We start from the raw sequence: 54574 nt of genomic DNA, 5'->3' as shown, positions 1-54574 counted from the left end.
CGTACGCTCGACCTTGCGCGGAGCCGTGATCTCCTTCCAGGTCGACAGCGCCTTGCTGACCGCGGTAACCGGCTCGCGCTTGACGAATTCACCGTGGCCCGAGCGCGTCTTGATGGTGTCTTCCTCGATCGCCACGACGCCGCGTGTCAGCGTGTAACGCGGCAGGCCGGTGACTTCCTTGCCCTCGAAGACGTTGTAATCGATCGCAGATTGCTGGCGCTTCGACGAAATGGTTTTGGAGCGCTTCGGATCCCAGACAACCAGATCGGCATCGGCGCCGACGAGGATGGCGCCCTTCTTCGGGTAAATGTTGAGGATCTTGGCGATGTTGGTCGAGGTGACGGCGACGAATTCATTCATCGTCAGACGGCCGGTATTGACGCCATAGGTCCAAAGCATCGGCATGCGGTCTTCGAGGCCGCCGGTGCCGTTCGGGATCTTGGTGAAATCACCGACGCCGAAGCGCTTCTGCGCCGTGGTGAAGGCGCAGTGATCAGTCGCCACAACCTGCAGCGAGCCGGAGGCGAGGCCCGCCCAGAGGCTGTCCTGATGCTGCTTGTTGCGGAAGGGCGGGGACATGACGCGGCGGGCGGCATGATCCCAGTCCTTGTCGAAATATTCGGTCTCGTCGAGCGTCAGGTGCTGGATCAGCGGCTCGCCATAGGCGCGAATGCCCTTCTGGCGGGCGCGGCGGATCGCTTCATGCGCCTGTTCGCAGGAGGTGTGGACGATATAGACGGGGCAGCCGGCCATGTCGGCGATCATGATAGCACGGTTGGTGGCTTCGCCCTCGACTTCGGCAGGGCGCGAATAGGCATGCGCCTCCGGGCCATTATTGCCTTCCGAGAGCAGCTTGGCCGACAGCGAGGCGACGACATCGCCGTTTTCGGCATGGACGAGCGGCAGGGCGCCAAGCTCGGCGCAGCGCTGGAAGGAGGCGAACATCTCGTCGTCGTTCACCATCAGCGCGCCCTTGTAGGCCATGAAATGCTTGAAGGTGTTGATGCCCTTGTCCTGAACGATGGTCTTCATCTCGTTGAAGACCTGCTCGCCCCACCATGTGATCGCCATGTGGAAGGAATAGTCGCAATTGGCGCGGGTGGACTTGTTGTCCCACATGGTCAGCGCTTCGAGCAGCGACTGGCCGGGCGAGGGAAGGGCGAAATCGACGACCATGGTCGTGCCGCCGGAAAGCGCCGCGCGCGTGCCGCTCTCGAAATCGTCCGAGGAATAGGTGCCCATGAAGGGCATTTCGAGATGGGTATGCGGGTCGATGCCGCCGGGCATGATGAAACAGCCTGTGGCATCAAGCACTTCGTTGCCGGAAAGGTTCGGGCCGATCTCGACGATCTTGCCGCCGTCGATCTTCACATCCGCCTTGTAGGTGAGGTCGGCCGTGACGATGGTGCCGTTCTTGATGACTGTGGTCATGGCTGCTGCTCCTTTTCCTAGCTGTTACTGCTCGACTGCCATCGTGGGCGTGCCACTTCGCAGGAGCGCTGCGCCTTTGGTGATGAGGCGGTAAACTGCATCTTCACTCAGTTCATCGTGCGCGTCATGCTCTTCCTCGTAATACCAGTCGGGTTGGTCAACGACATCAGCGCCGCCGACTGACAATGACCAGAAACCGTAGCTTTCGCGAAAGTAGAAATCCTTGCCGTCGATCAGCCCAGTCGACTGTACGGGGTGGCTGCCCTGGGGACGTTTGATCAGTATCCCGGGCATGGAAGGGCCGAGTTCGATGCGAACGACACGGGGTCCAGGTCCATAGACATAATAGGTTTGAAGGGGTGCATTTGGGTCGTGGTCATCTGAGTTGGCCAGTTGAACCCCCGAAGGTTTATATCGCCAAAAGCTCGATATTTGCGGAAGGCTGATCCGCTTGCCTGCTGCATCGATGCCAATGTAGAAGACCTCCACACTGGGGACGTCGCCCCACGGTCCTTCAGTCATTGGCGTCGCATTGGCGGTGGCCCATGCGAGATCGTCGGTAGTTCGCTGAATTCCGAACTTAAAGGCATCGGCATAGTCGAGATAAGTCGTTGGCAAGTCTGACGCCATCACTCGACAATCTCCGCCGTCTCTACCACAGCATGGAACAGCACATCGGCGCCAGCCGTTGCCCATTCCTTGGAAATCTCCTCAGCCTCGTTATGCGAAAGACCACCCACACATGGGCACATGACCATGGTGGCGGGTGCGACCTTGGCGGCCCAGCAGGCGTCGTGGCCAGCGCCGGAGATGATGTTCATGTGGGAGTAGCCGAGGCGTTCGGCGGCGGAGCGGACCGAGGTGACGAGCTTTTCGTCGAAGGTGACCGGCTCGAAATGGCCGATCGCCTCGACGGAACAGCCGACGCCCAGCGCATTGCAGATCTTGGGCGCCTCGGCCTCGATCTTTGCCCGCATGCGGTCGAGCTTGGCCTTGTCGGGCGAGCGGATATCGACGGTGAAGACCACCTTGCCCGGCAGCACGTTGCGGGAATTCGGCGAGAAGAAGACCTGGCCGACGCCGCCGACGGCCCCCGGCTGTTCGCCCATGGCGACACCCTGCACCATTTCCAGGATGCGCGACATGGCAAGGCCGGCATTGACGCGCATGTTCATCGGCGTCGAACCGGTATGGGCTTCCTTGCCGGTCAGCGTGAATTCCAGCCACCACAGGCCCTGACAGTGGGTGACGACGCCGATCTGCTTGTCTTCGGCTTCGAGGATCGGGCCCTGCTCGATGTGATATTCGAAATAGGCGTGCATCTTGCGGGCGCCGACTTCCTCGTCACCGACCCAGCCGATGCGTTTCAGTTCGTCGCCGAAGAGATTTCCTTCGGGATCCTTGCGGTTATAGGCGAAATCCAGGCTGTGCGCGCCGGCAAAGACGCCGGAGGCCAGCATGGCAGGCGCAAAGCGCGCACCTTCCTCATTGGTCCAGTTGGTAACGACGATAGGGTGCTTCGTCTTGATGCCGAGATCGTTCATTGTCCTGATGATTTCAAGCGCGCCGAGCACACCGAGGACACCGTCATATTTGCCGCCGGTCGGCTGCGTATCGAGATGCGAGCCGACATAAACGGGGAGAGCGTTCGGATCGGTGCCAGGGCGGGTCGCAAACATCGTGCCCATCTTGTCGACGCCAAGCGTCATGCCGGCGTCTTCGCACCACTTGCGGAAGAGGCTACGGCCCTCGGCGTCCGAATCCGTCAGCGTCTGGCGGTTGTTGCCGCCGGCAATTCCCGGGCCAATTTTCGCCATGTCCATGAGACTGTCCCAGAGACGGTCCCCGTTGACGCGCATGTTTTCGCCTGGCGCTGCCACCATGATTGAAAGTCCTCACCTGTTTTGCGGCAGTCATGCAAAGTACATGCCCGCCATGTTCCCGTGGTCAAATCCAGCTGCTGCTTTTTGTTCTGTTCAGCGCCGGAAAATCGCCAGTTGCCTTTGTTTTTTATCTGGCAGATAATTTGACCGATTGGTAAACATTACAACTTCCATCGCCGCGCTCAAGACGAAAATCACGAAAAACAGCTAGAAAATACCGGCAAAAAATACGGGCAGTTGCCTTTTAAAGCGGCAGGAGGGCCGTTCTTCGAATCTTGAGCGAAGAAGTTGAATTTCAAGGGGAAAAGAGCGGATGGCCATACCGAGAGCGGCGAAGACACTTCGGCGGACACGGATCCAGGAAGAAAAGGAAGAGCAAATCCTGGAAGCGGCGCTCGATGTGTTTTCGGTCAGCGGCTTTCGTGGCTCGACGATAGACCAGATCGCCGAAGTGGCCGGCATGTCGAAGCCGAACCTGCTCTACTATTTCCGCACCAAGGAAGCGATGCACCGGGCGCTGATCGACCGGGTGCTCTTCAACTGGCTGGAGCCGCTCAGGGCCTTCGATGCGGAAGGCAATCCGGAATCGGAGATCCGCAGCTATATCCGTCGCAAGCTTGAAATGGCGCGCGATTTCCCCAGGGAAAGCCGACTCTTCGCCAACGAGATGCTGCAGGGTGCGCCGCATGTTCTCGATATGCTGAAAGGGCCGCTAAAAGAGCTGGTCGACGAAAAGGCGGCGGTCATCCGCACTTGGATCAAAAGCGGTAAGATCGCCCGTTGCGACCCTTATCACCTCATTTTCTCGATCTGGTCGACGACGCAGCACTATGCTGATTTCGATGTGCAGGTTCGCGCCGTGCTCGGCGAAGCGCATTCCGGCGACGGGCGCTTCGAGGATGCAGCGCGTTTCCTGGAGCAGCTCTTCATAAGCGGGTTGCGGCCGGACTGAGCCGCCGATCGGCGGTCTAACGGTTACGCGTTTGTTCGAATTTCTTCAGAGCTTGGCCGGAAGCGAAATGCGGACAAGAATGTCCGTCACTCCCTCGATCGTGTAGGGCTTCTGCAGGATCGGCGCATCCGAATGGCTGTGGGCCTGCGCTATACCCTCGCCGTAACCTGTCGCGAAGACGAAGGGCACGTTGTTGGCGGCCAGCCGGTCGGCAATCGCGAAACTGGTTTCGTCACCGAGATTGACATCGAGAAGTGCCAGATCGAAGGACTGGCCGGCGAGGAATTCCATCGCATCGGCAACGCTTGGCGCTGTTGCGACTTCCGCGCCCAGACGGCGCAGAATGTCTTCGCCATCCATGGCGATGATGAGGTTATTCTCGACCAGCAGCACATTGAGACCAGCGAGCGGTTCCTTGTCTGAAGCAACGACCTTGCCTGCCGCGGTTTCGACAGGCGCAGAAACGGGGTGTTCGTCTGCCGAGCTGACTGTTTCAACATACCTCGCGGGGATCGAGAAATCGGCTTCCAGCCCTTCCTTGATGTAGCGGATCTCAGCCTTGCCGCCGAGATCGTAGGGGATGGAGCGGCGAATGATCGTAGAGCCGAAGCCCTGACGCTTGGGCTCGGTGACCGGAGGGCCATTCCTTTCCCGCCAGCCTATATTGAGATTGCCTTCTTCATCCCTCAGCCAGCCGAGATCGACAAAGCCGGATCCCGACAGGCTTCCATATTTCGCGCTGTTGGTAACCAGCTCGTGGAAGACAAGCGCCGTCGTCGAAAAGGCCTGCGGCTCCAGCAGCACGTCTTCGCCGGTCATCCTGATACGCTCGGCGTTCTTGCCGAGATAGGCGGCGGCTTCGGCCAGCAGCAGCTGCCGCAGCGAAGCCGGCGCCCAGTGGTCGCGGGTGATCTGGTCGTGGGCTCTGGAGAGCGACTGGACGCGGCCTTCGAGCTGCCGGACGTAATCTGGCAGGCTGATGGCCGATGATTGCGATTGTCGGATCAGACCGCCGATGAGGCCCAGAATATTGCGGACACGATGGTTCAGCTCGGCGATCAGCAGTTCCTGCCGCTCGTTGGCGAGCTGGCGCGCCATGCTCGCTTCGTCCGTCAGGCGCAGAACCACCTCGATCAGGGTCACGCGGATCGTTTCTGCCACGCGACGCTCGGCTTCGGTGAAGGGCAGGGAGCGGCCGCGTACCAGCTCGGACCAGGCCTCGAAACTCTTGCGCGGGGTAAGCCGCGGACCGTTCGGGCCATATTCCACCGGCTTGTGCGGATCGCCGGCCCAGCGGACGGTGCGCACGATCTCCTGACGAAACAACACGACATAGTCGCGCGGCGAACGGGAGATCGGAATGGCGAGCATGCCCGCCACGGCATCATCGATTTCGACATCAGGATAGGTCTCCGCAAGCCGGTCCACTGCATAGACCCGGCCGGCGGCATTGCGATTGAGGTGGCGGATGAGAGCGGCAAAGCTCTTCTCGTCCGGACCGAGGCCGGCAATCGCCAGCCGTCCATTGATCCAGACGCCGATACCATCAGCGGGAATGGCGTCCGCCAGGGCATCGATCAGCCAGGTCGGATCGTCGAGCAGGCTTGCATTGTCGGCAACGGACGTCAGGAGCCGGTCGGCGATGCGACGTGCCTTGGTCTCGTAGTCAAGCGCCAGGCGTCGCTCGCGGCTTTCGAGGCGGGATGCGAACATCTGGCCGAAGAGTTCGGCAGTGGAGCGGCTTTCGGCCGAAGGCAGGCGTTCACTGTAATGATGGCAGGCAAACAGGCCCCAGAGCTTGCCATCGACGACGATGGAGATCGAGAGTGAGGCGCCGACGCCCATATTGGCGAGATATTCGATATGGATGGGCGACACCGAACGCAGCACGGACATGGAGAGATCGAGCGGCCGGCCATGTTCGTCGAGTTCAGGCAGGATCGGCACCGGTGTCGCGTTGATGTCGGCAATGATGCGGAACAGATTGCGCAGATAGAGCGCGCGCGCCTGCACAGGAATATCCGAGGCAGGATAGTGCAGGCCGAGGAACGAGCCGATGCCCGGCCGGGCAGCCTCCGCCACGACCTCACCGGAACCGCTGTCATCAAACCGGTAGACCATGACACGGTCGAAACCGGTGAGGGCGCGGGCCTGCCGTGCGCCTTCGCGAAAAAAGGCTTCCAGCGTTTCCGTTTGGTCAAGACGCGACATCATGCTGCGGATGGAGAGCGACGGGGCGCTGGATTGGCCTTCGTTGCAGCGTTCGCCTTCGATGATGACCTGGCCGTGACTCACATGCACTGCGACGTCGAAACGCTGAGGGTCTGATGTCAGGGCAATGCCGAAAATGCGTTCGACGGTGTCGGGGCCGCGCAGGGTTGCGAGCTTGTTGCGGAGGGCGTGGAGAGCTTCGGGCACAATGATCGACGACACGGGCCGGCCCGCGGCTTCGCTGTGAGTTATGCCCAGGAATTCGGCGAGATTTGCCGAGGCCCGAGTGACGATCCAGTCGGAGGATACCGCAAGCAGAAAACCGAAGGGCTGGACGGAACCGAGTTGATGGATCGGCTCGCGGTCGCAGTTGGTCAGATCGACAGGTCCGGTCGCATTGCTCATCAAACAGCTTCCAGTTCGAGTTGCGCAGCCTTCAGAAAGAGATCGAAAACGCCGCGCGCAGCCGCAACCGCGGCTGCCATATCGTCAATGCCGCTGGTATCAAGACGTTCCATAAACGCGCGCATCGAGCCCTTCGGACCGTGCGGGCTGAGGTAGCTGCTCGGCAGGTCATCAGGCACGGCCTTTGCCAGCATGGCGCCGCCAAGCTTCGATCCTTCCAGCACATAGACCGCGCCCCAGAGCGCGGCCTCGCCGCGTAGATCGGGCTTGGCAAGAATCGGAGGCGGAGGCTCCTGGAGTTCGGCCATGTCGGCAAGAAGAAGGTGCGCGCGCCGTCGCTCCGGCCAATCCGGCAGCAGCTGCACGATACCGGCCTGCTCCAGGGCGGCTTCGACGGACGGAACCACGCGGGCATGGGCGCGCAAGAAGGCTTTATAGGTCCTGATATCGGAGAGGCTGAAATTGCCGAAGAGGGCGTCCACCCCGGCATGGCAATCTGCTGTTTGTGCACGAAGGGCACTGCGAAGTGACATGCTGACCGTGTTCCAAGTAATGTCGCATAGTATGCCGGCCGGATAGGGTCGACGAGACTAGCGATATACGGCAGCCGCTGCTTATTTCCAGAGAAACCTATAGAAAAACATGGATTTCGGCGCGCTTGGCAATCCGATTTATCCGGATCTGTCTTCCATGACTGGTTGTCTATGGTGTCATCCGTCACCGGCACGAGAAGCATGTCCGGTGACGGATGAAATTATCCTTCGCCGCGGGGATCCCGGATCAGGCGGCGGCGCTTGCCTCGCCTTCAAAGGCGAGACCTTCATCGGCCCAGCCGGTCAGCCCGCCGATCATCAGCTTGACGGAGAGGCCGAGACGGGAGAGGCGCAGGGCGGCCTTGTCGGCGCCGTTGCAATGCGGGCCGGCGCAATAGACCACGAAGAGCGTATCGGAGGGCCATTCCGACATGCGGTGTGCGGTCATCTTGCCATGCGGCAGATTGAGGGCGCCCGGCACATGCGACTGCGCAAAGAGCGCGGGCGAGCGCACATCGAGCAGCACGAAATCGACCTTGCCCGAGGCGAAAGCGGCGTTCACGTCGGAGCAATCGGTCTCGAAGGCGAGCTTGCCGGCGAAATGATCGGCGGCGGCTTCGGGAGAAGCGGCAGGGATATCGGAGACGGGGCTTGGCATAGGTCTTGTCCTTTCCTGGTTGCTGTTGCAGCCGATCATTGCCGATGCTACGGATTGGCGAAATTGGCCATTGTGACTGACAGCGTAAAGATCATGCCAAAATCGGATCTCCATCGAACACAGGGACCACATGTCGTGGCGCTCGCCTATGACGGGCTCTGCACCTTCGAATTCGGCATCGCCTACGAGGTTTTCGGCCTCTCGCGGCCGGAGATGGGCGAGGGCTGGTATCGCTTCTCCGTCGCCGGCATCGAGCCGGGTCCGTTGCGCGCTGCCGGCGGTCTGACGGTTGCTGTCGATCACGGGCTGGAACTGCTCGATGAGGCAGATCTCATCATCGCGCCGGGATGGCGGGCGATCGATGCGCCGGTGCCGGAGCCGCTGACATCAGCCTTGCGGGCAGCGCACGAGCGGGGCGCACGTGTCATGTCGCTCTGCTCGGGTGTCGCCGTGCTCGCGGCATCCGGCCTGCTGGCCGGACGGCGGGCGACGACGCACTGGCGCTATGTCGCTTCGATTGCCGAGCGCTACCCCGACATCGCTCTCGATGCCGATGTGCTGTACATGGACGAGGGCAGCATCCTGACGGCGGCCGGCAGTGCGGCGGGCATCGATCTCTGCCTGCATGTGGTGCGCGGCGATTTCGGCCCCGACGCCGCCAACAGCGTGGCGCGACGCCTCGTCGTTCCGCCGCATCGCGAAGGCGGGCAGGCGCAGTTCATCGCCGCTCCCGTGCCGGAAGAGCGCGAGGGCATTCGCCTCGGGCCGCTGATCGAGTGGATGCGCGAGCGGTTGTCCGAAGACCAGCCCATCAGCCTGCTTGCCGACAAGGCCGGGATGAGCATGCGCACCTTCCAGCGCCGCTTCGAGGCGGCGACGGGCGACAGCGTCGGCGAATGGCTGCTGAAGGAGCGGTTGCGGCATGCCCGCGATCTTCTCGAGAGAGAGCTTGCGGTGTCGCTCGACGATATCGCGCTTGCCAGCGGCTTCGGGACGCTTGCAACCATGCGCCACCATTTCCGCCGGCGGCTTGGCACCAGCCCGAGCACTTATCGGAAGTCGTTCGGCAATTAATACGTCCCAGGCTTGCATTTGTTTTTTGCTTCGCTTAAAGGGGCGGCATCATTTGTTTCTGGAAAGGGAGCGCACGATGACAAAAATCTCAGCACGCCCCGAGAGGGTTTCGGCGTAACTCAGCCTCTGGGCTGACGCATGCCGGTTGACCATCGCCGTCTGCGCGATGAAAGACCATTCATATCCAGAGTTCATTATCATGGGCAATTCCATCGGGGGCGGAAGCTCCCCGACGACGCAGGCCAATGCGCCTGCGCTCATCCATCATTTCTTTTCCGGCCGCACCTGGATCGAAGGCGCGGCGCTAGATCAACTTGGCGAAATGTCCCGTCTTCCGGGCGTTTCGCAGATCGCTGCCTTTCCGGATTTGCATCCCGGCAAATATGGCGCAACCGGTGTCGCATTGGCGTCCGACCGGCTGCTTCCGCTGCTTATCGGCAATGATATTGGCTGCGGCATGTCGCTTTTCCAGGTCGATCTGCCGCTGCGCAAACTGAAGATCGATAAGGCGGCGGAACGGCTTCGCCAGCTTGAGGCTGAGGAGATCGGCGATGCCGCTGTCTTGCTGGAGGAGGCGCTCCTGCCTGCCTCCCTGGCGCCGGATGCACTCGGTACGATTGGCGGCGGCAACCATTTTTGCGAGCTGCAGGCCATCGATACGCTTGGCGATGGCGGTGCTTCCGCTGCTCTGGATGGTCAGGCTCTCTACCTGCTTGTCCATTCCGGCTCGCGTTCCCTCGGTGCTGCAGTCTTTTCCGAGGCTGTCAGTGCTCATCCCGATCTTGCGGCCGGGCTCCTGCCGGGTTCACAAGATGCTGTCACGTGGCTTGCAAGTCATGACCAGTGCGTTGTCTGGGCATCGCTGAACCGTCGACTGATCGCAGCACGGGCAGCAGCCGCATTGCGTGCGGATCTGCGCCTCGTTGCCGATGTGCCGCACAATCTCGTCCGGTCTTCCGGACGTGATTTCGTGCACTACAAGGGGGCTGCGGCGGTCACGCCGGGGGAACTCGCGCCTATCGCCGGATCGCGTGCGAGCCTCAGCTATGTGGTTTGCCCGACCGCGGATGTATCCCGTTCGCTCGGCGGCATATCGCATGGGGCCGGTCGCAAATATGACCGGGCCAGCATGCATGGGCGGGCGGGCCGTAACAGGTCCGAGCGTGAGCAGCTGCTGCGCAATGTCTGGGGCGGCATCGCCATTTGCGATGACCGGGCTCTCGTCGTCGAAGAGGCGGCGTCCGCCTACAAGGATGCGGGGCAGGTTGTTGCCGATCTCGAAAACGAAAAGCTGGTGAGCGTCGCTGCCAGCTTCCGGCCGCTCGTCACCTTTAAAAAGGCAGTTGACGAAGCCGAGGTCGAGCAGCGTCGCCGCAAGTCGGAGTACCGTCGGGAAGGAGGGCGTAGCCGTGAGCGCTATTGATCTCCTGATCACATCGGGCAACGGTCCGGTCGAGTGCCGGATCGCCGTCTCCGCGCTTCTGCGCATCCTTGAAGACGAGGCGAAACAGCAAGGGTGCGTCGTCCATGTCAACCTCGGGCCTATGCCGGATCATCATGGTGCGAAGTCGGCGGTCGTCACTATCGAGGGCGAAGCGGCAGAGCGGATTGCAACAGGCTATTGCGGTACGATCCGCTTCACCTTCAAGAGTGGGGTCCGCCCCGGCCACAAGCGGCAAAACTGGTATGTGGCCGTGCGGCGCATCGATCTTCCGGCTGAGGGTGTTGCGGTGACGATCGATCCTGCCGACCTGCAGTTCGAGACGTTGCGGGCAGGCGGGCCCGGCGGGCAGCACCAGAACACGACGGACAGCGCTGTTCGCGCCTTGCATCGCCCGAGCGGTCTCGTTGTGACGGCCCGGGACGAGCGCTCTCAGCATCGCAACAAGGCGCTGGCAATCCGGCGCCTGCAGGCAATGCTGCGGGATATCGAAGCGGAAAAGCAGGAGGCGGCGAAAGCCGGACGCTTCATTGCCAACCGCACGATCGAGCGTGGCAACGAGGTCAAGGCCTTCAAGCTTTGACAGCAGGCAATATGCCTAGGTCTTAAAAGCAATCGACGCCCTCCAGGAGGGCGTCGATCTTATATACATCGAGCGGATGGTTATTCCGCGGCCTGGCGGGCCATCGGGTTGTTCGGGTGGGTGGTCCAGTTGGCGTAATTCGGATCGACCACCTTGCCGGTGCGCTTGTCGAGGGCGCCTGCCGGGAGCTCTTCCATGGTGATGCAGTTTTCGACCGGGCAGACGCTGACGCAGAGATTGCAGCCGACGCATTCCTCGTCCATCACCTCGAAATGGCGGACGCCATCGACGAAGTTGGTGATCGCCTGGTGCGAGGTGTCCTCGCAGGCGATGTAGCAGCGGCCGCACTGGATGCAGGCGTCTTGATCGATCTTCGCCTTGGCGATGTAGTTGAGGTTCAAATACTGCCAGTCGGTGACGTTCTGGACGGCGCGGCCGGTAATGTCGTCGAGGGTCTTGTGGCCCTTTTCATCCATCCAGTCCGAGAGGCCCGTGATCATTTCCTGCACGATCTTGAAGCCGTAGGTCATGGCAGCTGTGCAGACCTGCACGTTGCCGGCGCCGAGCACCAGGAATTCGGCTGCGTCGCGCCACGTGGTGATGCCGCCGATGCCCGAGATCGGAAGGCCGTAGGTTTCCGGATCGCGGGCGATCTCGGCGACCATGTTGAGCGCGATCGGCTTGACGGCCGGGCCGCAATAGCCGCCGTGGCTGCCCTTGCCGCCGACGGTCGGGTTGGGGGCGAAGTTGTCGAGATCGACCGAGACGATCGAGTTGATCGTATTGATCAGCGAGACGGCATCCGTGCCGCCGGCCTTGGCGGCGCGGGCAGGGCGGCGGATATCGGTGATATTGGGCGTCAGCTTGGTGATGACGGGCATGCGCGTGTACTGCTTGCACCAGCGCACGACCATTTCGATATATTCAGGCACCTGACCGACGGCCGAGCCCATGCCGCGCTCGGACATGCCGTGCGGACAGCCGAAGTTAAGCTCGATGCCGTCTGCACCGGTTTCTTCGACCAGCGGCAGGATCGCCTTCCAGGCCTGTTCCTCGCAGGGAACCATGATCGATGCGATCAAGGCGCGATCCGGCCAGTTCATCTTCACCTGCTTCATTTCGCGCAGGTTGGTCTGCAGGTCGCGGTCGGTGATGAGCTCGATATTGTTCAGGCCGAGCAGGCGGCGGTCGGCACCCCAGATCGCGCCGTAGCGCGGGCCGTTGACGTTGACGACAGGCGGGCCTTCCTCGCCCAGCGTCTTCCAGACGACGCCGCCCCAGCCGGCCTTGAAGGCGCGCTCGACATTGTAGGCCTTGTCGGTCGGCGGTGCGGAGGCGAGCCAGAAGGGGTTCGGAGACTTGATGCCGACGAAATTATTGCGGAGATCAGCCATTGTTCATTCTCCCCTTCAGGCGACAGCGACAGCCGGAGCGGCTGCGGCAGTCAGGGTGCGGTGAATGGATTCGGCCGCGTCGCGGCCGTGGGCGACGGCAGATACGGTGAGGTCTTCGCCGCCGCACACGCAGTCGCCGCCGGCCCAGACACCTTCGAGCGATGTGCGGCCTTCCGGGTCAACTGCGATACGGCCGGATTCCATGCGCAGCGCCCCGAGGCTGGAGGCTTCGAAGGTCTGGCCGATGGCTTTCAGGATATGGTCTGCGGTGATGACGCCGGTCTCGCCGGTGCCGGTCAAGCGACCATCGACGAGGGCGGTATATTCGACCTCGATCGCGGCCACCTTTCCATCCTGCGACAGGATGGATTTCGGCGCCAGCCAATGGCGAATGATGACGCCCTTGGAAGTGGCGAGATCCTGCTCGAATTCCGAGGCGTTCATATGTTCCTTGCCGCGGCGGTAGCAGATCGTCACTTCTTCCGCGCCAAGGAGCTTTGCCTGCACGGCGGCGTCGATTGCGGTCATGCCGCCGCCGAGGACGACGACGCGGCGGCCGATGGCGATGTCACCCTTGTTCCTGGCCTGACGAAGCTCAGCGATGAAATCGACCGCGTCATCGACGCCGGGCAGGGTTTCGTTATCGACGCGCAATGCGTTGACGCCGGCAAGGCCGAGGCCGAGGAAGACGGCATCGTACTGGCTCTGCAGGTCGGCGAGCGAGAAGTCGCGGCCGAGCTGCTGATCATGTTTCACCTCGATGCCGCCGATCGACAGGACGTAATCGACTTCCTTCTGGGCGAAGTCGTCGACTGTCTTGTAGGTGGCGATGCCATATTCGTTGAGGCCGCCGGATTTCGGCTTGGCATCATAGATGACGACATCATTGCCCTTGACGGCAAGGCGATGGGCGGCGGCGAGACCGGCAGGGCCGGCGCCGACGACGGCGATCTTCTTGCCGGTCGGTTCCGCGCGCCGGTAGAACTGCTTGTCGGCAGCCATCGCCGCATCCGTTGCATAACGCTGCAGGCGGCCGATCTCGACGGGGCGCTCTTCGGCGGTGTTGCGCACGCAGGCCTGTTCGCAGAGCTCTTCGGTGGGACAGACGCGGGCGCACATGCCGCCTAGGATGTTCTGGTCGAAGATGGTCTTCGCGGAGCCGATCGGATTTCCGGTCGAGATCTGGCGGATGAAGAGCGCAATGTCGATGGAGGTGGGACAGGCCGTCATGCACGGCGCGTCATAGCAGAAATAACAGCGGTCGGCGGCAACCAGCGCTTCGTGACTGTCGAGGCGCGGATGAAGATCGGAAAAATTAGCCTCGTACTCGGCGGACGAAAGCCGGCCGGCACGAATCCCAGTTTCCAGGCGTTCCATTGAAGTTCCCTCTTTATTGGTAACGACTAGTGAGGGAATCGTAACTCAGGTTCAAAAATTTATCAAACGGTAAAATTTTGGCAATTTTCTTTCGTCTGTTCAGTTTAAGTAATTGAATTTGTTTGCTGTGCTATTTCTTTAGGCATGCTTTGAATTCCGATTGGATGGATATGAGCAGCAATCCAAATCGGCCATCCGAGAAAAAATTGACGAAAGTCCAATTTTTTTCCAATCGGAGGGAACCAAAGTTAACGAGCGTAGTTAATGCGATATCCGAATGATGACCGCATCGACCCAACATGCGCGCCCCCAACCCATCATTCGGACGAACTCACGGTCCCCTCCCGGTGAGTGGAGACAGCCGGTGCGCCGCCCTCGCACCGGCTGTTTCTTCGTTTGGCTCAGGCAATTCCAGCAGAAACGTGTGGTTCGAGTCCGGAACCGCGTAAAACCACGGAATCTCAGGTGCGCTTCAGGATTTCGAATTCCGTTTCCGGAACCGTCAGATGATATTCGATGCGGCCGGGTACGAGCGCCAATTCGGCCTTGCCATTGACGGAAGAGGGCACGACGCGCTCCAGCACTGTACGGCCGAAGCTGTTTTCGCTGAATTCGTGGACGTCGGCACTGTTTGGAAGCACTTCCACCCAGGCGAGTTCGATTGCCTGGCGGCCGGCGATCTCAGCCTCCCGGCAGTTCAGGGTGATGGAGGTCGCCCCGCTGGCGATTGCGCCATAAGAGGCGGAATTGACGATCAGTTCATGCAGGGCCAGTCCGAGATGGACCGCGGCATTCGGCGTCAGATGCGCGTTGATGCCGAATATCGGCAGGGAGCCTGATGTTTCCGGCCAATAGGGGGCGAACTGTTTTTCGGCAAGTTCGAACAGAAAGGCGCCGCGCCAACTGGAATCGGTAATCAGATCCTGAGAGTTCGAGAGCGATTGAAGACGCCCGCGGAATTTCATCAGGAAAGAATCGAGAGAAATGGTATTGCGGGCGGTCTGCGTGGCGATGCCCTGGATGATGGCAAGCAGGTTCTTGGAGCGGTGGGAAAGCTCGCGAAGCAGCGATTTCAGCACCTTTTCGCGATGCCGGCTTTCGGTAATCTCCGAGATGACGGAGAGCAGACCGTAATTGCCGCGCCCGCCAGTGCGCTGAACGTTCAGTTCGAATGTCCTGACTTCGCCGTCGATTGCAACATCGACCTCGGCATTATTGGAGGCGCCGGTTTCAAGCACCGTCCGCTTTATCGCGGCAAGCGATTTTCCATGAGCTTCGCCAAATAACGAGCCGTCATCGCCACCGGCGACGAAACGGGTCTGGAAATAGGGGAGAAGATTTTCGGCGTATATGATGGCAAGGCTGGCATCCTGATAGAGAATCGAGATAGCCGCGCTGGCGAGCGCGCGCTCCATTATTGCCGCCTTGCCTTCAGTGGTGAAAGGCGTTCCGGACAATGGTCCAGTCGTATTCACTCGGCCGCCTCTCCTCGGTCCCTTCGAACAAACGGAGGGATGTTGCTCTCCCGACAAACCTGCCGGTCATTCTAAAAGCAAGCGCTGCAAAAACCGTTAAAGCCGCCAATACGCTCCGGCAGAGCCGGAACGCATCGTTGCCGGAATAGTTCCGGTATGGCCAAGATTCATGTTTCAGGCCGCCACGCGGGTCGTTTCGTTGAAGAAAAGAGCCTGGCTGATCAGCGCTTTGACCATGTCGGGATTGAAGGGTTTGGTCACGAGGAAGGTGGGTTCCGGTCGCTCCCCGGTCAGCAATCTCTCGGGGAAGGCGGTAATGAAGATCACGGGCACGCTCGAGGTCTTCAGGATATCGTTGACGGCATCAATGCCGGAGCTGCCGTCGGCAAGCTGGATATCGGCGAGCACCATGCTCGGCTTGGTCCTGTTATAGAGTGCGACGGCCTCGGTATGGGTGCGGGCGATGCCGGTGACGCGGTGGCCGAGGCTTTCGACCATCTGCTCGATATCCATGGCGATCAGCGGTTCATCCTCGATGATCATGATATCGGTCGCGACCTGGCGCGAGATTTCATGCGAGGCCTTGTCGAGCAGCTGCATCGTTTCCTCTTCGGTGATTTCGAGAATGTCTGCGATCTCGGAGACGCGGAAATTCTCGACAGAGGCGAGCAGGAAAGCCTGGCGGGCAAGCGGCGAAACCTTCGAGAGGTTCAGCGTCGCGCGCTGCTCCCAGGCATAGGGTGAGGAAGGCTCGGGAATCTCGACCGCGGTGGAACCAAACAATTGCGTGAAGAGTTTGTAGAGTGCAACGCGGTCATTCGCGGTATCCGGGAATATGGAGAGATCGGCGATGATTGCTTCCAGAACGGCAGCGACATAAGCATCGCCAGATGTCTGAGTGCCGGTGAGAGCGCGGGAATAGCGACGCAGATAAGGAAGGTGCGGCGCAATTCGAGTGGATAGTGTCATTAAAAACTCCCGTCTACAGGCAGGTAAATGGCTGCAATGACCAGAAAACGCGGCCTCCATAAAAAAGTTCCTGATGTGAGGAACTATTTTTGCGGCGTCGCATTATCCTAGCCGACAAATGAAGGGCGTCACGTTTTGACCCATGTGAACGGAATGGATCTACGACATCAAGGGTTTGAAATAACCTGCTTGATCGATCGCTTATCCGTTCCATTTACCTTTTACAGCGACTTTGCCTTTCAATCCAAGACAACAGGCAAGAAGTGATCAGTTGATGACGACACAAAAGACAGAAGCACCGGACGAGCGCCAGTTGGAGTTGCGGGCGAGCGACCTATTGGACCCGAACAACCAGATCGGCGTCAGGTTGCGGTCGCTTTATGCTGCCGCGCAGGAGGAGACTATTCCCGACCGTTTCCTCGACCTGCTGGAAAAGCTTGATCAGGCCGAAATGATGGCTTCCGCAAAGATGGCCGAATAGGAATACCCGCATGGAAAAAGCGCAACCGAGCTTCAAGCGCGAACTCCTGGCGGCCCTGCCAAGCCTTCGTGCGTTTGCCATATCACTGATCGGCCGGCATGACCGCGCCGACGACCTGGTTCAGGACACCATCATGAAAGCCTGGGCCAAGCAGGATCATTTCGAGATGGGCACCAACATGAAAGCCTGGCTCTTCACGATCCTGCGCAACGAGCTTTACAGCCAGATGCGCAAGAGCGGCCGCGAGGTGCAGGACAGCGATGGCCTGTTTACCGAATCCATGGCGACGCACCCTTCCCAATATGGCGCGCTCGACCTGCAGGACTTCAAGAAGGCGCTGGACCAGCTGCCGCCGGACCAGCGCGAAGCGATCATTCTCGTCGGTGCATCGGGCTTCTCCTATGAGGAAGCGGCGGAAATCTGCGGCTGTGCCGTCGGCACCATCAAGAGCCGCGTGAACCGCGCGCGCCAGCGGTTGCAGGATCTCCTGCAGATATCAGGCGAGGCGGACTTCGGTCCCGACGCTACATCGGCGCCGCTTACCTCGAAGGCTTTTGCCTTCTGATCGACGCCTTTCCTGGGAGGAAGGATGGCCGGCTGCCCTGCGGGGCGCCGGCTTTTTTGTTGGACCGATGGCGCGATTACCTCAATCAACGACAGAGAAAAAGCGCAGCGCACCATTGGGCGCGCTGCGCTTCTTGCGGCAATCGAAGAATGAGAAGGATGCGGATTAGTCGTCCCGCTTGGAACCCACCAGATTGGCAGCAACGAGAGCAGCGACGATGCCCGCCGTCAGGAGCGGTTGGGTGCGAACGAAGCCGAGGCCAACGGTTGCCAGAGATTCAAGTGCTGCGCGGCGCTCCCGGGCGCGGCGGGCTTCCTGATGGTTCATGATCGTCATGATCACGAAAACGATGATCGCGATCAGCAGAGCGCAGGCCGCCAAGAAGAGGGATGCGCCGATGGCGCCGTAGATGCCTGCCAGCCAGATGGCTCCTGCGGTGACGGCAAGCGCGTAGGCAGTCAGCAGAAAAAGCAACGCAACGGCGACGAAGATGCCGTTGCGCTTGGTGCGTTCCACCGTGCGGTGAACGCTGTTGCCGACGAGCAGGCTCAGGATCGGGAAGAGCATCGAGCCTCCTAGCGGCGCGCGAGCATGGCGACGAGCAGGCCAAAGGCAGCAGCGGCGCCGACAGTTGCGAGCGGATGACGACGCACGGTGTTTCGCACTTCGCCGGCGCCGCGCAGGTAGCGCTGCTGCAATTCGTTCAGCAGATCCTCGCTGCGGCCGAGGATATCTTCATAGCTTGCGGATGCCTGCGAGCGCAGCTTTTCACCCGGATGGCGGGAGGTCTTGCCGAGAACATGGGTGAGCTCTGCGAGCTCTTCGCGCAGGGCTGCGATCTGGTCTTCGACGCTGGTTTCGAGATTGTGAAGAGCGCCGTTGCGGCGGCTGCGGCTGGACTGGAAGAAGGAGTAGGCCATGACTGTCTCCATTGCTGGGCGCGATCAGCGCCGCCCGGTTTCACGCGGGGTCAGCACCATCAATGGCACGGAAGAGAGCGCCCGGCTTTGACCCAAATCATTGCGGACAACGCATTCAGGCTGGAAAGGTTCCTGAGTTGGCCAGCGCGCTATGGGCCAGGACGAAAGGCGTGCCGTCGCCAGGCACCGTGTTGACGCGCAGCGGGCAGCCGAACACCGTCTCCAACGTTTTGTCTGTCAGTACGTCGCGGACGCTGCCTTCAGCGGCCAGCCGGCCGGATTTCATCAGCACGATCCGGTCGGCAAAGAGAGCCGTCAGATTGAGATCATGCATGACCGCAATCACCCCGCCGCCGCGCTCACAGAAATCGCGCGCGAGCGTCATGATGGTCAGCTGGTGGCTGATGTCGAGGCTGGAGACCGGCTCATCCAGCAGCAGCCAGCAGGGTCTGCCGTCAACGACCGGCTCGGAGATCTGGCAAAGCACGCGGGCGAGCTGCACACGCTGTTGCTCGCCGCCGGAGAGTTCCTGGTAGAAGCGGCCTTCGAAGCCGGTGAGATCGACGGCGGCCAGCGCCTTTGCAGCAGTCTCATCGGCCTGATCGGCATGGAGGTTGAGGCCGGAGGTCAGGCCCATGCGGACGATCTCGCGAACGGTGAAGGGAAAGGAGATGGCGTTCGCCTGCGGCAGGACCCCGCGGATGGAGGCAAGTTGCCACGGCCTCAATGTGCGCACCTCTTCGCCGTTCAGAGATACGCAGCCCTCATAGGCAAGCTCGCCGGAAACGGCCTTCATCGTGGTTGTCTTGCCGGAGCCGTTCGGTCCGGCAATGGCGGTCAGTTCGCCGGCCTTTGCGGTGAATGCGACATCGCGGACGATGGTCTTGCCGGAAAGGCGCACGCTGACGCCGGAAACTTCGATCATCGGTGCACACTCACAGGGCAAGGCGCGAGCGCTGCCGCAACAGGATCCAGAGGAAGAAGGGACCGCCAACGGCCGCCGTGATGATGCCGATCGGCATTTCGGCGGGTGCTACGATGGTGCGGGCGAGCACATCGGCGAAAATCAGCAGCGAACCGCCGAGCAGTGCCGAGGCCGGCAGCAGGAAGCGATGGTCCGGGCCGATTACCATGCGCAGGATATGCGGAACGACGATGCCGACGAAGCCGATGCCGCCGCTGACGGCAACGGAGGCGCCGGTTGCGGCGGCAACGGTGACGATGGCGATATTCTTCAGCCGCTGGACCGGCACGCCCATATGGAAGGCAGCCGCTTCGCCGAGCGTGATGGCGTTCAGGCCGCGGGCCATGAAGGGTAGTGCGATGAAGGAGAGGAGGATGATCGGACCGGCCGCCGCGATCTTGATCCAGGTCGCGCCGGCAAGCGAGCCCATGCCCCAGAAGGTCAAGTCGCGCAGCTGCTGGTCGTTGGCCATGTAGATCAACACGCCCGTCAGCGCGCCGGTCAGAGCGCCGAGCGCGATGCCGGCAAGCAGCATGGTGGCGACCGAGGTCTGGCCGTTGCTGGTGGCGACCCGGTAAAGCAGCAGCGTGGTGGCAAGGCCGCCGCCGAAGGCTGCGAGCGGCAGGGCGTAGATGCCGAGTGCGAGGTAGAGGGGGGCGGCGATCGTGCCGCCGAGAACGATCATCACGACCGCGCCGAAGCCAGCGCCCGAGGAGACGCCGACAAGGCCGGGATCGGCGAGCGGATTACGAAACAGGCCCTGCATGACCGCGCCCGAGACGGCGAGCGATCCGCCGATCAGGAAGCCGAGGATGGCGCGGGGCAGGCGAATGTCGAAGATGATGATCCGGTCACGGGCGCTGAGCGCCGTTTCGTTGCCTGCCATGTTTCTGACGACGTCGAGAATGGAGGCGTCGGACGCTCCCGTCGTGACGGAGAAGAGCAGGGCGAAAACGGAAGCCAGGACGAGGAAGGCGATCGCCAGCAGGGCAAGCTCGGTTCTGTCGCCCGCCTGCCGGTTTCTGCTGAAGACCGGCAAAAAGGATCGCCTGTTTTCCATCATGGCTTCCGGTACGGCCATCATCAGCCCCCGTAGATTGCCGCGTTGAGTTCGCGAACTGCACTTGCCGTGCGCGGACCGAAGCCCAGGAGATGCAGACCATCCATGCGGATGATCGCCTTCTTCTCGCCGGCCGGTGTCAGCGCGATCGAGGGCTGGGCAAGCAGGTCGTCGTTTTTCGTGCCGGCGCCATCACCGCGGTTCATCATCAGGATCACATCAGGCTTGGCGCTGATGATCGCCTCGTCGGTCAGCGGCTTGTAGCCAGGGAATTCACTGATCGCATTGACGGCGCCGGCAAGCTTGATGACGCCATCGGCAGCCGTGCCTGTGCCTGACGCCATGATGCGGCCGTTCTGGGCGCTCAAGATGAAGAGCACGCGCTTGCGCTCGGCCTCGGGACGCTTTTCGGCATCGGTGACGGCGGCATCGAGATCGGCGCCGACCTTTTCTTCAAGGGCTTTCGCCTTGTCCGGCACGTTCAGCAACGTGCCGACACGATCGATCTTGGCGATGATGCCGTCGCGCGTATAGGCATTCGGAACGGTCTCGAAGGGCACGCTGGCATTCTTCAGAACGTTCAGCGCTTCCTGCGGGCCGGAGCCCTCGACGGCGATGATCGCCGTCGGGTTCATGGCGAGAATGCCTTCCGGCGAGAGCGCGCGCATATAGCCGACGTCGGGCAGTTTCAGCGCTGCTTCCGGATACAGGCTCGTCGTGTCGCGTGCGATCAGCCTGTTCTCCTCGCCGAGCGCGTAGATGATCTCGGTGACGTCACCGCCGACCGAAACGAGCCGCGACGTATCGAGCTTCTTGTCCTCCGCGTGGGCGGGGCGCACAAAGGCATCGCCGACCGGTGCCATCGGAACCAGCGGCAGGATCATGACAGCCGCAGTCAAAGCCAGTTCCCAAAGACGGAGCCGGCGCAGGTTGTTTCGGATTTTCATCGCTCTGATCCTTATGCGGCGACGCTTGCGGCTCGCGGCAGGTTTTCCATGATCTCGCGCCATTCGCTGCGCTCGTCGGAACCTTCCTTCCGCTTGCCGAAGAACTGGATGATCATGTTGCCGTCAGCATCATAGGCTTCGAGCGAGGTGACGTGGCCGTCCTTGGTCGGCTTGCGTACGGCCCAGGTCTCGGCAATGTGGTCCTGGCGCAAATGCAGATGGAAGGTTTCGTCGAGCACGTTGATCCACGGACCCATCGGCTGGACATTGAAGATCGGGCCGGAATGGATCTGCACGATGCCGTTATTGGCAACGAAGCACATGATCGGCAGGCCTGCCTTGACGGAGGCATGCATCATCTCTGCCGTCGCCGTATTGTCGAGCTTCCAGGCATAGTCGTCGCCGACGGAGCGCACCGCAGCCTGGCGGCCGATCTTCAGGCGTTTCAGCATGCCGAAGAATTCATGCGTATCGGTCATCTTGCTCCAGTTGTCGCGCAGTTCTTCCTGGGTGACATTGCCGTCTTCGTCGGAGGCGAAGGAGGTTTCAGCCTCGACGAATTCCTGGCTCTGGTCGTTGAGCTTCAGTTCGGCGACGATGCGATGATAGGCTTCGACATCGGATGCCGGGCGCAGGTGGATCTTGTGGACGGCGTTGCCTGTCTTATCGAAATACTGAAGGCTGAGGCGTGTTGTGTCACCGTCCTTCTTGGTGACGGCAAAGGCGTGGACCCAGCGGCTCGGGAAGACGCGCAGATCGATGTTTTCGCCGAGCACGATGGCGTTGTGCTCGCCGATCTTGATGTTTTCGTAGACGCCGATCTTTTCGTGCACGGCGCTTTCGTTGCGCGACAGGGCCATGACCTCGCCGAGATCGGCAACACGCTCCAGGAGTTTCGCAGCACTGGCATCGATGCGCACGGCACTGATGCCGACTTCGGCGGCGACGAGGGCGGCCTCGGAAATCTTGAGCTGCGCGGCGATGTCGCGCTCGCGCATCTTCGGATTTTCAGCGCGGAACGCGCGGATTTCTGATGGTGCCGGTCTGGTCTGCTCGGTCATGTTCTACCCTGCTATGAGCTTACTTGTTGAGAATGAGTTTGCCCTGACGGGTGATCTTCAGGCGATAGATCACGCCGTCGTGCCTGATCATGATCTCGTTGGTGCCGGCAAAAAGATCGCCGCTTTCGAGAACACGGATCTCGGCCACTGCTGGCTCGTTGCGCAGCTGTGCGAGCTTAAAATTATCTGGCTTTTCAACCATCATTTCGGTCGGCTTTTCCCGTGATTGCGGGGGTGAAGGCCCCGTTCCGGCTACATTTATCTTGACTCTCATACTCATAGTTTTTTAAAGACGCAATAATAGAAGACAAAAGCAGTCAAGTTTTTGACGGCACTGTTTTGAAGCCGCCTGATGGCGGTCAATTTGGTCTTTGGAGAGGCGATAATGACGGGTCGGTTTGCCGCTTTTGCGGCTGGTGTGCTGTTTTCGGTGTCGAGCGCGGCGCAGGCCTTTGCGCAGGATGCAGCGGCTTCCAAGCTTGATGTCGAGCTCAACGCGCTGACGCCCTCGCAGAAGGGCTGCATGATGACCTTCGTTGCCGAGAACAATCTGGCGACGCCGATCAACAAGGTCTCCTTCGAACTTGCCTTCTTCAACGACAAGAATGCCGTCGACCGCATCACGGTGCTCGATTTCCGTGACCTGCCGCAGGGCAAGAAGCGCGTGCGCCAGTTCGATATGCCGAACGTAAAGTGCGAGACGGTCACGCGCGTGCTGATCAACGACACGCCTGTCTGTGACGGGCCGGCGGCCGGCGAATGCATGAAGGGTCTCGTGACCCGCTCGCAGATTTCAGTTCCTTTCGAAGGCTAAGACCAGATCGAAGGCCAAGACCGGGCCGGGAGGAAACCCGGTGCGCATGTTTCAGGTTGTCCGAGGCGTCAAATGGCAATTTCAGCGAAATCCAGATCGAGACACGTGCTCATCGAGGAGGAGGGCGCTGACGAGGGCCTGAACGACAACAATCCCGGCATGCATCCCGGCCACGAGCTGGCCGATCTGCGCAACGCGCAGCGCCAGCCGGCCGGAGAACAGGTCATCCACTATGCGCGGTTTGCGCAGATCTCCTCCTTCCCCGATCATCCGGAAGCCGCTCCCGCCGCTCCGGTGACACCATTGCCGATGGATGCGGCGGTGGAGAAGCAGGAGGACGAGAAGGCGCCGGTGCGGCGGCGGCTGACACTGACCTGCATCTGCTCGCTGATCTTTCACGCGGCATTGGCGACTGCGCTGATCGTTGCCTTTCCGAAAGCGCCTGAAGAGTCGATCGAAGAAGCCGGCCAGGCGATGAGCGTCGTCATGTACGGCGATTCCGATGTTGACCAGGCGGCAGCTGGCGAGACGGAAACGACCGTGCAGCAGGAAATTATTCCAGAGGCTGTCCAGCCCGACACGATCCAGCCGATGCAGACAGCGGAGGCGCAGCCGGAGACCGTGCAGCCGACCGAGGTCTCGCCTGTGACGACGAGCGAGGTTTCGCCCGTCGAGATGCAGGAGGCCATCCAACAGGCGCCGGCGCCGGAAGTGACGCGGGTCTCGCCGGAAAATGCCGCGGCTGTCGAGCCCGAAATCCTGGTATCCGAAGTGCCGGCGGAGGAGTCCGTCGCGCAGCCGATGTCCACGATCGTTCCGGAACAGCAGCAGGTGCCGGTCGATGCGGTTTCGCCTGAGATACAGCCCTCCGAAGTACAGCCGACCGAGATACAGCCGACTGCGGTGCAACCCACTCAGGTCCAGCCGACCGAGGTGCAGCCTGCCGAGACCCAGTCCGAGGTTGCGCAGACCCCGCAAGAGGTGAAACCTGTCGAAACGGCTGAAGTCCAGCCGGAGCCGGAACAGCCCAAGGAGGTTGTCACACCGACCCCGAAGCCGAAGCTGACGGCAGAGGAAAAGCCGAAGCCGGTTGAGAAGAAGCGTCCGCCGCAGAAGGCTGCCGGCAGGAATGGCGAGCAGCAGCAGAATTCGCAGCGCGGCGTTGCCGACGGCGATCCGTCGGCCCAGTCGGACCGCAATTCGCAAGCCGCCAGCAACAATAATGGGGTCGGCACCGCTGAGCGCGCCAATTACGGCGGCAAGGTTCGTGCCCGCATTCGCCGCGCGCTTCGCGAGCCTCGCGGCGTCGATGGGACGGCCGGCGTGACATTGACCATCGGCGGCGGCGGCAATCTTGTCTCCGCCGTCATCTACAGGAGTTCCGGCGTTCCTGAGATTGATCAGGCCGCTACCGATGCCGTGCGGCGCGCATCGCCGTTCAGCCCGCCGCCGGGTGGGCAACCCGTGAGTTTCAAGCAGGAAATTCAGGTCGGCAGGAATTAAATATGATAAAAACAATCAACTTTATACTTTACTATAAAAATCAAGTTTAATAAGGTCCCGGTCGCACACGCAGGAATCGTGTGACGATCAACGAGCGAACGGGTGGTAAATGGCTCGAAAGGCGAAGAAGGGGGCGAACCGGGAGATCCGCGTTCAGGCCGATCAGGAGGCACAACAGTCCTCCCCGGGGCGCTCCAAGCTGGATGGCCGCAGTTTCCTCTATGTCGGCGGCCGCGATTGCCAGGTGGCGCATCTTCGCCAGATCGCCAGCAGCTTCGGCGCAGAGCTGATCCACCACGACGGCGGCCTTCGCGAAGCCGTTTCGCGCATCGACACATTGCTTCCTTCCGTCGACTGCGTCTTCTGCCCGATCGACTGTATCAGCCATGATGCCTGCCTGCGGGTGAAGACCGGCTGCAAGAAATTCAGCAAGGCCTTCATTCCGCTGCGCAACGGCAGCAAGTCCAGCCTGGAACGTGCGCTGCAGACGATGAACGAACGAGACAGTTCCCGATGAATGGACATTTTTTTGATGAATAGTGGGCACCCTGACGGGTTTACGATGATCGGCCTGCACAAGCTCGCCGCTCACGGTGGTGACGGGCTTGTGCCGGAGCTCTACGAAGTTTTCCTTGAGAATGCCGCGCGCCAGCGCAGCTATCCCAATGTCGTGCTGTTTCCCGCCTGGGAGGCACGCATGCCCGGCGAAGCGTCTGTAAAGCCCATTGGCGCGGATGCGACCGACGGCAATAATATCGTCGCCTTTCCGTCCTATGCCGGACGAGCGACCCAGAAAAAGGCGTGAGGAGCTTTTGATGTATATCGCGATGAACCGTTTCAAGGTGGCTGCCGGCGCCGAGGGGGATTTCGAGAGTGTCTGGCGCAATCGCGATTCCAGCCTGTCGCAGGTTCCGGGTTTCGTCGAATTCCGCCTGCTGCGCGGCAAGGCCAATGCGGAGGAGGGCTATACGCTGTTTTCCTCGCACACGCTCTGGCGCAGCGAAGAGGATTTTCTGAACTGGACGAAGTCGGAGAATTTCCGCGCCGCCCACCGCAATGCCGGCGACAACAAGGGCCTGTACAAGGGGCCGCCGGTGTTCGAAGGCTTCAACGTTGTGGATGCCATATGAGCGGCGATCCCGATCGCATCGAGGTGATGCCGGTTCTGCCGTCGCTGGATATCGCCGAGACGCTTGCCTTCTATCGGGACCAGCTCGGCTTCATCAAAATCGTCTACGAGGCGAGTGACTATCTGATCGTCAGACGCGATGAGATGGAACTGCATTTCTGGCTGACCGACGATCGAAGCCTGCCGGACAAGACATCCGTCTATCTGCGTGGCGGCGGTATTGGCGCGCTTCATAGGGAATACAGTGCGAAGGCTATCGAGCGCCTCTCGGATATGGCGGTGCGGCCCTGGAACATGGAGGAATTCTATATCCATGATCCGCATGGCAATCTTTTGCGCTTTGGGCGAATACCGCAGGCGAGCAGCTAGCATCCCCTTCTTCCCAAGGGGGGCGAGGGGAGGCCCGCTCTGTGGCCTTCCGAAATTCTACGCCCGCACCCGCCAAAATGCGCTCGCTGAGACGGTCAGCCATCCCAGCATCATCGCCCAGCCACCTGTCGGGGCCGCATAGGGGAACATGCCGGAGCCGGTGAAACGCAGCGTCATGAGGTCACCCGCAAACAGCACCGTTCCCACAATCATCAGCAAACCGGCGAGCCAGGCGGTTCTAATCTTGCCGGCGCCAATTGCCAGCGCCAGCAGGGCGGGGGCGTGGGCGAGGCACATGGCGGAGGCCGAGGCGGCGAGATGTGCATCGCCGCCGCCATGGGCGGCAAGGGCGGCAAGGGCCACGCCCGCAAGGCCGAACAGGCCGGCAAAGACATAGAGCACCGGCTCCAGGCGCGCGTTCAGGCTCATGGCTATTCCTTGTTTTGCATGTGATGGGCGAGGCGCTCGACCGGCGCCCAGATGAGGTCTCGCAATGCCTGGCTGGCGATCGTTTCCTCCATGGCCTGGCGGAAGCAGAGCAGCCATTCGTCGCGTTCGACGGGGCCGATTTCGGCGACGAAATGGCGACTGCGCAGGCGGGGGTGGCCGCGCTTGTCGGTATAGAGCGGCGGGCCGCCGAGATAGCCGGTCATATATTCGTAGAATTTCTCTTCGCTGCCTTTAAGGCTTGGCGGATGCACGGCGCGCACGTGCCTAGCCTCCGGCAGCGTATCCATCAGTTCGTAGAAGCGATGCGTCAAGGCGCGGACAACAGGATCACCGCCGATCGCGTCGTATAGTGTGGTGACGTTCGTAGTGGCCTTCTCTTCCGGCACAAAACCATCCCTTAAATACCCGTCCCGGCGCTGCACGCCCCCTGCGCCGCTCCAGGTTTTAATAGCATCCGAACGCCATTTCCGGCTTATCGGCCCACCGCTTAGATGCACCCGATCAAAAAGGATCGCAACTGTCATCAAAACGCCGCGTCATTTCGCGCATAATCCCTTGCAGGGCAGGAGATTCAGTAGATTCTTCTTGACAAAACCGTCCGGACGGTATCTTTGTAAATCCATGTCAAACGCTCATCATCGCAAGAAACAACCCGTGCTCGTGCGCCAGCAGTTGCTGGAGGTCGCCGCACGTCTTGCCGGTGAGCAGGGCATGAGCGCTGTTACGCTCGATGCGGTCTCGGCTGCATCAGGCGTCAGCAAGGGCGGATTGCTGCATCACTTCCCGACGAAGAACGCGCTGCTGGACGCCCTGTTCGAAAGCCTGCTGGAGAGGTTCGACGCCGATATAGACGAGCTGATGCGCGCCGATCCGCTGCCGCAGGGACGTTTCTCGCGCGCCTATCTGCAGGCGGTATCCGGGCTGAAGGATCGTCCCGACGATTCCAGAAGTTGGACGCAGGTGACGATCGCGCTGCTAGCCGAGCCCCGGCTGCGCCTTCGATGGCGCCAATGGGTGGCGGCGAGAGCCGAGGAATATATCGGCACCGATTCCGCGCTCGACACGCTGATCGTACGTTTTGCCGCCGACGGTCTGTGGTTCGCAGATACGTTGGAAAGCCATGATATCAGTGGCGCTCTGAGGCGAGAGCTGATTGCCCGCCTCATCGAGCTGACCCACAAGTAGATCAAGAAGGAATACCGCCATGAACCCGGCTGCCGTTTATGGGCTGCTCGTTGCAGCCATCGTGCTTGAAGTTATCGGCACGACCGCCCTCCAGCTCTCCCAGCAGTTCACCCGCCTCGGTCCGACGGCGCTTGTCGTTGCCTGTTATGGGGCTGCCTTCTACTGCCTGTCGCTGACGCTGAAGCACATTCCCGTCGGGATCGCCTATGCGATCTGGAGCGCTTTGGGAATCGTCTTGATTTCCTCGGTCGGGTTCGTGTTTTTCAAGCAGCGGCTCGATACGCCCGCCATTATCGGCCTCGGCCTGATCATAACAGGCGTGGTCGTCGTCGACCTGTTCTCCAAGACCGTTTCCCATTGATGTGAAAAGGGGTTTTTCCCGGCCGCAGGGACGGGAAAAATCCTCTTTGTCAAAATACCGACAAAGGTCTATGTCTTCCTCTAACGTGGAGGAGGGACTGCTTTGGCTGACCATCTTTCCAAAGCGCTTTGAATCCCGCCTTCCTGCTTGCCAAAAATCCAAAGGTTCTAGAGGAGCATAGCCATGGCCATTCGCACCGTCGTATGGGGAGAGAACATCCATGAGACAACCAATGAGATCGTCCGGGGCATCTACCCTGAAGGCATGCACACGACCATCGCCAAGGCGCTGAACACGGATCCGGCGATTTCGGCGACGACGGCGACACTGCAGGAGCCCGAGCATGGTCTCACCGAAGCCCGGCTTGCCGAAACCGATGTCCTGACCTGGTGGGGTCACAAGGATCATGGTGCTGTGTCCGACGTCGTCGTGGAGCGCGTCGCCAAGCGGGTCTGGGAAGGCATGGGCCTCTTGGTGCTGCATTCCGGCCATTTCTCGAAGATCTTCAAGCGGCTGATGGGCACTCCCTGCGCACTCAAGTGGCGCGAGGCGGGTGAGCGCGAGCGCCTGTGGACGATCAACCAGCGCCATCCGATCGCAGCCGGTATCGGCGAGCATTTCGAACTTGAAAACGAGGAAATGTACGGCGAGCAGTTTTCCGTGCCGGAGCCGTTGGAGACGGTGTTCATTTCCTGGTTCCAGGGTGGCGAAGTCTTCCGCTCGGGCCTGACGTGGCGGCGTGGTGCCGGCAACATCTTCTATTTCCGTCCTGGCCACGAAACCTATCCGACCTATCACGATGCAAACGTGCAGAAGGTGCTGATCAATGGCGTGAAGTGGGCCTATAACCCCGAGGGTGCATTGAAGAGCATCACCGATGCTCCAAATGTGCCGGTAGAAAAAGCACTGGAGCCGATCGTCGAACGCGGCCCGAGACTGCATCAGGCCGGCGAAGCCGGTTACCGCTGAGGAGCATCCATGCGACTACTCGTTCTTGGTACGGGCGTGATGGCGAAGAACCAGCTCGCCCACTTCATGAATATCGACGGCGTGACCGTAGTCGGTGCCGTCGATACGGATTCAGACCGTCTGGCCGCCTTTGCCGACAAGTTCAACATCGAGAAGCGGTTTCTGACGCTCGACGGGGCGATCGCCTGGGGCGAGTTCGACGCGGCGACCAACATCACGCCTGACCGGATCCACCATCCGACCACCATGGCGCTGATTGCTGCCGGCAAGCATGTGCTGTGCGAGAAGCCACTGGCGGAGAACTATCCGAAGGCGCTGGAGATGACGGAAGCGGCTGAGACCGCGGGCGTGATCAACATGGTCAATCTCACCTATCGCAACGTTGCTCCCCTGCAGCGTGCACGCGAGATGGTGCTATCGGGCGAGCTCGGCACGATCAAGCATGTGGAGGCGTCCTACCTGCAAAGCTGGCTGGTATCACGCGCCTGGGGCGACTGGCGCACGGAATCGACCTGGCTCTGGCGTTTGTCGACGGGTCACGGTTCGAATGGCGTGCTCGGTGATGTCGGTATCCATATCCTGGATTTTGCCGCCTATGGCGCGGCGACCGACATCGATCACGTCTTTGCGCGGTTGAAGACCTTCAACAAGGCGCCGGGCGGGCAGATCGGCGAATACATGCTCGATGCCAATGACAGCTTCACCATGTCGGTCGATTTCGCCAATGGCGCCCTCGGCGTCATCCATGCCAGCCGCTGGGCGACCGGACATCTGAACGAGCTGAAGCTGCGCATCTATGGCGAGAAAGGCAGCTTGGAAGTCATCCACCGCCCAAGCGGTTCCGAGCTGCATGGCTGCCTCGGCGACGATGTCGAAACGGCGACCTGGAAGCCGGTCGACGTGCCGCCGGTTCCAAGCAATTACCAGCGCTTTGCCGAGGCTGTGGCAACAGGCGTGCAGCTCGATCCGAACTTCCGTCATGCGGCGAACCTGCAGAAGGTGCTCGACCTTGCCATGGTAACCGAGCGCGAACGCCGCGAGCTTAAAGTCTGATATTTTCCCTTGCAGATTGAACACCGACGCGCTCGCAGCGCGGCGGTGTCATGCGGCAATTGATCGCTAAAACCTGTACTTAAGTGTACTTGAGCGACGCCCGGCACTAGCCATATTTACTCGATGGCCAACGCGGAAACCGTCCTGACGGCTCCCGCGGAAGGCCATGTCATACCTCAAGCATTTCCGTTTTTCTTCAAAAATACGGAAGCGCGCTTTTCTTCGTTAAGACGCAATTCCGGATGCAAAGCCGCTGTGCATTTTTGCTGGAATTGCTCTAGTCGGCAACGGAAAACACATGACTGACATTATCGCCAATACACATCTTCCCGCAAAAACCGCCCCCGAGACACAAGACTTTGCCACTGCCGGGATCTCTCCCATGGACCGGCCGAGCGCTATCACGCGCTTCTTCATGGGCATCGTCGCATGGGCCGAGGGCCTGAATTTCAAATATGCCAAACTCGGCAATCCGCCGGTTTACGACAATGCCGCCTTTCCCTGGGCGAAGGAGGTCGAGAAGGCCTGGCCGCAGATCCGCGCCGAACTCGACCGCGTGCTGGTGCGCCAGAGCGAGCTGCCGAGCTTCCAGGAAATCTCCACCGACGTGCAGACCATCTCCAAGGACAATCGCTGGAAAACCTTCTTTCTCGTCGGTTTCGGGGTGAAGTCCGAGCAGAACATCCAGGCCTGCCCGGAAACCTGGAAGGCGGTGCAGAAGATCCCCGGCCTGAAGACTGCGATGTTTTCGATCTTCGAACCCGGCAAACACCTGCCGGCGCATCGCGGCCCCTATAATGGCGTGCTGCGCCTGCATCTCGGCATGATCGTGCCAGAGCCGGCTGACAAGCTTGCCATTCGCGTCAAGGACCAGATCTGCCACTGGCAGGAAGGCAAGGCGCTGATCTTCGACGATGCCTACGAGCATGAAGCGTGGAACCACACGGACAAGACGCGCGTCGTTCTCTTCATCGATTTCGTCAAGCCGCTGAAATTCCCGGCCCGGCTAATCAACTGGGCCCTGCTCAATCTTGCGATTTTCACGCCGTTCATCCGCGAAGGGCTCGATAATCACAAGGAGTGGGAAAAGAAGTTCTACGCGCAGGCGGAAGCGCTGCGCAATCGCGGTTAGGACAAGACCTCCCGCCTTTTCGATGTCGTGCACCTGCTTAAGGCCCTGCAAATGCGGGGCCTTTTTCTTTTATTCGCTGACCGGAATTGCGCGCCCGTTCCGCGTGGAAACTTCGCTGAACGCATCGTTCACTCCGGGCATATTGACGACGCTCTAAATCGCGGATAAAGTTTATCCATGATTGGAGACGGCACATGAAACTCAGCGACGGCGTAGAGCAGGCAATTCATTGTGTGACTTTCCTCTCCGGATTGTCGGAGGAGGGGGTGCTGTTGGCGGCAGCACTTGCGGAGCTTCACGGGGTTTCCCCAAGCTACTTGCTGAAGCATCTGCAGGCATTGTCGGGCGCCGGGCTGCTCGTGACGACGCCGGGGCCGAAGGGCGGATACAGGCTGGCGAGGGCGAAGGAGGAGATCACTCTCCTCGACGTCGTGCTGGCGGTGGAAGGTCCCGCACCGGCCTTCCGCTGTGCCGAGATCCGCCAGCGCGGACCCAATCCTCTGCCGGGGCGGTACTTCACCAAGCCCTGCCAGATCAATGCCGCAATGCTGAAGGCCGAGAAGGCTTATCGCGCCGAACTCGCCAAAGTGACCATCGCAGACATCGCGGCTGATGTCATGGCAGACGACGATGGCGGTATCGCCGCCCGCGGCTGCGCTTTCCTTGAACTCAACGAAAGAAAGACGGGCAATCGGGCCTCGTCATAGGAGAAGCTACAATGAGCACGTCCAAGAAGGTCGTCGTTATCGGCGGCACGGGCCTCGTCGGCTCCAGGGCAGTCACCATTCTGCGCAATGCCGGGCACGAGGTCGTCGTCGCCAGCTCCAGAAACGGGATCAATGCCTTTACCGGCGAGGGGCTCGAAGCCGCTCTTTCAGGGGCGGATGCCGTCATCGACGTCTCCAACATCGTTTCCTACGACGAGCCGGTCATTCGCAATTTCTTTGCGACCTCCACCCGCAACCTGACCGCAGCCGAGAAATCGGCCAGCGTTCGCCACCATGTCGTCCTGTCCATCGTGGGCACCAGCGAGCTCTCGGGCAATCCCTATGTGAGCGGCAAGCAGGCGCAGGAAGATGCGGTGCAGGCCTCCGGCCAGGACTATACGATCGTTCGCGCGACGCAGTTCCACGAGTTCATGGAGACGCTGGCCGAGGCCTATTCCGCTGACGGCGCGGTAAACGTCCCCGATATCCAGTTCCAGCCGATTGCGGCTGATGATGTCGCGGCGGCATTGGTGAGCGTTGCGCTTGGCAAGCCGCATAATGGCATCGTCGACCTTGCCGGCCCGGACCGCGCCGGCTTTGGCGAACTTATGCGGACATACCTGGCAGCAAAGGGCGACAGCCGCACCGTCGGTGTCGATGCAGCCCTTGGCTATTTCGGGGCGCCGGTCACGGCCACCTCGCTCGTTCCGACGGGCGCCTTCATGCAGGGGCAGACCGCGCTTGCGGATTGGCTCCGCCACCAGAAACATGCATCGCAAGTGGAGAAAGCATAATGAAAACGATCCTTTATGCCATGATGGCACTCGTTCTGCCGGTCACCGTCGCCTCGGCGCACGACCTCACCAAGGGTGAACTCGTCTACGAGTCGAAGGGCGCGAAAGTGACGGAGGTTTACGCGCACGCGCTTCCGGATGTTCCGGGCAAGAGCGTGAAAGGTGTCCTGGTCGAGTACGAGCCCGGCGGCTACAGCTCGGCGCATACCCATGCCAAATCGGCGCTTATCTATGCGACCGTTCTCGAAGGCGCCATTTTGAGCGGGGTGAATGGTGGCGAGGTGAAGACCTTCACCAAGGGAATGAACTTCACGGAACTTCCCGGCGACCGGCACGATGTCAGCGCCAATGCCAGCAAGACGAAACCGGCAAAGCTGCTCGCCGTGTTCGTGGTCGATACCGCTGACGCGGCTCTGACGACGCCGCGCAAGCCCTGACATTTCTGAAAACTGCGCATGAAAGAGGCCCCGCCGAAAAGCGGGGCCTTTTGCGTTTATTCGATCACCTGAACCACGCGATGGGTCTGCGGCTCGACGATCACATGGCGATCGTTGATGACGGTATAGGCATAGCGCGGATTATCCGGCACCGGGATCACCTGGACATCTGATGGCAGCGGTTTGCCGACGACGATCGGCTGCTGCACCACCACTGCCGACGGCGGGGCCGGCTGCTGCTGGACATAGGTTACGACCTCGCGCGGCGGCGGATCGACAACAGCGCCGGCGACACCGCCTGCCACGCCGCCAATTGCAGCGCCCACGGGGCCGCCGACAATGGCGCCGGTGATTGCGCCGCCGGCTGCACCCGTCACCGCTCCGTCGGCCATCGCATTGGTGGCGAGCGACGAAAGCGCCAGCGCGCCGGAAACGAGAATAATCTTATACATTTTGATACTCCTTGGATCGAGAGCATTTGCGTTTTTCGGGGAAAGACGGAAATGCTCTATCTCATTGCTTCTTCAGCAATTCCGGGCAGGTGAGCGCCGTGGAAATTGCCTTGGTTTGCGTTGAGGAAACGAGCCGGATCAGTCGTTGTTCCTGATCGCAGGGGTCACGGATTGGCCGTGTGGGTTATAGTGCGTGAGATGGCTATTCCAGCCTGCGGCGGAACAGCCAGGCGGCGGCGCCGAGGGTTGCGGTCGCGATCAGGGCCAGCGGAATCGTCTGGTTCAGCACTTCCTCCGCGGGAAGATCCTTGAGGAAGACGCCTTTGACGATGATGAGGAAATAACGCAGCGGATTAATTGTCGTCACCGGCTGCAGCCATGCCGGCATGTTCTCGATCGGGGTTGCGAAACCCGACAGCAGCATGGCCGGCACCATGAACAGGAAGGCGCCGAGGATTGCCTGCTGCTGCGTCATCGATAGCGCCGAGATGAAGAGGCCGAGGCCGGCGACCGAACCCAGATAGAAGATCGAGCTGCCATAGAGCAGCAAGAGCGATCCCCTGAGCGGCACGCCGAAGATGAATAACGCCGCCAGGATATAGAGCGTCATGTGGAAGAGGCCGATCATCATTGGCGGAATGAGCTTGCCGACCAGGATTTCATGGACGCGCAGCGGCGAGACCATCAGCTGATCGAAGGTGCCGAGTTCCCTCTCGCGGGCAATCGACAGCGCGGTGACGATGAGACCGATGAGGAGCGCGATGCTGGCGATCAGGTTCGGCACCATGAACCATTGATAGGTGAGGTTGGCATTGAACCAGTTGCGCGGCACGGTCGCCACTGTTTTGGCCATAGCGCGCTGGCCTGCCGGCGTCTCGGCCGAGAGCGTCATACCGATCTGGGTGAGATAGCCGGAGACGATCTGCGAGGCGTTGGAGCGGCGGCCGTCGAGGATGATCTGAAGATCAGCCGGAATGCCCGCCTCGATATTACGGGAGAAATCGGGGCCGATCTCGATTGCGGCAATGACCGACTGACCATCGATGGCTTCGCGGATATCGGTCTGATTGTCTGCTGTGTCGATGCGGCGGAAGGTCGGCGATCCGTGGATGCGCTCTATCAGTTCCTGCCCCCAATGGCCGCTGTCGCGGTTCAGCACCATGACATCGACATTGCGCACCTCGAGCGTCGCCGCATAGGAAAAGACGAGAAGCTGCATGACGGGCGGCACGATGAGCACGAAGCGACCCTTGGGATCACGCAGTACGGCCAGCAGTTCCTTGATGATGAGGGCTTTCAGCCGGGTCCACCACATCTCAGCCGATCCTCTTTCTGGTGCTGCGGGCAGCCAGCAGGAACATGATGCCGCCGATCGTGAGCATCACGGTGATCGCGCGGGCAAACATCGGCCAGATATCGCCGGCCAGAAAGACTGTCTGCAGGCTGGGGATGAGATAACGCGCCGGCACGATGATGGTGATCCACTGGATGATTTCAGGCATGGAATTGATCTCGAAGAGAAAGCCCGAGAGCAGGAAGGCCGGCAGGAAGGCGGAGATCAGCGCAAGCTGCGACGCGAGGAACTGGTTCTTGGTCGCCGTCGAAATCAACAGGCCCTGGCCGAGCGCCGGGATGAGAAAGGCGGCAGAGAGCGCATAGAGCGCGATGACGGAACCGCGAAACGGCACGCCGAACAGGAAGACGGCGAGCAGCACGCAGAGCGTCATGGAGGCAAGGCCGAGCAGGAAATAGGGGAGGATCTTGCCGGCGAGCAATTCGGCCGATGTCACCGGCGTCGCCATCATCGCTTCCATCGTGCCGCGCTCCCATTCGCGGGCGACGACCAGCGAGGTCAAGAGCGTGCCGACGAGCGTCATGACGATCGCGATCGAGCCGGGGACGAGGAAGTTGCGGCTGGTCAGCTCGGGATTGAACCAGAAGCGCTGCTCGATCGAGATGGGCGGACCGGCGGCGACCGTTTCGGACTGGCGCTGGCGCTCCCAGTTGGCGACCGCACCCTGCACATAGTTCTGGACGAAATTGGCGGTGTTGGGGTCGGAGCCGTCGACGAGGACCTGGATCTGCGGGTGATTGCCGGCGGCGTAGTCCGTGGCGAAATCGGCGGGAATGACGGCGATGCCCCGCACATTGCCGAGCACGAGATCGTCTTCGAACATGCGCCGGTCGCGGCCAACGGTGACGGAGAAGTAGCGCGAGGCCTGGAAGCTTGCCGCGAGATCCTGCGTCAGCGGCGTCGCCTGCTCCAGAACGAGGCCGATGCGGGTGCGGGTCGTATCGAGTGACACGCCGTAGCCGAAGAGGAAGAGCAGGATCAACGGCAGCACGAAGGCGATGAGGATGGTGCTGGGGTCGCGGATCGCCTGATAGCTCTCCTTGCGGACGAGGGCGATGAAGCGGCGGCTGCGGGAGGAAGCGCTCATGCGGCTTTCTCCTTTTCCTGCCCCTTTTCGGAGTCCTGAACGAGGGCGATGAAGGCATCCTCCATCGTCGGGTCCGGCTGTTCCTCGGTGGCGACCCGCGCCTTCAACTCGTCGGGCGAGCCGAGTGCGATCGAGCGGCCGCGATAGATCAGCGAGATGCGGTCGCAATATTCGGCCTCGTCCATGAAATGCGTCGTCACCAGCACGGTGACGCCCTTTTCGACAAGGGCGTTGATATGGGTCCAGAATTCGCGCCGGGTAATCGGATCGACGCCGGAGGTCGGTTCGTCCAGGAACAGGGCGCGCGGCTCGTGCATGACGGCGCAGGCAAGCGCCAGGCGCTGTTTCAGGCCGAGCGGCAGGTCCTTGGCCGAATAGCGCCCGTGGCGGCCGAAATCGAAGATCTCGGTCATCAGCTCTATGCGCTCGCGGCGACGGCTGCCGGAGAGGCCATAGACGCCGGCGAAGAATTCGAGGTTCTGCATGACGGTGAGATCGCCGTAGAGCGAGAATTTCTGCGCCATGTAGCCAAGCTGGTTGCGCGCCTCGGCGGCATCCTTGCGCAGGTCGAAACCGGCGACCCGGCCTTCGCCTCCTGACGGTTTCAGCAGGCCGCAGAGCATCTTGAAGGTGGTGGATTTGCCGGCACCGTTCGGCCCGAGCAGGCCGAAGATCTCGCCGCGGCCGATATCGAAGGTGATATTGTCGGCGGCGGTGAAGTCGCCGAAGCGCTTCGTCAGGCCATGGGCTTCGATGACGGGGCGGTCGCCCGTCTCGCTTGGCGAGCCCTGAGCCTCTGCAAGCTTGGAGCGCCCGCCGGGGCCGCCGCCAAGCATATCGATGAAGGCATCCTCAAAGCGGGGAGGGGTGGGTGTCAGCTTTGCTCCGCCGGTTTTGCCGATATCAGGCGTCTCATCCTTTGATGTCACGAGGCGGATGGCATCGCCCTGGATGACGCCGTCGATCACGCCTTTCGTCTGCAGCAGTTCGGCGAGGACCTGGCGCCTGCGGCCGCTGACGCCGGAGACCTTGAAGACACGGTCTTCCACGCGGCCGGTCAGATCGTGCGGCTTGCCGGAAAAGAGCAGCTTTCCCTGGTTGAGCAGCAGGACATGATCGCAGGCTTCGGCCTCATCCAGATAGGCCGTGGACCAGAGCACGCCGATGCCTTCCTGCGTCAGGTTTTCGACCATCTTCCAGAGGTCGCGGCGCGAGATCGGGTCGACGCCGACGCCCGGCTCATCGAGCAGCAGCAGGCGCGGCTTTTTCAGGAGTGCGCAGGCAAGGCCGAGCTTCTGCTTCATGCCGCCCGAGAGCTTGCCGGCGAGCCGGGTCGTGAAACGCTTCAGGTCGGTGAAGGTCAGAAGCTCGTCGAAGGCGGCGGCGCGCTCGGCCTTCGGCAGGCCGCGCAGATCGGCATAGAGATCGAGGTTTTCCTGGACCGAGAGATCTTCATAGAGGCCGAAGCGCTGCGGCATGTAGCCGATCGAGGCCTGGATGGCGGCCGGGTTCCGGGCCGTGTCGAAGCCCAGCACCTCGACAGTGCCGCTGTCGGGCAGCATGAGGCCGGTCATCAGCCGGATCAGCGTCGTCTTGCCGGCGCCGTCGGGGCCGACGAGGCCGGTGATGGCGCCGCCCCTGACCTCGCCGGAGACGGCATCGAGAGCCGGCGGGGCATCGCCGAAGCGCCTGGTGACATCGGCAAGCCGGACCAGTGCTTCATCTGCCTTGGAGGGAACCGGGCTCATCGCGCTGCCAGCGAGGGAAAGTGCACGGTGACCGGCATGCCCTGGCGCAGATCCGGGCCGGGCTTGTCGATGACGATGCGCAGGCGATAGACGAGATCGGTGCGCAGTTCCGGCGTCTCGACCGATTTCGGCGTGAACTCGGCGACCGGCGAAATGAAGCCGATCGTGCCGTCATAGGGCTTGTCGGCTTGCGTATCCGAGGTCACCTGGACCTTCATGCCGGGATGCAGGCGGCCGAGATCGCCTTCCGCCACATAGCTGCGCACCCAGACCGGTTGCGTCAGCGACAGGACATAGACGCTGTCGGCGGGCGCGACGATGGCGCCGGGTTCGCGCACGCGGGACAGAATGACGCCGTCATTCGGGGCGCGCAGTTCCGTATCGGCAAGCGAGATGCGGGCGGAGACCAGAGCGGATTGCGCTGCCTTCAACTGGGCATCGGCTGCATCGATGTCTTCCACGCGGCTGCCTTCCTGCAGCAGCTTCAGCGCTTCGTTGGCGGAATCGGAGCGGGCCGCGGCCATTGCGCGATTGGCGGTTGCCAGATCGAGGTTCGCTTCCGAGATATTGCCCTGCGGGCGAAGCTGCCGGGCGCGCTCATAGGTGAGATTGGCATTGTGCAGCGCCGCGATGCTTTCGTCATAGGCAGCGCGGGCTTGGGCGATTTCCGTCTGGCGCGGGCCGGCCTTCAGCTTGTCGAGCGTGGCCTGCAGGGCGGCGACATTGGCCTCTGCGGACGTAACGGCAGCCTCGTAAGGTGTCGCGTCGAGCTTGCCGAGCACCTGGCCGCTGCTGATCGTGTCGCCTTCATCGACGGCGAGCGAGGCCAGCCGTCCATTGACGCGGAAGCCGAGAGAGACCTGGCGGATATCGACATTGCCGTAGAGCGCGAATTCCTTTGATCGTTCCGGCAGCCAGCCGAACTTCTGCGGCAGGCCGTACCACCAGGCGGCACCGCCGGCGGCTACGAGAATAACGATGGCAAGGGGGACGATTCGTTTCATGGGGTATTTCCTTTCGCCGGCTCCAAAAGGCCGACAAGTTCTGCGGCAAGTTTGCGCAGGCTCTGGAGTTGTTCTGATCCGACCGATTGCCATTCCATCTGGGCGAGGACGGCGGCGTGGGCGAGGCGGAAGATCATGATGTTGCCGACAAAGGCCAGCGTGCGCAGGCGCACATGCTCGGAAGCCGGATCCTCGCGCAGGATGGTGCCGATCAGCCGTCGCGCCATCTCGATCATCGGACCCATCAGGCCCTTGTAGATGCGGGTGAAAGCCTCCGTCGGCTCCATCTGTTCGCGTGTGATGAAACGCGCCCAGGGCTCCGATTCCTTGCTGACGAAGATGCCGACCATAGTCTCCGTAAGCTGTGTCAGGAAATGGCGGGCATCGTCTGCCGTCAGCGTCTGCCCGGTAGCATCGAGCTCCATGATATGCGCGACGATCTGCTGGCGCAGGGCGCCGACATGACGCTCGATGCGCGAAACCAGATATTCCGCCGTCGCGATATAGAGCCCTTCCTTGCCGCCGAAATAATAGGGAATGGCCTGCAGGTTCACACCCGCCGCCTCGCTCAGCTGCCGTGTCGAGGTGCCGTCGAAGCCATGGCGGCCGAAGACATCGAGTGCTGCGGCAAGCAGCTTTTCCCGGGTGATTTCGGCGCGGTTCGGTTGGTTTTGTTCATCGCTCATGACTGACGTATAACTCCAACGGAGATTTCAGTCAATCGAATGAATTTTTATCTTGCCGCGTCCGTGCTCCTATGAATGAGCGTTGCGGGGGCCAACCGTCAGTATATTTACGTCTACTGCCGGTGCATTTACCGTTTCGTACTTCCGTAAAGGCTAATATTCTGGCTGAATGGGAGGATGAGAAACCTGCCCGTCATGCCAAGCACTGCGAGACATGCCTGGAGAGCGCTCCTTGCGAGTGCGGCTCTTGCTCTTCCCGTGACCATGGCTTGCGCTGACGACATTGCGCCCGGAAAAGGCAATCGCATTCAGAACGAGGTGGTGAAACCATCTCCTCATGATGGACAGCTGACGGCCCCGCGGCTAAGCGCGAACTGGTGGCTGCGGATCAGGCGCGAGGCACCGCAGGCCGATCAGCCTGAGGGTTCGAAGCAGGTTTTTGCGCGCAGCACCGACCAGCGATGATCCCGGGCATTGCAGCTTCGGTTGAAACGCTGCAAGTCCAGCCGCAGGCACGAATGACGCCTTAACTCCCGGAGCCTAGGCGTCGGGCTTTCCGAAAGCCGATTCCGGTTTACGAGCCGGTGCCGGAATGCTCGTTTCCGGCCGACGGGGGTTCGGATCCCTCTTGCGGCGCTGGGCCCGGCCGATCAGGCGCAGGGCCATCGCCGAGGGCAAGATTCTCGCAATGAAGGCGGCGAGCTTCGAAGAGATGCCGGGAACGACGAGGCGGCGGCCGGACTTGAAACCCTGCCATGCCTCATGGGCCACATAGTCGGCATCGAGCTTGGGCAGCACCTTGAAGAGGGCGGCCCGGTCGGCGCCGGATTTTTCCAGAAAGTCGGTCGAGACAGGGCCGGGGGCGACGCAGGTGACCGTCACACCGAAGCGGCGGACCTCCTCATGCAGAGCGGTCGAGAAGGCGCGCACGAAATTCTTGCTGGCGTAGTAGAAGGCCATGTAGGGGCCTGGCGCGAAACCGGCGACGGAGCCGAGATTGATGACGCCGCCGCTGCGCCGCGCCACCATGCCCGGCAGGAAGCGCAGGGTCATGTCGGCGAGCGCGCGGATGTTGACGTCGATGATGCCGAGCTGCTCATCGGCGGGCAGGGAGGTTGCCGCGCCGCGCAGGCCATAGCCGGCGCTATTGACCAGGACGCCGCAGGCCAGACCTTTTGCGGCAAGAAAAGCCTCCAGGCGCGACGATCCATCCTGAGAGGCGAGGTCGAGTTCGATCGTGAAGGCTTCTCCGCCTGCCCCGACGATTTCGGCCGCCGCCGCCGCAAGGTCCTCGGGGGAGCGCGCCACCAGAACCACGATATTGCCATCGCGCGCGGCAACCCGGGCAATGGCCCGCCCGATGCCCCGGGATGCGCCGAGGACCACGACAGCCAGGCGGAGTTCGGCGCTGACGCTCATGGTGCCCTTCCCGCAATCGATATGCCGGCAGGCTTTCCCGCCTGCTTGAGCCCCCTGACCTCGTCGACGACATCGCCGTTCAGGATCCTTTCGAACCGTTCCAGCGCGCGGGCAATGCTGGCGCCGTCCATGACCCGGTGGTCGTAATGGATGCGCACCGTCACCGTTCCCTCCGCATCGATCGGCCCGTAGTTCAGGAGCGTGGTGAGCGGCGTCAGGGGATTGAGGGATTCGGCGCCAAGGCCGGAATAGACCGACAGCTGGAAGGTGCCGAAATAGCGCGCCCGCTTTCGCCCCAGGTTGAGCCCGAGCCACATCAACGACCAGCGGAGCAAGGCCGGCGCGCGGGCAAGCTTGAGCGAACGGCGAAATTCCTTGATCTCGGCAATCGGGCGCGAGCGCGCTTCCTGGATCAGTTTTTTCCAGCTCCGGGATGGGGCGCTGTTCGGGACCCTTGATCGTGCTCAGGAGAACGATTCGCTCGCCCTCGTGCTCTCGCTCATGGGCGATCGAGGCCACGCTTTCGGGATATTCATAGAGCTGGTGCTTCGGGAATTTGATATAGGCGCGCCGCAGGTCAGGGGTCTCCTTCGACAGGAGCGCATATCCTTTCAGAAACAGCACGGTCCATGACGGCCGCGGGTCGCAGGCGCTCCTGGCGTCGACCAGCGCGCGCAGGTTCATCTGCCGCTGCACGGTGACGCGCGGTATGCCGATCGAAAACCGCATGAGATCTCCGACAAGCCGCCTTGCAGCCGAAAGCCTGACTGTCCGTCCCCTCATCCTTGTCCTCCCCCTAGATCACTTCCGTTTCTCCTCGAAACACGCAAATGATCTATCTCTTTGTTTTCATGCAATTCCGGACGCAAACCGCTGCACAGTTTTGCTGGAACTGCTCTAGTAGAGATAAGGAATGATCCGTTTCGTCTTGTCCATATAGGCGCGGTATTCAGGACCAAAAACGTCGAGCATCATACGCTCTTCCTTGTCCACCCGCAGGAAGAAAAGCACGGCAAAGCCGACGAGGCCGGCAAGGCCCGCCACCCAGTTCGACAGCAGGAAGGCCTGCGCCAGCCCCATCAGCATGAAGGACGTGTACATGGGGTGGCGCACCAGCGCGTAAGGCCCTGATGATATCAGTTCGTGCTTCTGGCGGATTTCCAGCGTGATGGACCAGTTTCGGCCGAGCTGCTTGTGCGTTCGCCGAAAGACCCACATGGCGAGCGCGAAGATGATTGCCCCGACTACGATCGCCCAGATATGGGCAGGATAGTCAGCACCTTTCGGGATACCGGTCGCGACGTAGAAGACGGGCACGATCGCAAGCCCGGCAAGGGCTGCCGCGAGCGCGAGCTTCTCTGTCGCGCTCCGCTGACTGCTCACGATGGGCACGCGCTTGCCGCGGCGCTCAAATGGGTAACGGATGACGTACCATGCGATAATTCCGAGGACCCAGACGATCTCGCCAATGGTGTGAACTGACAAGCTCAAATCGGCACCAGAACCTTTCCACGATCCGCTTCTTTCCGGGATCGCCCTGCTTTTCTATCAACCCGTATTCATCTCCCGCAGATTTGTAATGAATTGCTGCGGGCGAAGCCAGATGCCTGGCGTCTTATAGCCCATATGCTTGGCGATATCGGCCACGAAAGCGTTGCAATTGTAGACGGTCGCTTCCCAGAGACGGCTGCGCGCCTGGAGTTTGCGAATATAGGCGACCGTGTCGTTATATTCGGCGTCCGTCAGCATCACGCGCCAGCTCGCCGAGCGGTATTGTTCTTCGAGATCGCCATCCGTTTCGCCTGTCGTGGCGGGGACGGGAATGAAGTGGCCGATCACATAGGGCGCGGCATCTTCCGAAGCCGGGGCAAGTCCCGCAACCTCGGGACTGATCATTCTTCCATTCCTGTCGGCACTGCCAAAGACGACATAAGTGTGACCGTAGGTCAGCGCATAACGCGAGCGGAACTCGATGAAACGCCGCCCCGCCTGGGCTTGAGCCGCGGCCGGTTTCCTAAGGTCACGGGCATCGGATGTATAATGTGGCTGGGGGGCTTTGTCTTCCGACTGACACGATGATACCACAACCGCCAAAATGGCGATCAGGCACAAGCGGCTTCTTCCAAGCGCCATCGACACGCTCCATGTGCAAGCTCCCGACAATGCGAGCTCGACGCCAGATGATGATCCGTTCCCGCGCGCTGAATGGCAGGTGAATCAACTCTGGCCGGTTTAGGATGTGGGGGAGAGGAAGGGCTTGTCCAGCCCTTCCGAAGTGTCATTGCGAATTTTACTTGTAGACGGCCGTTGCAGGCGGTGGAGCTTTCCCCTTGCCTTTACCAATCGACCCGCAGGCACTCAGATTGGCCACCGCAAGCGTTGCGAGGATCACGAATAAAATTCTGATCATTAAGTCCTCTCCTCATCCCGGTGCAGACTATGAAAAGCTACACCTCAAAGTTTCACGATATCGGCACCTTGGACAGTGCGGGAGTGATGCAATGTGCAACGAATCTACATTAGCAGATACTAACCGTTGTGGCCAACCCCGCAATTTCACATGGTAAACGGCATTGAAGCATGCCGTGATCGTTGTGGCCTGCCTGCCACACTTCCGGCTGTCGAATTCGCGATCCCGGTATCGAAAACCGCGGCCCGGTCTCGCGCGACTTGGTTCAAATGACGAGTACGCGCGTACCGATGCGGGTGCGGGAGTAGAGGTCGACGATATTGGCATTGGTCAGGCGGATGCAGCCGTTGGATACCGCCTGACCGATCGACCAGGGAGCATTGGTTCCGTGCAATCGGAAGAGCGTGTCCTGGCCGCCCTGGTAGAGGTAGAGGGCGGCAGCCCCGAGCGGGTTGTCCGGACCACCCGGCACGCCCTCGGCATATTGGGCAAGCCGCGGCTTGCGAGCGATCATGTCGTCGGTCGGCTTCCAGGATGGCCATTCCGTCTTGCGGCCGATCGTGGCTTCGCCCTTGAAGCTCAAGCCTTCCTCGCCGACGGCAACGCCGTAGCGCGTGGCAAAGCCGCCGTTCTCGACGAAGTAGAGATAACGTGCACCCGTATCGACGACGATGGTGCCGGGCGGCTCGCCTCCGTCATAAGCCACTTCCTGCCGCCGATAGCGGGGATCGGCATCCGGATCCCTTCCCAAAACCCGGTAGCCCAGCGGCGGGCCATCCGATGTCGTACTGCATCCATGAAGCATCAGAGCCAGGCTACCCAAGACCAGACCCCGGCGTGTCACAACTGCCCTTTCGTTCATTTCCACTTACCCTCAGTCAGCTTCGATGTTTTCCGTTCAGCGGCGGGCTCGTTTCCGGCCCATTCGCTTCTGTGGAATTGCGTATCTGGCAGGCGGACAAGCTGCGCAACTTGCAATAGTATGCATTTCGACCATGCACGAATCTCCTTGCTTCGGCCACTCGTTTTGCAAGAATATTAGAATACCCAGATGGAAGGAAGCGATGAAACTTTGCCTGGAAGGAAAAGTCGCGGTTGTGACGGGGGCGGGCTCCGGTATCGGGGCGGCCGTTTCCCGTCAGCTCGCACTTGAGGGGGCCGAGGTCGTCATTGCCGATCTCAACGAGGAGGCTGCGCACCGAACCGTGGCGGCAATCTGCGCTGATGGCGGCCGGGCGCGGGCATTCGTTGTCGATGTGGCCGATTTCGAGGGCGTGCAGCGCCTTGTCGATTTTGCCGTCGAGACATGCGGCGGCCTTCATCTCGCGGTCAACAATGCCGGGGTCGATGGTGTCAGGGCGGCAGTTGGGGACTATCCGCTCGATGACTGGCACAGGCTGATGAACGTCAATCTGAACAGCGTTTTCTACTGCATGAAATGCCAGATCGGCGTGATGCTGAGATCGGGCGGGGGCGCAATCGTCAACATGTCCTCGGCGCTCGGCGCTGTCGGCTTGCCGACCGCGGCAGCCTATACGGCGGCCAAGCACGGGGTTGTCGGACTGACGAAGGCTGCCGCGATAGAATATGCGAGGTTCGGCATCCGGATAAACGCTGTCGGCCCCGGCTGGATCGATACGCCGCTGCTATCCGAGCATCTGGACATAGCGAGCACGCGCCGGATGGCATCCCTTCAGCCCATGGGCCGGCGCGGAACGCCTGACGAGATCGCCAACCTCGTCTGCTTCCTGCTTTCCGAACAGGCGAGCTTCATCACCGGCGCGCACTACCTGGCGGACGGCGCCTATACTGCGCATTAGGCGCAGCGACGCCTGCGCCTGCCCGGCCTATGCCGTGGCGATGATAACATGCGCCTGGATCCTGGCGGCCACCGCGCCGCTGCCATGTCTGCCGGCGATCGCGGATGCGGCGTGATCGGTCGCAGCCTGCAGCTTTCCGGGTTCTCTCGCCTCGATTTCGCTACGAAGAACGGTTCCCTGGCAATAGGCAACGGCAGGAAGACGCGGCGAGGGCGCCCGGCTCTGCTCGGCTGTCGTCTCGATCGCCACGCTTTGGAAACCCGCTGCCTCTAGATCGCTCCGGATCACGGCCTTGTCGTGATAGCCGTGCGGCGTGCGCGCCAGAAAACGCGGCGGGTCGTCCGGAAACATCTCCGCCAGAGCATTCGTGACATCATTCGCAAAGTCATTTTCCTCGATGCGGTCCCAGACATTGAAGAGGAAATGCCCTCCGGGCTTCAGAACCCGTCTCGCCTCGCGATAGGCGGTTACACGGTCCGGAAAGAACATCGCCCCGAACTGACAGCAGACGAGATCGAACGCCGCGTTTTCAAACGGCAGCGCCAGTGCATCCGCCTGGCGCCATTCGATCCGGCGGTCGGAAGCCCGCTGCGAAGCGGCGTAGTCGAGCATCGGCTGGTTTAGGTCGGTCGCGGTATAGCTTGCGCCGGTGGATAGTTTCGGGACGAGGACGCGGGTGAGAGCCCCGGTGCCCGCGGCGATTTCCAGGACGGCATTCGGCAACAGGGCCGCGGCTCTCCGGGCAAGGTCTGCCGCGAAGGGCTCGAAAATCAGCGGCACCATATAGCGGTCGTAGTTTTCCGGGATCGAGCCGGCGAAGATCTTGTCCGTTTCCAGCATCGCTGCATCCACCATCGGTCTGATGGCCTGCGAGACTAGCATGGATTTGCTTGTTTCGGGCGGTTTTCCAGAGAGCAGCGAGCCCGGCTTCAGCCGGCCCCCCGGCATTTCGACAGGATATCGTCGACGACTGCGGCGAGCGGCCGAGTGGCGTCGATGGTGGTCGCATTCGCCGGAATGTCTTCCCTCGTCGCATGCAGGTGCAGGACAAGGTCCCGCTCGGCCGGCCTTCCGCCAAACTCGTCTTCGGGCCTGCCGGCGAGCCGGTACTCCAACGTCTCCCGGTCGATCTCGAGAACGAAGACCGCGTCGAACAGATCGATGAAGTGACGGGAATTCCTCGAGCCGCCGCAGAAGAAGGAGACCGGGTGGCTTTTATCGGCCGCGAGCGATCGGACCTTGCCGACATGCCAGAGGTGCTGCCTGTGCACGAAGGCGACATCCTCCTGCTCGTGCCGGAACCCGATCAGCGGCTCGCCCGTGCGGGGATCGCCGCGATAGGCCAGTTCACGGTCGCCATGAATGACGTGGTAGCCGCGCTGCTGCAGTTCGGTCGCGACCGTGGTCTTGCCGGTGCCGGACACGCCTTCGATCAGATAGTTCCTGACGCCCATTTCGCTCCCGTTCGGAGAACCGCACGCCTTGGCGCGCTGATGGCTCATGGCGCAGAACTATACCGGATTCCCGACGCTTCAATGCCGCCGCTGCTCAAAGCGGTCAGTGCAGGACGGCGATCGCGGTAACGCCAGCCTCTTCTGCCGCGCGAATGATCGCGGCTCTGAGCTGCTCGGGATCAGCGATGCCTTTGACGACATCGAGGCAGAGCTTGATGGCCAGAAGAAACTCCTCTCCGTCATCGCAGGGGAATTCCCTTATGAGCGCATTGGCGGCCCCCATTGCCGTCCTGATGGAAAACACCCTTTCCGGATCCTTGAACATCAGGATCACAGGCGCGAATTCGATCGGGGTGTCCCATTCCATTACACAATACTCCAGATGGGATAGTGTAATTTTAACGGAGCAAGAGGCGTGCCAAGGCACGCGACGGTTTACGGGCGGGCATTTATCGGAGGGGTGATGTCGGTTCCGGTCCGTTGCTCAATGTCCGTCGTCACCCAACATGTAATCCGCCAGCCTGTAGCAGTGGCTCGCCTGATAGGCGTTCCGGCCGCGGTTCATGTGCGTCAGGTTGAACGCCCGGATCGCCTGCAGCGCACCGGGCGTGGCGAGAAATTTCCCGATCGAGGAGAAGCCGCGGACCTTGACGCCGAAAATGTCCTGACCTCTGGGAAAGAAATAGCTGACGTCTTCAGGCATCACCACACAGGACCCGAGGAAATCCTCGTCCACCTGGCTGTGATCGAGTGAGTGGTCGGTGGTGAAATCGGAAAGATGCACCAGGAAGAGCGCGCGGATATCCTCACCATCGGCATAGAGCGAGAAGAGCTCCATCCAGCTCGCATTGACGCGAATGAGGGCCTTGCCGGGTGTCGACGGCAGACAGGAAACCGACCAGTAGTGCCGCTCCGTCCGGCGCGGGATCGGGATGCAGTCGCTCCCGTAGCGCCTGAGAATGTCGAGAACCGCCTGTGCCTGCGGCCGGCGCAGCAGCTTCTCGAACCTGGCCACGTATTTGAGACGCAATTCCAGGGATTCCGGGCGCTCGTCGGCGTCGGCCGGAATCGTTCCGCCCTGCGTCCAATCGCGCTGCTGATCGAGATCGAGGAACCCGCGCAGGCCGGCGGCGTCTTGGCGGCGCACCGCTCTCATGTTGTCTGCCATGAATGCAATCCCAGGCTCCGCTTCCGAACGGCTCCTCGCCTTGTCGCGGCGACAGAGCTTTACGAGTGTTTCCCGCTCACCGCATATATCCATCATTTGCTGCGGGAGAACCACGGCCCCTATGCCGAGACACTTGTCGGACCTGCCGCTCAAGCGAAGCTGCAGACAGCCGGAAGCGGGTGTGGAAACACTCTATCTCTTTGTTTTTAAGTAATTCCAGACGCAAGACCGCTATGCACTTTTGCTGGAATTGCTCCAACCAGACAGGGTTGGAAAACTGTGATCGATAGGCCGGTTTCCCGAACCCATCGGTGGATCAGCTCTCAATGGAAATCAGCAGCGACTAGTAGCCACCATAATTGCCGCGAACGGGACCAATACCCAGTGGCGTTGCGTAGGTCGTGTTGTCGCCGCCGGTGCCGGTGGTCGCGCATCCTGAAAGGGTCAGAAGCGCGATCGCTACCGCGGCCAAAAGGTATCTTGCAGACATGACATTGTCCCCCCTTATCGTCACCGCGCAGGCCTTCAGGGCCAGAGCACGAATATTCCCCAAACCATCGGCATTGGCAACTGTGGTGAGTACCTATTCGACGCAATTGCCTCAACGATATCGGGGGCTTGGATAAGCCGGCTCACCGTCCGATCCGCTTGGACTTGCGAACTCGGCTGCGTGCCCTAATTTCAGCAGCATACCCTGAGTTGAAGTCGTACGGAACTTTTCGGCCGATGCACATGCCATTGTTCTAACTGAACTTTTCAAATCACAGAGGGGCTTCCATCATGTCGGACAAGTCGCAGAACGGCATCGATCGCCGTGATTTCATGATTGCATCACTGGCAACGGTCGGCGCGTCGGCTGCTCTCGCCGTCAGCGCGGATGCCGCTGACGCAGAGGAGGCAGCGAAACCCGCTGCCAATCCGGCCTCGGGAACGGTCTATACCGGCGATGTCATCGAGGGGAAAAAGGTCGTCAGCGCGCTCGACGTTGACGATCTGGAGCCGGGGCAGAAGCATCTCCTGTATTTTCGGGGTGCGCAGATGCCCACGGGGCAGTACTGGTATGTGTCCGTGACCGTCGCCAAGGGGGCAAGGCCGGGCAAGCGCGGCATCCTGAGCAGCGGTGTGCACGGCGACGAAATGAGCAACATTCACACGGTCCAAACCGTGATGAACCAGCTCGATCCGGCACAGATGTCGGGCACGGTCATGGCGGTCACCGATGTGGCGCGCCCGGCCCTTGAAAGCATGCAGCGCAGGTGGCCCAATCAGGGCAGGGGCGTCGATCTGGTCGACATGAACCGGGAATGGCCGGGGAACGAGAACGGTCTCACCGCGCCCAGCCGGCATGCTGGGCTGCTGTTCAACCGGCTGCTGCGGCCGAACGCCGACTTCGCCATCGACTTTCACACCGGAACGACCGGGTTCGAAGTCACCGCATTCAATATCGGCGGCATGGATGTGCCCGAGGTCAAGGCCATGTTGGAGCTCTATCCCGTCGGCCAGATCTTCGACAACCATGTCTATCCCGGTGTCCTGCACAACGCCTTCATGGAGGTGGGTATCCCCTCGTTTACGCCGGAGATCGGTGCTGCCCGAGTTCTGGACCTCGAGATGATCGCGCTCTTCGTGGAAGGCACGATGAACGTCCTCAAGCATTACGGCATCGTTGCCGGGCCGATGGGCCGGACAGGCAAGGACGTGAATGTCTTCGTCGGCAACAGCGCCTTCCCGATCCTGGCAACCCAGGGCGGGATCGTCGAGCATCTGGTCAAGCTCAACGACAAGGTCGAACCCGGGCAGAAGGTGGCCATCCAGCGCAACAGCTTCGGCGAGGTGGTCGCGGAATATACAAGCGGCGTGGCCGGGGAGATAACGGGCCAGCGCAGCGACGCAATGTCCGAGCCCGGCAACCCCCTGGTCTTCATCCTCTTCCACAAGGCGGCGCTGGAGGGCGCTGAGGCCTATCCCGAGTAATCTGCCGTTTCCGGATATCGTCTGGAATCGGCGCGCAGGAGACCGATTTCCTGCGCGAGACCGCAGGACTGCGCCGGCGCATAACATCGGCGATGCGCCTGTCAAATGTCGTCAAGACCTGATGAACGAGAGCAGGTCGGGGTTGAGGACATCCGCATGGGTGGTGAGCATGCCATGCGGGTAGCCCGGATAGGTCTTCAGCGACCCGTTCTTGAGCAGGTCGACCGCACGCGGCACGGAACTTGCGAAGGGGACGACTTGATCGGCCTCGCCATGCATCACCAGCACCGGCACGGTGATCTTCTTGAGGTCTTCGGTATAATCTTCCAGCCAGGAGGCGACAGTCGCGTGGTGAGCGAGAGCACCACCGCCCATGCCCTGGCGCCACCAGTTCGCAATGATCGCCTCCGAAGGCTTGGCCCCATCGAGGTTGTACCCGTAGAACGGGTTCTCAGGGACGAAACGGTAGAATTCCGACCGGTTGCCCAGCACGCCCGCGCGGATCGCTTCGAACCACTCCGGTGGCTGACCAGACGGGTTTTCCTCGCTCCGGTACATGTTCGGCGTCAGGGAAGCGACCAGTACCGCCTTCGCGACGCGCTCCTGGTGGCGGGCGACATAGCGAGCGACCTCACCGCCGCCTGTGGAGTGGCCGATGTGGATCGCGTCGCGCAGGTTGAGGTGCTCGGTCAGGGCCGCGAGGTCGGCAACCCAGTGGTCCATGTCGTTGCCGGTGCCGGGCTGGTCGGACCGGCCGTGACCGCGCCGGTCGTGGGCGATCACCCGGTAGCCGTGTCCAAGAAAGAAGGTCATCTGGGCGTCCCAGTCGTCCGCCGACAGCGGCCAGCCGTGGCTGAAAACGATCGGCTGGCCCGAGCCCCAGTCCTTATAGAAGATGTTTACGCCGTCCGTGGTCGTGATTGTAGGCATCGTTCGCTCCATCTGCCCTGTTGAACATTCGTTTTGGGATACAGTTGATTGCGAAATACCTCCGGTGAGGCGTGTTCGATCATATCCGAAAATCGCGACGTTAGTTAAATTCCCTCTTTATCGAAGACAAATACCTTGTACGTTCGAGCTATGCCTCAAAGGTATAGCGAGGACCCGATGGAACTCAGGCATTTGCGCTATTTTGTTGCCGTCGCGGAGGAGGGAAGCCTGCTGACCGCAGCAGAGCGGCGGCTTCACACGTCCCAGCCCTCGCTCAGCAGGCAAATTCGCGATCTGGAAACCGAAGTCGGTGTCAAACTGTTGGAACGGCAGTCGCGCGGCGTGACGCTCACCGCCGCCGGTAAAGTGTTTCTTGATCACGCGCGGCTGGCATTATTGCAAGTCGAGGCGGCTGCGGAAGGGGCCCGGCGGGCAGAGCGGCCGGAAAAGCAGTCGTTCACGATCGGGTTTCTCGCAGGGCAAGAGGTCGTGTGGCTACCCCATGCATTGCGCATTATTCGCGAGGAAGCGCCGGAGGTTGAAATCATATTGTCCAGCCAGTCTTCCCCGGACCTGGCTCTGGCACTGATGCGGGGCAAGCTGGACGTCGCTTTCCTTCGCCCCGAGACTCAGAGTGTTGGTGTGTCCTTCAAGTTTCTAGCCAAGGAGCCACTGATCGCCGTGCTGCCGGCGGACCATCGCTTGACGTCGCGCAAAAAGATCCTGCCGCAGGATCTTGCCCGCGAAACTTACGTCAGTTCGGCTAGAATTTCTCCCGTACTGCAATCCGTGATCCAGGATTACGCGTCGAACGTCGGGATCACCCTCAAGGCAGAGTACGAAGGCGAAGGCCTGCCATCAGCAATGTCGCTCGTAGTGTCGACGGGTGGAATAACGCTTATTCCGCTTTATGCGCAAAATATGCTTACACCGAATGTCGTTGCCAGAGCACTTGAGGGTGTGCCTCCGACAATTGATCTCACCTTGGGATACAACGATTCAAATTCCTCGCCTTTGCTCCGCAGATTTTTGTCTCGCTCTGATGAATTGGTCGCCAACGTTCAAAATCAGAGCATCATCCGCTATGCTGAAGTTCCATAGCAGGGAGCGCTTTTACAAAGTGTGGACTTGCTTAAAGCGCTTCAAGGTCCGCTTCGATCTGAAGCTTTGGTGGACTGGCGCCAAAAAAGAAGGTCACTGATGGGCCGATGTGGAAGAATTGGATAATGTAGAAGAACGCAACGCCCATTTCTTGACCCGAGGAAATGATTTCGGGCATGTGCTTCGCAAGTGTTTCCGAAGCGGATGAGACGATCACCCTGAATTTCGTCTGGTCTCCAAAATCCGAAACGAGAACAAATCCATCGTTGCTCCATTCGATATCGGCCACGGTTTTGGTGATGTAAGCAGCGGCAGCAAGCATGTTCTCCCAAGACACATCGGCTAACACCTCCATTCCCTCCGTCGGCTCTCTCCGGACATCGGTAAGATAGCCAATAAACTCATCGATAGAACTTACCAACTCTCCGTTGCGAATTCCCAACCCAAGCCTCGTCGGCTGGCGAGGAATTTGCGACAAGAATTGAGTCCTCAATTCTTGGACCATCCAGGAGACCGAAGCAGCTAGATCTTCCTCCGAAAAAATATCTTCATTTCGAAGCGACACGCAGACATCGAGGATATCTCTCGCACTTCCGTTAAGCGCGGCGATCTCGTGCATCACCTTTGACGTAAGTGAAGTGCAGATCTTCACCTTTTCGGGGAGATTAAGCCCCGCCAGCGGATGATCTGAACATGCTGCATGGGGACCATCGACAACGCTTATGACAGCGATATGATCGACATCATCCCAACCCACTGTGAAGGTTCGCCACTCGTTGCGTCCCCTGATGGCGAGCCCGGCTTGCCATTCGTTTATCCGATCGCGGGCTTGCTTCAGATTATGTTCTACCAAATCCTCGAAATAGGATTTGCCCTTAGTCATGTTGATGAAAAAGAGTGTTCGTCCTGCGACAATAATCATGTCCGCAGGCTCTCGTCCGTTGCCCCATTGAACTGGATGAAAGATGGCATGAGCGCTGATGGAGTGAGACGCGAAATGGGCTACCAGCTTCTCTTGATCGGACCGCTTCGACGGCTTTTTTCGTTTGCCCATTTTCTATCAGATCCGCACACATAATGTTTCGTCTCGATATAACACAGGTTGAAATACCTGCCCATAGAGCGAATCCTCACGGTTGAATCTTCGAGTCGAGAGGTACGGATGAATCGGAAGCAACTGAAACAATTTCACACCTTTGTCCCTTGGGGCAGGACGGACGACTGCCCCTGCAGAAGTGGAATGCAATACGGGCAATGCTGCGGCACGAAAGGAGGATGGCCTGACCTTGCTATTCCCCCGTTTTTGCCCAAGGCGAAGGCAACTGATGCGCCTCATGACGATTGTTATATGGCTAGCTTCGGCGGTTGCGGTGGGACGATTTCTCGCGAGCATTATATCTCTGAGTCGATCTTGGAGGAGATCGGCGATCTCGACATGGGAGGATTGCCATGGATGACCGAAGGGAAAAGACTACGGCTACCCGCCAGCGCGTTGGCAGCTAATGTGCTTTGCAAAGACCACAACAGCGCTTACGCATCCCTCGATGATCTTGGGCTGCGAAACTTCCGAAATTTGAAAGATGCGACCGAGGAAATCATTAAATTCTCGATCTCATCGAAGGTGTCACACACACTGATGTCGGGAAGCGGCATGGAATTTTGGGCGCTGAAATGCCTCGCAGGAATGTATTATGGTAGGATAGCTGCCGCCGATCGACACCGTCTCCGTGATGTCCGTGAGATGAATATTGATTTGCTGCGCGAGATAATGATGACGCGGCGGTTTCCATCTCACTGCGGACTTTATGTCAGGACGAGAGAAGTAGACCCCCGGGGAATTGACGTTGCCTTTGCGCCATTATTGACGGCCTCGCACGTCATCGGGATCAGAATTCGATGGTTTTATATCGAATTCGAAATCATTTTTGACCCGACTGGCGTCAACTTCGACGCGCTCGGGACGGAGGCCCTATATCGCCCGCGCATGCTTACGCTCAAATGCCAATCGCGAATAACGTATATTATCATGACCTATCTCGAGCCTACGGACCCCGCGCAATTCATCACAAACGGCCTACAGGTCATTGCGACGGTGCCACCGCGAAGAGCATCGTGACTGACACACCTTGGTGGAGGGCTTTGCTATTTGTGGCGGCGGGAATTCGCTATTGATGGCGCCTGGAAAATCAAAGGTAAGATTGCCATGTCACTGCCTCCCCAACCAACCAAGAACGCCAAGGCTGTATATGAAATCCTGGCAGGCGTTATAGGCGCTTTTGTTCCGGCGGCGGCTGCATTGAAGCCGGCAATGGATCGCTATCTCGATAAGCAGATGCAGCAGGCACAAGACATGCTGATGCACGCAATTTCAGAGAGAGGCATTACTGCGCTCAACGATGAACAGTTCGAATTCTATGTGCCTGCCGTTTACCGCTTCTTGGAGCAGGTCCGCATTGGTGAGTACGAGCACAATTTGAAAGTTTTAGCCGCCCTTATCACCCAGGGCGTTGCTGGCGATCCGAAGAGGTCTGATCTTGGCACAATTGAAAGGGCTGCCAGAAAGCTGGAACTAATCTCGAATGCGGAGCTAGAGACCCTCGCGGCTACAAAAGTTGCATGGGATCAGGTCATCCAAGACGGGCCCACTCTAAGTTCAGAGGGGCACATGGTCTATAAGGCC

Annotated in this window: 62 protein-coding genes and 1 pseudogene (2 of these 63 only partly in view); 25 read left to right on the top strand and 38 right to left on the bottom strand. The window is 60.6% G+C overall.

Annotated elements, in window-relative coordinates; genetic code table 11:
* The 3 genes in view from hydA to LVY75_27410 are tightly spaced (at most 24 nt apart) and all read right to left on the bottom strand, a layout consistent with a single transcriptional unit that may run on beyond the window.
* Window positions 1-1431, bottom strand: the 5' portion of a protein-coding gene (gene hydA, locus LVY75_27420) for a dihydropyrimidinase (GenBank protein XAZ22506.1). Its footprint begins 24 nt before the window's first position; 1431 of the gene's 1455 nt are visible here — the first part of the coding sequence; its start codon is at window positions 1429-1431; its stop codon lies beyond the left edge, outside the window.
* Window positions 1432-1455: 24 nt separating this feature from the next.
* Window positions 1456-2064: a hypothetical protein gene (locus LVY75_27415; protein ID XAZ22505.1), complete on the bottom strand. Its 609-nt coding sequence runs from the start codon at window positions 2062-2064 to the stop codon at window positions 1456-1458.
* Entirely contained in the window at window positions 2061-3314 is a 1254-nt protein-coding gene (locus LVY75_27410; GenBank protein XAZ22504.1) for a Zn-dependent hydrolase, read from the bottom strand. The genes LVY75_27415 and LVY75_27410 overlap by 4 nt, the downstream gene beginning before the upstream one ends.
* Window positions 3315-3627: 313 nt before the next feature.
* On the opposite strand from LVY75_27410, the gene LVY75_27405 reads away from it, so the two are divergent.
* On the top strand, window positions 3628-4266 hold the full coding sequence (locus LVY75_27405; GenBank protein ID XAZ22503.1) for a TetR/AcrR family transcriptional regulator: 639 nt from the start codon (window positions 3628-3630) through the stop codon (window positions 4264-4266).
* Window positions 4267-4311: 45 nt separating this feature from the next.
* On the opposite strand, the gene LVY75_27400 is transcribed toward LVY75_27405, so the two are convergent.
* The 3 genes from LVY75_27400 to LVY75_27390 all read right to left on the bottom strand — a co-directional run bounded on the left by LVY75_27400 (window position 4312) and on the right by LVY75_27390 (window position 8073).
* Window positions 4312-6882, bottom strand: a complete 2571-nt coding sequence (locus LVY75_27400; GenBank protein XAZ22502.1) for a GAF domain-containing protein — start codon at window positions 6880-6882, stop codon at window positions 4312-4314.
* Window positions 6882-7415 carry a biliverdin-producing heme oxygenase gene (locus LVY75_27395; GenBank protein XAZ22501.1) on the bottom strand — a complete coding sequence of 178 codons (534 nt, stop codon included), beginning with the start codon at window positions 7413-7415 and terminating at the stop codon, window positions 6882-6884. Before LVY75_27395 ends, LVY75_27400 begins: the two co-directional genes overlap by 1 nt.
* A gap of 247 nt (window positions 7416-7662) precedes the next feature.
* Window positions 7663-8073: a rhodanese-like domain-containing protein gene (locus LVY75_27390; protein XAZ22500.1), complete on the bottom strand. Its 411-nt coding sequence runs from the start codon at window positions 8071-8073 to the stop codon at window positions 7663-7665.
* A 72-nt stretch (window positions 8074-8145) separates the two neighbouring features.
* Between LVY75_27390 and ftrA the strand changes: the two genes are divergently transcribed.
* The 3 genes from ftrA (at window position 8146) to prfH (ending at window position 11171) form a co-directional block, all read left to right on the top strand.
* Window positions 8146-9147, top strand: coding sequence for a transcriptional regulator FtrA (gene ftrA, locus LVY75_27385; protein ID XAZ25847.1), 1002 nt, complete (start codon window positions 8146-8148; stop codon window positions 9145-9147).
* Window positions 9148-9346: 199 nt separating this feature from the next.
* Window positions 9347-10570 (top strand): RNA ligase RtcB family protein, encoded by a 1224-nt coding sequence (locus tag LVY75_27380; GenBank protein XAZ22499.1) that lies wholly within the window; start codon window positions 9347-9349, stop codon window positions 10568-10570.
* A complete protein-coding gene (gene prfH, locus LVY75_27375) occupies window positions 10557-11171 on the top strand; it encodes a peptide chain release factor H (protein XAZ22498.1) in 615 nt (204 codons plus the stop codon). The genes LVY75_27380 and prfH overlap by 14 nt, the downstream gene beginning before the upstream one ends.
* Window positions 11172-11251: 80 nt before the next feature.
* Here the strand turns inward: prfH and preA are convergent, their stop codons facing one another.
* From preA to LVY75_27355, 4 genes are all read right to left on the bottom strand, one after another.
* On the bottom strand, window positions 11252-12565 hold the full coding sequence (preA, locus tag LVY75_27370) for an NAD-dependent dihydropyrimidine dehydrogenase subunit PreA (protein ID XAZ22497.1): 1314 nt from the start codon (window positions 12563-12565) through the stop codon (window positions 11252-11254).
* Window positions 12566-12580: 15 nt separating this feature from the next.
* On the bottom strand, window positions 12581-13942 hold the full coding sequence (locus tag LVY75_27365; protein ID XAZ22496.1) for an NAD(P)-dependent oxidoreductase: 1362 nt from the start codon (window positions 13940-13942) through the stop codon (window positions 12581-12583).
* A gap of 461 nt (window positions 13943-14403) precedes the next feature.
* Entirely contained in the window at window positions 14404-15399 is a 996-nt protein-coding gene (locus LVY75_27360) for a sensor histidine kinase (protein ID XAZ25846.1), read from the bottom strand.
* Window positions 15400-15591: 192 nt separating this feature from the next.
* Entirely contained in the window at window positions 15592-16386 is a 795-nt protein-coding gene (locus LVY75_27355) for a response regulator (protein ID XAZ22495.1), read from the bottom strand.
* Between the two features lie 274 nt (window positions 16387-16660).
* On the opposite strand from LVY75_27355, the gene LVY75_27350 reads away from it, so the two are divergent.
* Entirely contained in the window at window positions 16661-16867 is a 207-nt protein-coding gene (locus LVY75_27350; protein XAZ22494.1) for a hypothetical protein, read from the top strand.
* Between the two features lie 10 nt (window positions 16868-16877).
* On the top strand, window positions 16878-17432 hold the full coding sequence (locus LVY75_27345) for an RNA polymerase sigma factor (protein ID XAZ22493.1): 555 nt from the start codon (window positions 16878-16880) through the stop codon (window positions 17430-17432).
* Between the two features lie 165 nt (window positions 17433-17597).
* Here the strand turns inward: LVY75_27345 and LVY75_27340 are convergent, their stop codons facing one another.
* From LVY75_27340 to hemP, 7 genes are all read right to left on the bottom strand, one after another.
* A complete protein-coding gene (locus LVY75_27340; GenBank protein XAZ22492.1) occupies window positions 17598-17999 on the bottom strand; it encodes a hypothetical protein in 402 nt (133 codons plus the stop codon).
* 8 nt (window positions 18000-18007) lie between these two features.
* Window positions 18008-18352 (bottom strand): hypothetical protein, encoded by a 345-nt coding sequence (locus LVY75_27335; GenBank protein ID XAZ22491.1) that lies wholly within the window; start codon window positions 18350-18352, stop codon window positions 18008-18010.
* Window positions 18353-18467: 115 nt separating this feature from the next.
* Entirely contained in the window at window positions 18468-19277 is an 810-nt protein-coding gene (locus LVY75_27330) for a heme ABC transporter ATP-binding protein (protein XAZ22490.1), read from the bottom strand.
* A 10-nt stretch (window positions 19278-19287) separates the two neighbouring features.
* On the bottom strand, window positions 19288-20397 hold the full coding sequence (locus LVY75_27325; GenBank protein ID XAZ25845.1) for an iron ABC transporter permease: 1110 nt from the start codon (window positions 20395-20397) through the stop codon (window positions 19288-19290).
* Window positions 20398-20399: 2 nt separating this feature from the next.
* Complete coding sequence (locus tag LVY75_27320; protein ID XAZ22489.1) at window positions 20400-21323, bottom strand: hemin ABC transporter substrate-binding protein; 924 nt, start codon at window positions 21321-21323, stop codon at window positions 20400-20402.
* A gap of 11 nt (window positions 21324-21334) precedes the next feature.
* A complete protein-coding gene (locus LVY75_27315) occupies window positions 21335-22384 on the bottom strand; it encodes a hemin-degrading factor (protein XAZ22488.1) in 1050 nt (349 codons plus the stop codon).
* A gap of 19 nt (window positions 22385-22403) precedes the next feature.
* The gene (gene hemP, locus LVY75_27310) at window positions 22404-22589 is read right to left on the bottom strand and encodes a hemin uptake protein HemP (GenBank protein XAZ22487.1); all 186 of its coding nucleotides are present in this window, start codon (window positions 22587-22589) and stop codon (window positions 22404-22406) included.
* A gap of 180 nt (window positions 22590-22769) precedes the next feature.
* On the opposite strand from hemP, the gene LVY75_27305 reads away from it, so the two are divergent.
* From LVY75_27305 to LVY75_27280, 6 genes are all read left to right on the top strand, one after another.
* The gene (locus LVY75_27305) at window positions 22770-23198 is read left to right on the top strand and encodes a hypothetical protein (protein ID XAZ22486.1); all 429 of its coding nucleotides are present in this window, start codon (window positions 22770-22772) and stop codon (window positions 23196-23198) included.
* A 72-nt stretch (window positions 23199-23270) separates the two neighbouring features.
* Window positions 23271-24701 (top strand): TonB family protein, encoded by a 1431-nt coding sequence (locus LVY75_27300; protein XAZ22485.1) that lies wholly within the window; start codon window positions 23271-23273, stop codon window positions 24699-24701.
* A gap of 109 nt (window positions 24702-24810) precedes the next feature.
* Window positions 24811-25218 (top strand): DUF2325 domain-containing protein, encoded by a 408-nt coding sequence (locus LVY75_27295; protein ID XAZ22484.1) that lies wholly within the window; start codon window positions 24811-24813, stop codon window positions 25216-25218.
* Window positions 25219-25233: 15 nt separating this feature from the next.
* Window positions 25234-25506 (top strand): hypothetical protein, encoded by a 273-nt coding sequence (locus LVY75_27290; protein ID XAZ22483.1) that lies wholly within the window; start codon window positions 25234-25236, stop codon window positions 25504-25506.
* A 10-nt stretch (window positions 25507-25516) separates the two neighbouring features.
* Entirely contained in the window at window positions 25517-25831 is a 315-nt protein-coding gene (locus LVY75_27285; protein XAZ22482.1) for an antibiotic biosynthesis monooxygenase, read from the top strand.
* Entirely contained in the window at window positions 25828-26199 is a 372-nt protein-coding gene (locus LVY75_27280; protein ID XAZ22481.1) for a VOC family protein, read from the top strand. Before LVY75_27285 ends, LVY75_27280 begins: the two co-directional genes overlap by 4 nt.
* A gap of 57 nt (window positions 26200-26256) precedes the next feature.
* On the opposite strand, the gene LVY75_27275 is transcribed toward LVY75_27280, so the two are convergent.
* Together LVY75_27275 and LVY75_27270 are read right to left on the bottom strand one after the other, a co-directional pair.
* A complete protein-coding gene (locus tag LVY75_27275) occupies window positions 26257-26628 on the bottom strand; it encodes a DUF423 domain-containing protein (GenBank protein ID XAZ22480.1) in 372 nt (123 codons plus the stop codon).
* A gap of 2 nt (window positions 26629-26630) precedes the next feature.
* A complete protein-coding gene (locus LVY75_27270; GenBank protein XAZ22479.1) occupies window positions 26631-27035 on the bottom strand; it encodes a group II truncated hemoglobin in 405 nt (134 codons plus the stop codon).
* 235 nt (window positions 27036-27270) lie between these two features.
* Between LVY75_27270 and LVY75_27265 the strand changes: the two genes are divergently transcribed.
* The 8 genes from LVY75_27265 to LVY75_27230 all read left to right on the top strand — a co-directional run bounded on the left by LVY75_27265 (window position 27271) and on the right by LVY75_27230 (window position 33287).
* Entirely contained in the window at window positions 27271-27834 is a 564-nt protein-coding gene (locus tag LVY75_27265) for a TetR/AcrR family transcriptional regulator (GenBank protein ID XAZ22478.1), read from the top strand.
* A 19-nt stretch (window positions 27835-27853) separates the two neighbouring features.
* Entirely contained in the window at window positions 27854-28195 is a 342-nt protein-coding gene (locus tag LVY75_27260; protein XAZ22477.1) for an SMR family transporter, read from the top strand.
* A 183-nt stretch (window positions 28196-28378) separates the two neighbouring features.
* Window positions 28379-29164: a ThuA domain-containing protein gene (locus tag LVY75_27255; protein ID XAZ22476.1), complete on the top strand. Its 786-nt coding sequence runs from the start codon at window positions 28379-28381 to the stop codon at window positions 29162-29164.
* Between the two features lie 9 nt (window positions 29165-29173).
* Window positions 29174-30217, top strand: a complete 1044-nt coding sequence (locus tag LVY75_27250; protein ID XAZ22475.1) for a Gfo/Idh/MocA family oxidoreductase — start codon at window positions 29174-29176, stop codon at window positions 30215-30217.
* A 298-nt stretch (window positions 30218-30515) separates the two neighbouring features.
* Complete coding sequence (locus tag LVY75_27245; GenBank protein ID XAZ22474.1) at window positions 30516-31349, top strand: aspartyl/asparaginyl beta-hydroxylase domain-containing protein; 834 nt, start codon at window positions 30516-30518, stop codon at window positions 31347-31349.
* Between the two features lie 194 nt (window positions 31350-31543).
* Complete coding sequence (locus tag LVY75_27240; protein XAZ22473.1) at window positions 31544-32056, top strand: Rrf2 family transcriptional regulator; 513 nt, start codon at window positions 31544-31546, stop codon at window positions 32054-32056.
* A gap of 11 nt (window positions 32057-32067) precedes the next feature.
* Complete coding sequence (locus LVY75_27235; protein ID XAZ22472.1) at window positions 32068-32850, top strand: SDR family oxidoreductase; 783 nt, start codon at window positions 32068-32070, stop codon at window positions 32848-32850.
* Window positions 32850-33287 carry a cupin domain-containing protein gene (locus LVY75_27230; GenBank protein XAZ22471.1) on the top strand — a complete coding sequence of 146 codons (438 nt, stop codon included), beginning with the start codon at window positions 32850-32852 and terminating at the stop codon, window positions 33285-33287. Before LVY75_27235 ends, LVY75_27230 begins: the two co-directional genes overlap by 1 nt.
* Before the next feature lie 56 nt (window positions 33288-33343).
* Here LVY75_27230 and LVY75_27225 read toward each other — a convergent pair whose 3' ends face one another.
* The 12 genes and pseudogenes from LVY75_27225 to LVY75_27170 form a co-directional block, all read right to left on the bottom strand.
* Window positions 33344-33739, bottom strand: coding sequence for a DUF1236 domain-containing protein (locus LVY75_27225; protein XAZ22470.1), 396 nt, complete (start codon window positions 33737-33739; stop codon window positions 33344-33346).
* A 202-nt stretch (window positions 33740-33941) separates the two neighbouring features.
* Window positions 33942-35054, bottom strand: coding sequence for an ABC transporter permease (locus LVY75_27220; protein XAZ22469.1), 1113 nt, complete (start codon window positions 35052-35054; stop codon window positions 33942-33944).
* 1 nt (window position 35055) lies between these two features.
* A complete protein-coding gene (locus LVY75_27215; protein XAZ22468.1) occupies window positions 35056-36180 on the bottom strand; it encodes an ABC transporter permease in 1125 nt (374 codons plus the stop codon).
* Complete coding sequence (locus LVY75_27210) at window positions 36177-37928, bottom strand: ATP-binding cassette domain-containing protein (GenBank protein XAZ22467.1); 1752 nt, start codon at window positions 37926-37928, stop codon at window positions 36177-36179. The genes LVY75_27215 and LVY75_27210 overlap by 4 nt, the downstream gene beginning before the upstream one ends.
* A complete protein-coding gene (gene hlyD, locus LVY75_27205) occupies window positions 37925-38932 on the bottom strand; it encodes a secretion protein HlyD (GenBank protein XAZ22466.1) in 1008 nt (335 codons plus the stop codon). Before hlyD ends, LVY75_27210 begins: the two co-directional genes overlap by 4 nt.
* Window positions 38929-39618: a CerR family C-terminal domain-containing protein gene (locus LVY75_27200; GenBank protein XAZ22465.1), complete on the bottom strand. Its 690-nt coding sequence runs from the start codon at window positions 39616-39618 to the stop codon at window positions 38929-38931. The genes hlyD and LVY75_27200 overlap by 4 nt, the downstream gene beginning before the upstream one ends.
* Window positions 39619-40158: 540 nt before the next feature.
* The gene (locus LVY75_27195; GenBank protein ID XAZ22464.1) at window positions 40159-41037 is read right to left on the bottom strand and encodes an SDR family oxidoreductase; all 879 of its coding nucleotides are present in this window, start codon (window positions 41035-41037) and stop codon (window positions 40159-40161) included.
* Window positions 41034-41820, bottom strand: a pseudogene (locus tag LVY75_27190) (2-oxo acid dehydrogenase subunit E2). Before LVY75_27190 ends, LVY75_27195 begins: the two are co-directional and overlap by 4 nt.
* Window positions 41821-41934: 114 nt before the next feature.
* Window positions 41935-42522, bottom strand: coding sequence for an isoprenylcysteine carboxylmethyltransferase family protein (locus LVY75_27185; GenBank protein ID XAZ22463.1), 588 nt, complete (start codon window positions 42520-42522; stop codon window positions 41935-41937).
* A gap of 63 nt (window positions 42523-42585) precedes the next feature.
* On the bottom strand, window positions 42586-43170 hold the full coding sequence (locus tag LVY75_27180) for a hypothetical protein (GenBank protein ID XAZ22462.1): 585 nt from the start codon (window positions 43168-43170) through the stop codon (window positions 42586-42588).
* A 157-nt stretch (window positions 43171-43327) separates the two neighbouring features.
* Window positions 43328-43447, bottom strand: coding sequence for an ABC transporter (locus tag LVY75_27175; GenBank protein XAZ22461.1), 120 nt, complete (start codon window positions 43445-43447; stop codon window positions 43328-43330).
* Window positions 43448-43712: 265 nt separating this feature from the next.
* Window positions 43713-44309: a L,D-transpeptidase gene (locus tag LVY75_27170; GenBank protein ID XAZ22460.1), complete on the bottom strand. Its 597-nt coding sequence runs from the start codon at window positions 44307-44309 to the stop codon at window positions 43713-43715.
* 202 nt (window positions 44310-44511) lie between these two features.
* Between LVY75_27170 and LVY75_27165 the strand changes: the two genes are divergently transcribed.
* The gene (locus LVY75_27165) at window positions 44512-45267 is read left to right on the top strand and encodes an SDR family oxidoreductase (GenBank protein ID XAZ22459.1); all 756 of its coding nucleotides are present in this window, start codon (window positions 44512-44514) and stop codon (window positions 45265-45267) included.
* Window positions 45268-45294: 27 nt separating this feature from the next.
* On the opposite strand, the gene LVY75_27160 is transcribed toward LVY75_27165, so the two are convergent.
* From LVY75_27160 to LVY75_27140, 5 genes are all read right to left on the bottom strand, one after another.
* Window positions 45295-46107 carry a methyltransferase domain-containing protein gene (locus tag LVY75_27160; GenBank protein ID XAZ25844.1) on the bottom strand — a complete coding sequence of 271 codons (813 nt, stop codon included), beginning with the start codon at window positions 46105-46107 and terminating at the stop codon, window positions 45295-45297.
* Window positions 46108-46196: 89 nt separating this feature from the next.
* Window positions 46197-46721: a nucleoside kinase gene (locus LVY75_27155; protein XAZ22458.1), complete on the bottom strand. Its 525-nt coding sequence runs from the start codon at window positions 46719-46721 to the stop codon at window positions 46197-46199.
* Window positions 46722-46824: 103 nt separating this feature from the next.
* Window positions 46825-47088 (bottom strand): DUF982 domain-containing protein, encoded by a 264-nt coding sequence (locus LVY75_27150; protein ID XAZ22457.1) that lies wholly within the window; start codon window positions 47086-47088, stop codon window positions 46825-46827.
* Window positions 47089-47205: 117 nt separating this feature from the next.
* Complete coding sequence (locus LVY75_27145) at window positions 47206-47889, bottom strand: hypothetical protein (GenBank protein XAZ22456.1); 684 nt, start codon at window positions 47887-47889, stop codon at window positions 47206-47208.
* A gap of 343 nt (window positions 47890-48232) precedes the next feature.
* Entirely contained in the window at window positions 48233-48379 is a 147-nt protein-coding gene (locus tag LVY75_27140; protein ID XAZ22455.1) for a hypothetical protein, read from the bottom strand.
* A 290-nt stretch (window positions 48380-48669) separates the two neighbouring features.
* Between LVY75_27140 and LVY75_27135 the strand changes: the two genes are divergently transcribed.
* Window positions 48670-49863, top strand: a complete 1194-nt coding sequence (locus LVY75_27135; protein ID XAZ22454.1) for a succinylglutamate desuccinylase/aspartoacylase family protein — start codon at window positions 48670-48672, stop codon at window positions 49861-49863.
* A 111-nt stretch (window positions 49864-49974) separates the two neighbouring features.
* Here LVY75_27135 and LVY75_27130 read toward each other — a convergent pair whose 3' ends face one another.
* Window positions 49975-50793 (bottom strand): alpha/beta hydrolase, encoded by an 819-nt coding sequence (locus tag LVY75_27130; protein ID XAZ22453.1) that lies wholly within the window; start codon window positions 50791-50793, stop codon window positions 49975-49977.
* Between the two features lie 177 nt (window positions 50794-50970).
* On the opposite strand from LVY75_27130, the gene LVY75_27125 reads away from it, so the two are divergent.
* The gene (locus tag LVY75_27125) at window positions 50971-51894 is read left to right on the top strand and encodes a LysR family transcriptional regulator (protein ID XAZ22452.1); all 924 of its coding nucleotides are present in this window, start codon (window positions 50971-50973) and stop codon (window positions 51892-51894) included.
* Window positions 51895-51925: 31 nt separating this feature from the next.
* Here LVY75_27125 and LVY75_27120 read toward each other — a convergent pair whose 3' ends face one another.
* Entirely contained in the window at window positions 51926-52948 is a 1023-nt protein-coding gene (locus LVY75_27120; GenBank protein ID XAZ22451.1) for a hypothetical protein, read from the bottom strand.
* 294 nt (window positions 52949-53242) lie between these two features.
* Between LVY75_27120 and LVY75_27115 the strand changes: the two genes are divergently transcribed.
* Window positions 53243-54010 carry a hypothetical protein gene (locus tag LVY75_27115; protein ID XAZ22450.1) on the top strand — a complete coding sequence of 256 codons (768 nt, stop codon included), beginning with the start codon at window positions 53243-53245 and terminating at the stop codon, window positions 54008-54010.
* Between the two features lie 30 nt (window positions 54011-54040).
* Window positions 54041-54574: the 5' portion of a hypothetical protein gene (locus LVY75_27110; GenBank protein XAZ22449.1), read on the top strand. The gene runs 201 nt beyond the window's last position; the window shows 534 of its 735 coding nt (coding positions 1-534); its start codon is at window positions 54041-54043; the stop codon falls past the right edge of the window.

This window comes from Sinorhizobium sp. B11 (genome assembly GCA_039725955.1).
Classification (GTDB): domain Bacteria; phylum Pseudomonadota; class Alphaproteobacteria; order Rhizobiales; family Rhizobiaceae; genus Rhizobium.
This window is presented reverse-complemented; position numbering and strand designations above follow the sequence as displayed.

Bases quoted from the DNA above. Each gene is read 5' to 3' on its own strand.
- LVY75_27120 (XAZ22451.1), bottom strand. From the start codon at position 52,948: ATGGGCAAACGAAAAAAGCCGTCGAAGCGGTCCGATCAAGAGAAGCTG.
- LVY75_27265 (XAZ22478.1), top strand. From the start codon at position 27,271: ATGTCAAACGCTCATCATCGCAAGAAACAACCCGTGCTCGTGCGCCAG.
- LVY75_27155 (XAZ22458.1), bottom strand. From the start codon at position 46,721: ATGGGCGTCAGGAACTATCTGATCGAAGGCGTGTCCGGCACCGGCAAG.
- LVY75_27330 (XAZ22490.1), bottom strand. From the start codon at position 19,277: ATGATCGAAGTTTCCGGCGTCAGCGTGCGCCTTTCCGGCAAGACCATC.
- LVY75_27260 (XAZ22477.1), top strand. From the start codon at position 27,854: ATGAACCCGGCTGCCGTTTATGGGCTGCTCGTTGCAGCCATCGTGCTT.
- LVY75_27180 (XAZ22462.1), bottom strand. From the start codon at position 43,170: ATGGCGCTTGGAAGAAGCCGCTTGTGCCTGATCGCCATTTTGGCGGTT.
- LVY75_27290 (XAZ22483.1), top strand. From the start codon at position 25,234: ATGAATAGTGGGCACCCTGACGGGTTTACGATGATCGGCCTGCACAAG.
- LVY75_27355 (XAZ22495.1), bottom strand. From the start codon at position 16,386: ATGACACTATCCACTCGAATTGCGCCGCACCTTCCTTATCTGCGTCGC.
- LVY75_27325 (XAZ25845.1), bottom strand. From the start codon at position 20,397: ATGGCCGTACCGGAAGCCATGATGGAAAACAGGCGATCCTTTTTGCCG.
- hemP (XAZ22487.1), bottom strand. From the start codon at position 22,589: ATGATGGTTGAAAAGCCAGATAATTTTAAGCTCGCACAGCTGCGCAAC.
- LVY75_27320 (XAZ22489.1), bottom strand. From the start codon at position 21,323: ATGAAAATCCGAAACAACCTGCGCCGGCTCCGTCTTTGGGAACTGGCT.
- LVY75_27285 (XAZ22482.1), top strand. From the start codon at position 25,517: ATGTATATCGCGATGAACCGTTTCAAGGTGGCTGCCGGCGCCGAGGGG.
- LVY75_27200 (XAZ22465.1), bottom strand. From the start codon at position 39,618: ATGAGCGATGAACAAAACCAACCGAACCGCGCCGAAATCACCCGGGAA.
- LVY75_27340 (XAZ22492.1), bottom strand. From the start codon at position 17,999: ATGCTCTTCCCGATCCTGAGCCTGCTCGTCGGCAACAGCGTTCACCGC.
- LVY75_27305 (XAZ22486.1), top strand. From the start codon at position 22,770: ATGACGGGTCGGTTTGCCGCTTTTGCGGCTGGTGTGCTGTTTTCGGTG.
- LVY75_27390 (XAZ22500.1), bottom strand. From the start codon at position 8,073: ATGCCAAGCCCCGTCTCCGATATCCCTGCCGCTTCTCCCGAAGCCGCC.
- LVY75_27295 (XAZ22484.1), top strand. From the start codon at position 24,811: ATGGCTCGAAAGGCGAAGAAGGGGGCGAACCGGGAGATCCGCGTTCAG.
- LVY75_27170 (XAZ22460.1), bottom strand. From the start codon at position 44,309: ATGAACGAAAGGGCAGTTGTGACACGCCGGGGTCTGGTCTTGGGTAGC.
- LVY75_27125 (XAZ22452.1), top strand. From the start codon at position 50,971: ATGGAACTCAGGCATTTGCGCTATTTTGTTGCCGTCGCGGAGGAGGGA.
- LVY75_27150 (XAZ22457.1), bottom strand. From the start codon at position 47,088: ATGGAATGGGACACCCCGATCGAATTCGCGCCTGTGATCCTGATGTTC.
- LVY75_27145 (XAZ22456.1), bottom strand. From the start codon at position 47,889: ATGGCAGACAACATGAGAGCGGTGCGCCGCCAAGACGCCGCCGGCCTG.
- LVY75_27130 (XAZ22453.1), bottom strand. From the start codon at position 50,793: ATGCCTACAATCACGACCACGGACGGCGTAAACATCTTCTATAAGGAC.
- LVY75_27175 (XAZ22461.1), bottom strand. From the start codon at position 43,447: ATGATCAGAATTTTATTCGTGATCCTCGCAACGCTTGCGGTGGCCAAT.
- LVY75_27250 (XAZ22475.1), top strand. From the start codon at position 29,174: ATGCGACTACTCGTTCTTGGTACGGGCGTGATGGCGAAGAACCAGCTC.
- LVY75_27195 (XAZ22464.1), bottom strand. From the start codon at position 41,037: ATGAGCGTCAGCGCCGAACTCCGCCTGGCTGTCGTGGTCCTCGGCGCA.
- LVY75_27315 (XAZ22488.1), bottom strand. From the start codon at position 22,384: ATGACCGAGCAGACCAGACCGGCACCATCAGAAATCCGCGCGTTCCGC.
- preA (XAZ22497.1), bottom strand. From the start codon at position 12,565: ATGGCTGATCTCCGCAATAATTTCGTCGGCATCAAGTCTCCGAACCCC.
- LVY75_27365 (XAZ22496.1), bottom strand. From the start codon at position 13,942: ATGGAACGCCTGGAAACTGGGATTCGTGCCGGCCGGCTTTCGTCCGCC.
- LVY75_27275 (XAZ22480.1), bottom strand. From the start codon at position 26,628: ATGAGCCTGAACGCGCGCCTGGAGCCGGTGCTCTATGTCTTTGCCGGC.
- LVY75_27245 (XAZ22474.1), top strand. From the start codon at position 30,516: ATGACTGACATTATCGCCAATACACATCTTCCCGCAAAAACCGCCCCC.
- LVY75_27225 (XAZ22470.1), bottom strand. From the start codon at position 33,739: ATGTATAAGATTATTCTCGTTTCCGGCGCGCTGGCGCTTTCGTCGCTC.
- LVY75_27160 (XAZ25844.1), bottom strand. From the start codon at position 46,107: ATGCTGGAAACGGACAAGATCTTCGCCGGCTCGATCCCGGAAAACTAC.
- LVY75_27165 (XAZ22459.1), top strand. From the start codon at position 44,512: ATGAAACTTTGCCTGGAAGGAAAAGTCGCGGTTGTGACGGGGGCGGGC.
- LVY75_27410 (XAZ22504.1), bottom strand. From the start codon at position 3,314: ATGGTGGCAGCGCCAGGCGAAAACATGCGCGTCAACGGGGACCGTCTC.
- LVY75_27210 (XAZ22467.1), bottom strand. From the start codon at position 37,928: ATGAGCCCGGTTCCCTCCAAGGCAGATGAAGCACTGGTCCGGCTTGCC.
- LVY75_27140 (XAZ22455.1), bottom strand. From the start codon at position 48,379: ATGTCTGCAAGATACCTTTTGGCCGCGGTAGCGATCGCGCTTCTGACC.
- LVY75_27220 (XAZ22469.1), bottom strand. From the start codon at position 35,054: ATGTGGTGGACCCGGCTGAAAGCCCTCATCATCAAGGAACTGCTGGCC.
- LVY75_27230 (XAZ22471.1), top strand. From the start codon at position 32,850: ATGAAAACGATCCTTTATGCCATGATGGCACTCGTTCTGCCGGTCACC.
- LVY75_27280 (XAZ22481.1), top strand. From the start codon at position 25,828: ATGAGCGGCGATCCCGATCGCATCGAGGTGATGCCGGTTCTGCCGTCG.
- LVY75_27380 (XAZ22499.1), top strand. From the start codon at position 9,347: ATGGGCAATTCCATCGGGGGCGGAAGCTCCCCGACGACGCAGGCCAAT.
- LVY75_27395 (XAZ22501.1), bottom strand. From the start codon at position 7,415: ATGTCACTTCGCAGTGCCCTTCGTGCACAAACAGCAGATTGCCATGCC.
- LVY75_27115 (XAZ22450.1), top strand. From the start codon at position 53,243: ATGGCTAGCTTCGGCGGTTGCGGTGGGACGATTTCTCGCGAGCATTAT.
- LVY75_27335 (XAZ22491.1), bottom strand. From the start codon at position 18,352: ATGGCCTACTCCTTCTTCCAGTCCAGCCGCAGCCGCCGCAACGGCGCT.
- LVY75_27405 (XAZ22503.1), top strand. From the start codon at position 3,628: ATGGCCATACCGAGAGCGGCGAAGACACTTCGGCGGACACGGATCCAG.
- LVY75_27135 (XAZ22454.1), top strand. From the start codon at position 48,670: ATGTCGGACAAGTCGCAGAACGGCATCGATCGCCGTGATTTCATGATT.
- LVY75_27215 (XAZ22468.1), bottom strand. From the start codon at position 36,180: ATGAGCGCTTCCTCCCGCAGCCGCCGCTTCATCGCCCTCGTCCGCAAG.
- LVY75_27240 (XAZ22473.1), top strand. From the start codon at position 31,544: ATGAAACTCAGCGACGGCGTAGAGCAGGCAATTCATTGTGTGACTTTC.
- LVY75_27350 (XAZ22494.1), top strand. From the start codon at position 16,661: ATGACGACACAAAAGACAGAAGCACCGGACGAGCGCCAGTTGGAGTTG.
- LVY75_27400 (XAZ22502.1), bottom strand. From the start codon at position 6,882: ATGAGCAATGCGACCGGACCTGTCGATCTGACCAACTGCGACCGCGAG.
- LVY75_27235 (XAZ22472.1), top strand. From the start codon at position 32,068: ATGAGCACGTCCAAGAAGGTCGTCGTTATCGGCGGCACGGGCCTCGTC.
- LVY75_27255 (XAZ22476.1), top strand. From the start codon at position 28,379: ATGGCCATTCGCACCGTCGTATGGGGAGAGAACATCCATGAGACAACC.
- LVY75_27300 (XAZ22485.1), top strand. From the start codon at position 23,271: ATGGCAATTTCAGCGAAATCCAGATCGAGACACGTGCTCATCGAGGAG.
- hlyD (XAZ22466.1), bottom strand. From the start codon at position 38,932: ATGAAACGAATCGTCCCCCTTGCCATCGTTATTCTCGTAGCCGCCGGC.
- LVY75_27345 (XAZ22493.1), top strand. From the start codon at position 16,878: ATGGAAAAAGCGCAACCGAGCTTCAAGCGCGAACTCCTGGCGGCCCTG.